The 54,858-nt window shown below is 64.6% G+C and carries 52 protein-coding genes (2 of these 52 running past the window's edge); 20 read left to right on the top strand and 32 right to left on the bottom strand.

Features of this window, described 5'->3' with window-relative positions:
* Positions 1–1,124: the 5' portion of an LTA synthase family protein gene (locus ACVDHI_RS10995; RefSeq protein WP_447212080.1), read on the bottom strand. It extends 841 nt beyond the left edge of the window; the window shows 1,124 of its 1,965 coding nt (coding positions 1–1,124); its start codon is at positions 1,122–1,124; its stop codon lies beyond the left edge, outside the window.
* A gap of 258 nt (positions 1,125–1,382) precedes the next feature.
* On the opposite strand from ACVDHI_RS10995, the gene ACVDHI_RS10990 reads away from it, so the two are divergent.
* Together ACVDHI_RS10990 and ACVDHI_RS10985 are read left to right on the top strand one after the other, a co-directional pair.
* Positions 1,383–1,661, top strand: coding sequence for a DUF2442 domain-containing protein (locus tag ACVDHI_RS10990; RefSeq protein WP_041214353.1), 279 nt, complete (start codon positions 1,383–1,385; stop codon positions 1,659–1,661).
* Positions 1,662–1,778: 117 nt separating this feature from the next.
* Positions 1,779–3,395 (top strand): alpha-amylase family glycosyl hydrolase, encoded by a 1,617-nt coding sequence (locus ACVDHI_RS10985; protein ID WP_447212079.1) that lies wholly within the window; start codon positions 1,779–1,781, stop codon positions 3,393–3,395.
* Between the two features lie 55 nt (positions 3,396–3,450).
* Here ACVDHI_RS10985 and ACVDHI_RS10980 read toward each other — a convergent pair whose 3' ends face one another.
* Positions 3,451–3,981 carry an MgtC/SapB family protein gene (locus tag ACVDHI_RS10980; RefSeq protein ID WP_039039793.1) on the bottom strand — a complete coding sequence of 177 codons (531 nt, stop codon included), beginning with the start codon at positions 3,979–3,981 and terminating at the stop codon, positions 3,451–3,453.
* A gap of 24 nt (positions 3,982–4,005) precedes the next feature.
* A complete protein-coding gene (locus ACVDHI_RS10975; RefSeq protein ID WP_043154036.1) occupies positions 4,006–5,448 on the bottom strand; it encodes a RimK family protein in 1,443 nt (480 codons plus the stop codon).
* A gap of 187 nt (positions 5,449–5,635) precedes the next feature.
* Between ACVDHI_RS10975 and ACVDHI_RS10970 the strand changes: the two genes are divergently transcribed.
* From ACVDHI_RS10970 to ACVDHI_RS10955, 4 genes are all read left to right on the top strand, one after another.
* On the top strand, positions 5,636–6,109 hold the full coding sequence (locus ACVDHI_RS10970; protein ID WP_103259406.1) for a GNAT family N-acetyltransferase: 474 nt from the start codon (positions 5,636–5,638) through the stop codon (positions 6,107–6,109).
* Entirely contained in the window at positions 6,106–6,342 is a 237-nt protein-coding gene (locus ACVDHI_RS10965; RefSeq protein ID WP_039039791.1) for a DUF3624 domain-containing protein, read from the top strand. The genes ACVDHI_RS10970 and ACVDHI_RS10965 overlap by 4 nt, the downstream gene beginning before the upstream one ends.
* 42 nt (positions 6,343–6,384) lie before the next feature.
* Positions 6,385–7,131, top strand: a complete 747-nt coding sequence (locus ACVDHI_RS10960) for an SDR family oxidoreductase (RefSeq protein WP_323948025.1) — start codon at positions 6,385–6,387, stop codon at positions 7,129–7,131.
* Between the two features lie 225 nt (positions 7,132–7,356).
* Positions 7,357–7,782, top strand: a complete 426-nt coding sequence (locus ACVDHI_RS10955) for a hypothetical protein (RefSeq protein WP_029313593.1) — start codon at positions 7,357–7,359, stop codon at positions 7,780–7,782.
* 81 nt (positions 7,783–7,863) lie between these two features.
* Here the strand turns inward: ACVDHI_RS10955 and ACVDHI_RS10950 are convergent, their stop codons facing one another.
* Entirely contained in the window at positions 7,864–8,448 is a 585-nt protein-coding gene (locus ACVDHI_RS10950) for a hypothetical protein (protein WP_041212267.1), read from the bottom strand.
* A 186-nt stretch (positions 8,449–8,634) separates the two neighbouring features.
* On the opposite strand from ACVDHI_RS10950, the gene ACVDHI_RS10945 reads away from it, so the two are divergent.
* Positions 8,635–9,810: an iron-containing alcohol dehydrogenase gene (locus ACVDHI_RS10945; protein ID WP_182956510.1), complete on the top strand. Its 1,176-nt coding sequence runs from the start codon at positions 8,635–8,637 to the stop codon at positions 9,808–9,810.
* Between the two features lie 195 nt (positions 9,811–10,005).
* On the opposite strand, the gene ACVDHI_RS10940 is transcribed toward ACVDHI_RS10945, so the two are convergent.
* The 3 genes from ACVDHI_RS10940 to ACVDHI_RS10930 all read right to left on the bottom strand — a co-directional run bounded on the left by ACVDHI_RS10940 (position 10,006) and on the right by ACVDHI_RS10930 (position 12,328).
* Positions 10,006–10,635, bottom strand: a complete 630-nt coding sequence (locus tag ACVDHI_RS10940; protein ID WP_042864523.1) for a glutathione S-transferase family protein — start codon at positions 10,633–10,635, stop codon at positions 10,006–10,008.
* Between the two features lie 108 nt (positions 10,636–10,743).
* A complete protein-coding gene (locus tag ACVDHI_RS10935) occupies positions 10,744–12,012 on the bottom strand; it encodes an O-acetylhomoserine aminocarboxypropyltransferase/cysteine synthase family protein (protein ID WP_447212078.1) in 1,269 nt (422 codons plus the stop codon).
* A gap of 139 nt (positions 12,013–12,151) precedes the next feature.
* Positions 12,152–12,328, bottom strand: a complete 177-nt coding sequence (locus tag ACVDHI_RS10930) for a hypothetical protein (protein WP_080988754.1) — start codon at positions 12,326–12,328, stop codon at positions 12,152–12,154.
* A 100-nt stretch (positions 12,329–12,428) separates the two neighbouring features.
* On the opposite strand from ACVDHI_RS10930, the gene sgrR reads away from it, so the two are divergent.
* From sgrR to ACVDHI_RS10915, 3 genes are read left to right on the top strand one after another with little or no spacing between them, the layout of a single operon-like run.
* Complete coding sequence (gene sgrR, locus ACVDHI_RS10925) at positions 12,429–14,183, top strand: HTH-type transcriptional regulator SgrR (protein ID WP_447212077.1); 1,755 nt, start codon at positions 12,429–12,431, stop codon at positions 14,181–14,183.
* Positions 14,184–14,218: 35 nt separating this feature from the next.
* Positions 14,219–14,614 (top strand): acyl-CoA thioesterase, encoded by a 396-nt coding sequence (locus ACVDHI_RS10920; protein ID WP_167825751.1) that lies wholly within the window; start codon positions 14,219–14,221, stop codon positions 14,612–14,614.
* A 30-nt stretch (positions 14,615–14,644) separates the two neighbouring features.
* Positions 14,645–15,358: a hypothetical protein gene (locus ACVDHI_RS10915; protein ID WP_324062098.1), complete on the top strand. Its 714-nt coding sequence runs from the start codon at positions 14,645–14,647 to the stop codon at positions 15,356–15,358.
* A gap of 54 nt (positions 15,359–15,412) precedes the next feature.
* Here the strand turns inward: ACVDHI_RS10915 and ACVDHI_RS10910 are convergent, their stop codons facing one another.
* A complete protein-coding gene (locus ACVDHI_RS10910; protein ID WP_324062100.1) occupies positions 15,413–16,153 on the bottom strand; it encodes a lipase secretion chaperone in 741 nt (246 codons plus the stop codon).
* Complete coding sequence (locus tag ACVDHI_RS10905) at positions 16,150–17,061, bottom strand: lipase family alpha/beta hydrolase (RefSeq protein WP_039039783.1); 912 nt, start codon at positions 17,059–17,061, stop codon at positions 16,150–16,152. Before ACVDHI_RS10905 ends, ACVDHI_RS10910 begins: the two co-directional genes overlap by 4 nt.
* 305 nt (positions 17,062–17,366) lie before the next feature.
* On the opposite strand from ACVDHI_RS10905, the gene ACVDHI_RS10900 reads away from it, so the two are divergent.
* Complete coding sequence (locus ACVDHI_RS10900; RefSeq protein WP_029313599.1) at positions 17,367–17,792, top strand: hypothetical protein; 426 nt, start codon at positions 17,367–17,369, stop codon at positions 17,790–17,792.
* Positions 17,793–17,815: 23 nt separating this feature from the next.
* Positions 17,816–18,430 carry a superoxide dismutase gene (locus tag ACVDHI_RS10895; protein ID WP_324062155.1) on the top strand — a complete coding sequence of 205 codons (615 nt, stop codon included), beginning with the start codon at positions 17,816–17,818 and terminating at the stop codon, positions 18,428–18,430.
* Positions 18,431–18,483: 53 nt separating this feature from the next.
* Here ACVDHI_RS10895 and ACVDHI_RS10890 read toward each other — a convergent pair whose 3' ends face one another.
* From ACVDHI_RS10890 to ACVDHI_RS10855, 8 genes are all read right to left on the bottom strand, one after another.
* Entirely contained in the window at positions 18,484–19,386 is a 903-nt protein-coding gene (locus tag ACVDHI_RS10890) for a SanA/YdcF family protein (protein WP_447212076.1), read from the bottom strand.
* A gap of 156 nt (positions 19,387–19,542) precedes the next feature.
* Complete coding sequence (locus tag ACVDHI_RS10885; RefSeq protein WP_410487946.1) at positions 19,543–22,293, bottom strand: collagenase; 2,751 nt, start codon at positions 22,291–22,293, stop codon at positions 19,543–19,545.
* Positions 22,294–22,466: 173 nt separating this feature from the next.
* Positions 22,467–23,867: an o-succinylbenzoate--CoA ligase gene (gene menE, locus ACVDHI_RS10880; protein ID WP_324062106.1), complete on the bottom strand. Its 1,401-nt coding sequence runs from the start codon at positions 23,865–23,867 to the stop codon at positions 22,467–22,469.
* Positions 23,868–23,870: 3 nt separating this feature from the next.
* Entirely contained in the window at positions 23,871–24,800 is a 930-nt protein-coding gene (gene menC, locus ACVDHI_RS10875) for an o-succinylbenzoate synthase (protein ID WP_324062108.1), read from the bottom strand.
* Positions 24,800–25,660 (bottom strand): 1,4-dihydroxy-2-naphthoyl-CoA synthase, encoded by an 861-nt coding sequence (gene menB, locus ACVDHI_RS10870; RefSeq protein ID WP_039039779.1) that lies wholly within the window; start codon positions 25,658–25,660, stop codon positions 24,800–24,802. The genes menC and menB overlap by 1 nt, the downstream gene beginning before the upstream one ends.
* Positions 25,653–26,417: a 2-succinyl-6-hydroxy-2,4-cyclohexadiene-1-carboxylate synthase gene (menH, locus tag ACVDHI_RS10865; RefSeq protein WP_223955860.1), complete on the bottom strand. Its 765-nt coding sequence runs from the start codon at positions 26,415–26,417 to the stop codon at positions 25,653–25,655. The genes menB and menH overlap by 8 nt, the downstream gene beginning before the upstream one ends.
* Positions 26,407–28,152: a 2-succinyl-5-enolpyruvyl-6-hydroxy-3-cyclohexene-1-carboxylic-acid synthase gene (menD, locus tag ACVDHI_RS10860; protein WP_324062110.1), complete on the bottom strand. Its 1,746-nt coding sequence runs from the start codon at positions 28,150–28,152 to the stop codon at positions 26,407–26,409. Before menD ends, menH begins: the two co-directional genes overlap by 11 nt.
* 33 nt (positions 28,153–28,185) lie before the next feature.
* Positions 28,186–29,517 carry an isochorismate synthase gene (locus ACVDHI_RS10855; RefSeq protein WP_301480432.1) on the bottom strand — a complete coding sequence of 444 codons (1,332 nt, stop codon included), beginning with the start codon at positions 29,515–29,517 and terminating at the stop codon, positions 28,186–28,188.
* 210 nt (positions 29,518–29,727) lie between these two features.
* Here ACVDHI_RS10855 and ACVDHI_RS10850 point away from each other — a divergent pair, with 210 nt between their 5' ends.
* Complete coding sequence (locus tag ACVDHI_RS10850; RefSeq protein WP_447212075.1) at positions 29,728–30,633, top strand: 1,4-dihydroxy-2-naphthoate polyprenyltransferase; 906 nt, start codon at positions 29,728–29,730, stop codon at positions 30,631–30,633.
* A gap of 206 nt (positions 30,634–30,839) precedes the next feature.
* Here the strand turns inward: ACVDHI_RS10850 and ACVDHI_RS10845 are convergent, their stop codons facing one another.
* Complete coding sequence (locus ACVDHI_RS10845; protein ID WP_103858688.1) at positions 30,840–32,234, bottom strand: PepSY-associated TM helix domain-containing protein; 1,395 nt, start codon at positions 32,232–32,234, stop codon at positions 30,840–30,842.
* Positions 32,235–32,520: 286 nt separating this feature from the next.
* On the opposite strand from ACVDHI_RS10845, the gene ACVDHI_RS10840 reads away from it, so the two are divergent.
* On the top strand, positions 32,521–32,913 hold the full coding sequence (locus tag ACVDHI_RS10840; protein WP_410487948.1) for a hypothetical protein: 393 nt from the start codon (positions 32,521–32,523) through the stop codon (positions 32,911–32,913).
* 9 nt (positions 32,914–32,922) lie between these two features.
* Here the strand turns inward: ACVDHI_RS10840 and ACVDHI_RS10835 are convergent, their stop codons facing one another.
* Both ACVDHI_RS10835 and dbpA read right to left on the bottom strand, forming a co-directional pair.
* Positions 32,923–33,213, bottom strand: coding sequence for a YkgJ family cysteine cluster protein (locus tag ACVDHI_RS10835; protein WP_039039772.1), 291 nt, complete (start codon positions 33,211–33,213; stop codon positions 32,923–32,925).
* An 85-nt stretch (positions 33,214–33,298) separates the two neighbouring features.
* Entirely contained in the window at positions 33,299–34,678 is a 1,380-nt protein-coding gene (dbpA, locus tag ACVDHI_RS10830) for an ATP-dependent RNA helicase DbpA (RefSeq protein WP_182956555.1), read from the bottom strand.
* A gap of 529 nt (positions 34,679–35,207) precedes the next feature.
* Between dbpA and ACVDHI_RS10825 the strand changes: the two genes are divergently transcribed.
* The gene (locus tag ACVDHI_RS10825; protein WP_010672751.1) at positions 35,208–36,413 is read left to right on the top strand and encodes a NupC/NupG family nucleoside CNT transporter; all 1,206 of its coding nucleotides are present in this window, start codon (positions 35,208–35,210) and stop codon (positions 36,411–36,413) included.
* Between the two features lie 108 nt (positions 36,414–36,521).
* Here ACVDHI_RS10825 and ACVDHI_RS10820 read toward each other — a convergent pair whose 3' ends face one another.
* From ACVDHI_RS10820 to ACVDHI_RS10810, 3 genes are all read right to left on the bottom strand, one after another.
* Positions 36,522–37,079: a cytochrome b/b6 domain-containing protein gene (locus ACVDHI_RS10820; RefSeq protein ID WP_324026437.1), complete on the bottom strand. Its 558-nt coding sequence runs from the start codon at positions 37,077–37,079 to the stop codon at positions 36,522–36,524.
* Positions 37,080–37,126: 47 nt separating this feature from the next.
* A complete protein-coding gene (locus ACVDHI_RS10815; protein ID WP_010672753.1) occupies positions 37,127–37,396 on the bottom strand; it encodes a PepSY domain-containing protein in 270 nt (89 codons plus the stop codon).
* A 121-nt stretch (positions 37,397–37,517) separates the two neighbouring features.
* Entirely contained in the window at positions 37,518–37,970 is a 453-nt protein-coding gene (locus tag ACVDHI_RS10810) for a YaiI/YqxD family protein (protein WP_039039769.1), read from the bottom strand.
* A 131-nt stretch (positions 37,971–38,101) separates the two neighbouring features.
* On the opposite strand from ACVDHI_RS10810, the gene zntB reads away from it, so the two are divergent.
* Positions 38,102–39,067 (top strand): zinc transporter ZntB, encoded by a 966-nt coding sequence (gene zntB, locus ACVDHI_RS10805; RefSeq protein ID WP_171865294.1) that lies wholly within the window; start codon positions 38,102–38,104, stop codon positions 39,065–39,067.
* A 9-nt stretch (positions 39,068–39,076) separates the two neighbouring features.
* The gene (locus ACVDHI_RS10800; protein WP_039039767.1) at positions 39,077–39,595 is read left to right on the top strand and encodes a mechanosensitive ion channel domain-containing protein; all 519 of its coding nucleotides are present in this window, start codon (positions 39,077–39,079) and stop codon (positions 39,593–39,595) included.
* Positions 39,596–39,631: 36 nt separating this feature from the next.
* On the opposite strand, the gene ACVDHI_RS10795 is transcribed toward ACVDHI_RS10800, so the two are convergent.
* The 8 genes from ACVDHI_RS10795 to ACVDHI_RS10760 form a co-directional block, all read right to left on the bottom strand.
* On the bottom strand, positions 39,632–39,880 hold the full coding sequence (locus ACVDHI_RS10795; RefSeq protein ID WP_010672757.1) for a hypothetical protein: 249 nt from the start codon (positions 39,878–39,880) through the stop codon (positions 39,632–39,634).
* A 69-nt stretch (positions 39,881–39,949) separates the two neighbouring features.
* Positions 39,950–41,740: a cation:proton antiporter gene (locus ACVDHI_RS10790; RefSeq protein WP_045523088.1), complete on the bottom strand. Its 1,791-nt coding sequence runs from the start codon at positions 41,738–41,740 to the stop codon at positions 39,950–39,952.
* Between the two features lie 94 nt (positions 41,741–41,834).
* Positions 41,835–42,356 carry an MltR family transcriptional regulator gene (locus ACVDHI_RS10785; protein ID WP_447212074.1) on the bottom strand — a complete coding sequence of 174 codons (522 nt, stop codon included), beginning with the start codon at positions 42,354–42,356 and terminating at the stop codon, positions 41,835–41,837.
* 97 nt (positions 42,357–42,453) lie between these two features.
* Positions 42,454–43,599 carry a mannitol-1-phosphate 5-dehydrogenase gene (locus ACVDHI_RS10780; RefSeq protein ID WP_447212073.1) on the bottom strand — a complete coding sequence of 382 codons (1,146 nt, stop codon included), beginning with the start codon at positions 43,597–43,599 and terminating at the stop codon, positions 42,454–42,456.
* Positions 43,600–43,636: 37 nt separating this feature from the next.
* A complete protein-coding gene (locus ACVDHI_RS10775) occupies positions 43,637–45,565 on the bottom strand; it encodes a PTS mannitol transporter subunit IICBA (RefSeq protein ID WP_282414582.1) in 1,929 nt (642 codons plus the stop codon).
* 644 nt (positions 45,566–46,209) lie between these two features.
* Positions 46,210–48,231 (bottom strand): exoribonuclease II, encoded by a 2,022-nt coding sequence (locus ACVDHI_RS10770; RefSeq protein ID WP_226044762.1) that lies wholly within the window; start codon positions 48,229–48,231, stop codon positions 46,210–46,212.
* Between the two features lie 86 nt (positions 48,232–48,317).
* Positions 48,318–49,217: a LysR family transcriptional regulator ArgP gene (locus ACVDHI_RS10765; RefSeq protein ID WP_010672764.1), complete on the bottom strand. Its 900-nt coding sequence runs from the start codon at positions 49,215–49,217 to the stop codon at positions 48,318–48,320.
* Between the two features lie 233 nt (positions 49,218–49,450).
* Positions 49,451–50,080: an acyl-homoserine-lactone synthase gene (locus ACVDHI_RS10760; protein ID WP_029313613.1), complete on the bottom strand. Its 630-nt coding sequence runs from the start codon at positions 50,078–50,080 to the stop codon at positions 49,451–49,453.
* A 64-nt stretch (positions 50,081–50,144) separates the two neighbouring features.
* On the opposite strand from ACVDHI_RS10760, the gene ACVDHI_RS10755 reads away from it, so the two are divergent.
* The 3 genes from ACVDHI_RS10755 (at position 50,145) to ACVDHI_RS10745 (ending at position 53,917) form a co-directional block, all read left to right on the top strand.
* The gene (locus tag ACVDHI_RS10755) at positions 50,145–50,927 is read left to right on the top strand and encodes a LuxR family transcriptional regulator (RefSeq protein WP_010672766.1); all 783 of its coding nucleotides are present in this window, start codon (positions 50,145–50,147) and stop codon (positions 50,925–50,927) included.
* A gap of 262 nt (positions 50,928–51,189) precedes the next feature.
* Complete coding sequence (gene lysE, locus ACVDHI_RS10750) at positions 51,190–51,810, top strand: L-lysine exporter (protein WP_041214378.1); 621 nt, start codon at positions 51,190–51,192, stop codon at positions 51,808–51,810.
* A 127-nt stretch (positions 51,811–51,937) separates the two neighbouring features.
* Positions 51,938–53,917, top strand: a complete 1,980-nt coding sequence (locus tag ACVDHI_RS10745; RefSeq protein ID WP_042015436.1) for a bifunctional 2',3'-cyclic-nucleotide 2'-phosphodiesterase/3'-nucleotidase — start codon at positions 51,938–51,940, stop codon at positions 53,915–53,917.
* A 114-nt stretch (positions 53,918–54,031) separates the two neighbouring features.
* On the opposite strand, the gene lpxL is transcribed toward ACVDHI_RS10745, so the two are convergent.
* A protein-coding gene (gene lpxL, locus ACVDHI_RS10740) for an LpxL/LpxP family Kdo(2)-lipid IV(A) lauroyl/palmitoleoyl acyltransferase (RefSeq protein ID WP_010672769.1) crosses the window boundary here: on the bottom strand, positions 54,032–54,858 show its 3' portion. 97 nt of this gene lie beyond the right edge of the window; the window shows 827 of its 924 coding nt (coding positions 98–924); its start codon lies off the right edge, out of view; its stop codon occupies positions 54,032–54,034.

Raw genomic sequence — 54,858 nt, 5'->3', positions numbered from 1 at the left:
GTGTCATAGCCTCGCTGCTTGAGCAGGTCGGCGATGGTGAAGAAGTTGGTCTGGCTCTTGCCGAGCTTGACCACGGCCTGGGCCGGGGTCGGCGTGAAGCCGGTGAGCACCGCCTCGATGCCGCGTACCGAACGAGTACCGGTGGCGTAGAGCTGCTCGAACGCCCAACCCTCTTTCGACAATGCATCGATGTTCGGGGTGAGCGGCAGGCCGCCGAGGGAGCCGACGAACTGGGCCCCCAGGCTCTCTTGCAGCAGGATCACCAGGTTTTTGGGCTTGCCCTGGTAGCTGGCCGTGTTGAAGGTCTGGCTCGGCAGATCGGCAGAGGTGAAATCCCCGAGAGGGCGACCGCTCTCCTCGCGGACTATCTCGAGTACCTGATGGTCAGCCATCTTGCCGTAAAACTGGCTGGCGTCCTCCTCGGCCCCCATCTGCTTGATGGCAAAGAAGAGGGAGTAGGCGGAGTTGACGGTGAGGGCGTTGACCAGGGGATCGTCGGCAAAGGCCACCATGGCCGGGTTCAGGGCGCGATGGCCGAGACTGGAGCGGGCGCCGAGAAAGCCGACGGCGAGGATCAGCAGGGCGAAGGCGGGGCGCCAGTACCAGCGGGGGAAGCTTAGGTCACGCACCAGGCGGCCGCTCAGCCACCAGCCACCGCCGAGTACGGCGCCGCTGAAGATCACGGCCAGCAGCAGCTCGCCCTTGCGGCCAGCCCACAGCATGGAGAGCACCTCCTTCGGATAGATGAGGTACTCCACATAGAGGCGGTTGGGGCGCACCCCGTATTCGGTGACGAAGGCGGGAGTGGAGATCTCGAGAAAGAGCATCAGCCAGAGCCCCAGGGTGAGCCAGATCCGGATAAGCTGCATCCAGAGCCGCCCCGGCGCGTGGGGTCCGGCCAGCAACTGGGTCAAGACGGCGGGTACGCCCCAGACCCAGCAGAGGGTGGCAACGTCGACGCGAATGCCTTGCAGCAGCATCTCCTGCCAGCCAGAGACGGCATCCACCCGTTCCAGTTGCCAGAGCCCCAGGCCAAGGCGGCTGACGGTCAGGGAGATGAGCGCGATCAATGAAAATACGGCGATGGGCCAAACCGGTCCCAGCCATTGTCTGATGGTGGTCATATTGTTCCTGCAAACCTGTTTGCGCCCAGTCCCCGGACGCATTGTTGTTATGGTGCAGGAGTATGACAGTGGCGCCTGGCAAAGGTTGCATGGGCATGGGGTATACATGGAAAAGTTGGCACGTTTTATGATTTTTTTGTGACGGGATGCAGGGTTCGAAGAGAGCATAAAACGCTGGGAAAACTGTGATCCTGCTGGCACATCGAGACAAGGGTCGTGCCTATAATGGCGCCGAATTTCTCAATCGGAGCCGAAGGGATGCCGGTCTTCATCGATGTGGAATATATGCAGGGCTGGTCTTTGTTCGTGGTGCTCTCCGACGGCACCACAGGCGTGCTGGATCTCACCCCCTGGCGCGGCCAGCCGCTGTTTGCGGCCATGGAGACCGAGCGTCGCTTCGCCCGTGTCTTCATCGATGATCGCCATCAACTGGCGTGGCCCACGGGCTTCACCCTGGCGGCCCACGAGGTCTACCACCTGATCCTGCCCATCGACGAGCGCGCCGCCTTCCCCGATCGCAACATGCATCGATTCTGACATGCTAACTCGTTGAGTCAGGTAACGTTTTCAGTCACAGACCCGCGTCGGTCAGGTCGATATCATGACCCCAGTGCGGCGCTTTGGGCGCCCATCCACCACAGCGGGAACATAACAATGAAACAAGGAACGTTGCGTCGTGGCGGCCTCATCGGGGCCGCCCTGTTACTGACGGCTTGCGGCAGCGGGGGAGGCGGTGGCAGCAGTGACCCCCAGCCCCCGGTGGTCAATCCGCCCCCCGCGTCGGCCAGCCGCGCCTGCTACGGCAATGATCAGCCAGCCTGCAACCTGCGCACCTACCAGGTGATGGTGGAGTCCTTCGTCGACGGCGACGGCAGCGCCAACTACGGCGTCGGTTACGGCCCCTCCCGGCACAACGGCGATCTGCAGGGGATCATCGACAGCCTCGACCACATCAAGAGCCTCAACGTCAACGCCATCTGGCTCACGCCGGTGTTTGACTCCTGCGCCGGTCAGGCCGGGGACGACCGGCTGGATGCCACCGGCTACTTCGCCTGCGACTTCTTCAACGTGGATCCCAACTTCGGCAGCAACGCCCAGCTCAAGCAACTGGTGGACGGGGCGCACCAGCGCGGGCTCTATGTCTTCCTCGACGGGGTGTTCGGCCACGTCAACAAGGTGGGGGTGAGCAAGCCTTCACCAGAGGGGCGGCTGCCTGCCCTCAAGAGCGGCGGCGCAGGCTACCCGGGCCAGCTGGTGGATTACGGCCAGCCCGAGAGTCTGGCCTACTTCAAGGAGGTGGCCCGTTACTGGGTCGAGCAGTACGGCATCGACGGCTGGCGCCTCGATCAGGCTTATCAGCTGGGGCTGGATGACTGGCGCGCCATTCGCAGCGAGGTGGCCCAGGCCAGCGCGGCGCGCAAGGCCGCCGGCCAGCAGTGGGGCACCCTCGGCTACATGGTGGGGGAAGTGTGGAAGGGCGCCGACGAGATCCGCGCCCAGGCCTATGGCCCGAGCGACAACCCGGCGCTCTCTTCGGCGTTCGACTTCCCCCTGCGCTACGGCCTGGTACAGGCGCTGGCGGTGGAAGAGTCCGGCAAAGGCGGGCAGGGGGCCAGCGTGCTCGACGCCAGCTGGAACAAGGTGGAGAACTACCCGGACCACGCCATGCCCAACCTGATGCTGGGCAACCACGATCTGGTGCGCTTCGGCGATCTGCTGGAGCGGGGCAACTTCAATGGGGCGGACTACTGGCAACGCCACAAGGCGGCCTTCAGCTTCATGGCCGCCCGCTCAGGTCCCATTACCTTCTACTATGGTGAGGAGTTTGGCGACGAGGTGCCTGGCTTTGCCAGCCAGGTGGGGGGCGACTGTGCGGCCCAGGGGCTCTGCGATGATCACGTGGCCCGCAGCGATGGCAAGGTCCCCGGTGTCACCGGCTTCGTGCCGAGCAGCGAGCAGGCCGAGCTCAAGCAGTGGCTGAGCGACCTGCTGGCCTTGCGCGCCGCCCACCCCGCCCTCTATCAGGGGGAGCGGGTCAAGCTGGTGGCCGAGGGGAGCGTCTATGGCGACATCAAGCAGACGGCGGGCGAGCAAGTAGTCTACCTGCTCAACGTCTCCACCACGCCTCAGAGCTACGCCGTGCCGGTCGGCAAGCTGCGCAGCGGCAGCGCCCTGGTGGATCTGCAGAGCGGCGAGAACCTGGCCATCGGTGGCAGCAGCGTGACGGTGGACTTGCCGCCCCTCTCCGGCCGCTTCCTGCTGGTGCGCTGAGGGAGGCAGGCAACAGAAAGGGCTCCATTATGGAGCCCTTTTTCATGGTGGCGGCTTACTTCTCGATGCCGCTGCCCAGATCGTCCCGGCGGGAAGAGACCGAGGGCTCGGCCCCGTGGCGCCAGTGTTCCAGCCGGTTGTGCACCCCGCGGCGCAGGCTCTTGAAGCTGGCTTCCAGATAGTCCACCCCCACCAGGATGGAGAGGGTGACGACGGTGAGCAGCAGCGCCTGATGCAGCATGTCCATACCGATGAGGGCGCCGAGGGCGGCCAGCATCCAGATGGCGGCGGCGGAGGTCACCCCCAGCACCTGACCATCCCGGGTCATCATGACCCCGGCCCCGAGAAAGCCGACCCCGGTGATGAGCTGACCCAGCACCCGCGCCTGATCGGCGCCCTGAGGACTGACGGCGGCGCCGATAGCGAGAAAACAGTAGGTGCCGAGCACGATGAGGGAAGAGGTACGGATCCCCACCGGCTTGCCGCGAAGCTGCCGCTCCAGCCCCACCAGGGTGCCACACACCAGACAGACCAGGATGTTCTCCCAGCCAAGGGGCGCGATGTCCCACCACTGCATTGTCATCATATCCACCTCTGCTCGCGATGCTTGTTATCCTGTCGCGCTCTGCCCCCGGTTCTCCAGCCGCTGGCGGAAGGCCCGGGCGAGGCGCTCGTAGAGGTCCTTTGCCTCCCTGTCTTCAATATCGCCACGTATCCAGGGGTTGTCGATGATTTCCAGCAACACGCAGCCCTGACCCTGCTGGCGCAGATCCACCCCGAACAGGCCGTTGCCGAGCTGGTGCACGGCGCGGCGGGCGGTTTGCAGCACCCGCTCCGGCACGTCGCTGAGGGGCAGCGCCTCGATGCGGCTCATGTCGAGGGGGTGTTTGCGGCGACGGATGCGGTTGCCGGGTTCGGGTCGGTAGCGGCGGCAGGCGAACAGCGGCGAGCCGTCGAGAAAGCCGATGCGCCAGTCGAACTCGGCAGGGATCCGGCTCTGGACCAGCAGCAGGGCGGAGCGGGCCAGCCCCTCGTCCAGCAGGCGGGCGAGCTGGATGTCATCGCCGGCCATGGCGAGGTCGCGCCCCTGGGCGCCGTCGGGGATCTTCACCATCAGCGGCAGACCGAGGCGCTGCACCAGTTCGTCCACATGCTGGCGGCCGCGGCGGGTCACGACGGTGGTGGGGGGCATGGGCACGCCGCTGCGCACCATCAGCTCGTAGAGATAGAGCTTGTTGCTGCAGGCGAGGATGGCACGGGAGCTGTCGATGACCGGCATCTTGAGCTGCTCGGCGCGGCGGGCAAATTCGAAGGTGTAGTGGCCGACCGCGGTCTCGGCGCGCAGCCAGAGGGTGTCGAACTCCGGCAACCGCTCGATGGCCGAGGGAGGCAGGATCTCGGCCTGGATCCCCTGGGCCGCGGCCGCCTTGATGAAACGCTCCAGCGCCAGGGCATCGCTGCTGGCGCGGCCGTCGTTGGGGTCGACCAGGATGGCGAGCTGGTAGCGTGGCGCCGTCTGCTCCTCGTCCCCCGTGCCCACCAGCGCCTGGGCGTGCTGCACCATCAGCGCCTTCTCGCTCGGGCTCAGCGCCAGCGGTGACAGGCTCTCCTGCTGGCGCACCGACCAGCCGTGGCGACCGCGCTTGAGGGTCAGCTCCTGCAGCGGCAACTGGCTCAGGCCGTAGTAATAGCGGGCGAGCCCCGCCAGCTCGCTCTGTTCGCACTGGCCGAAGATGGCGCGCACCCGGATCCTGTCTTCGCTCTGCTGGGCCAGCCAGCCCTGCAATTTGCGCCACAGCTTGGCGGGAGGCTGCTGGGGTTGCAGCCTGCTGATGGCCTGCAATCCCGGCAGGCAGTGGTGGCCGCGGGCCTGGGCCAGCAGGGAGCAGTAATAACCGGCCCCCAGGTGTTCCAGGCTGCGGCAGAGGTTGATGATGCGCGGACGCCCCCCTGTGGTGGGCAGACCGTGTTGCAGGTAGGTGCGGGCGGTCAGCAGATAGTCGGCATGGCAGGGCCAGTCGCCCGGCTCCTCGACGATGACATAGGTACTCATATTTTCAGGCTCCACAGAAAGGACTGCCAGAAACGGCAGGATCCCCAGTGGGCTTCGATGCACCGACAAGCACGACAATGGCGCGAGGGGAAACAAGAGGTTACAGTGCCTAATATTCTGCCTTGGTAACTTGTGATACAAGTCGCATTTCTGGTGCTGAGGATAAATAACCGAACAAGGACTCCCCGTGTTGACCGTGCGCGCCGCCCGAGCCGATGATTTGGGCGCCATCGTGAAGCTGGAACGCTACTGTTTTCCCCCCGAGGTCGCCTTCGGCCGCAGCCGCTGGCACTATCTGCTCAATCAGGCCAAGGGGCGCACCCTGCTGCTGCAAGACGAGAAGGCGCAGGTGATGGGCTATTTGAGCGTGCTGGAGCACAAAGGCTGGGATCGTCTCATCATCCAGACCCTCGCCATCCGCTGGACCGTCCGCCGTCAGGGGTGGGCACGCCGCCTGCTGGAGCAGGTGATCCGGGAAGGGCGCGAGGCCGGCTGGGGGGCGATTCGCCTCGAGGTCGCCGACGCCAACCCAGAAGCCAGGACCCTCTATCAGGGGCTGGGGTTTCGCCCCGGGGTACGGCTGCCCGATTATTACGGGCCCGGACAGCATGCCCACCGCCTGGTGCTGGCGCTGGGGGATGAGCGGCAGGCGCCATCATGAGTTGCGAGGATTGCCTGGCCACGGCCATCAGGGCCAAGCTCGGGCGCTGCCCGGTCTGCGCCGCCCAGACCTTTCTCATCGGGGCCGTCGGCTGGCTGGTCTGGTGGTGGTGCGGCGCCGATACCTCGGTCAACGCCCTGACCGGCCTGCTGTTTGCGCTGGGGGGCTCGGGTCTCTTCCTGCTGCATCTGGCGGTGTTCGCATGGCGAAAGCTGGGCAAACGCGACATATAACGTGCTGATTTTTCAAGAAGACAAATAACAATGGAGGTTCACATGATTGCAATGGTAACGGGCGCCTCGTCCGGCTTTGGTGAGGCCATCAGCCGCCTGCTGGTGAGCGCTGGCCACCGGGTGATCGGCACCGGGCGCCGCGCCGAACGGCTGGCCGCCCTGTCCGAGGAGCTGGGCGAGCAGTTCCTGCCGCTGGTGTTCGACGTCCAGGACAAGGCTGCCACCCGCGCCGCCATCGAGGGGCTGCCGACCGAATGGCAACAGGTGGATCTTTTGGTCAACAACGCTGGCCTGGCACTGGGGCTGGAGCCTGCCCACAAGGCGGATCTGGAAGACTGGGAGCAGATGATCGCCACCAACATCAGCGGCCTGACCCTGATCACCCGGTTGCTGCTGCCGGGCATGGTGACGCGCAACCGCGGCCACGTCATCAACATCGGCTCCATCGCAGGGACCTACCCCTATCCGGGCGGCAACGTCTACGGCGCGACCAAGGCGTTCGTGAAGCAGTTCAGCCTCAACCTGCGCGCCGATCTGGCGGGCACGGCCATCCGCGTCACCAACGTGGAGCCCGGCCTGTGTGGTGGCACCGAGTTCTCCAACGTGCGCTTCCATGGCGACGACGCCAAGGCGGCCACCGTCTATCAGGGGGTGCAGGCCATCCTGCCGGAAGACATCGCCAATACCGTACTCTGGATCAGCGAGCAGCCCGCCCACGTCAACATCAACAGCATCGAGATCATGCCGGTGGCCCAGACCTTCGGCCCGCTCCACATCAGCCGTCGCTGATGTCATGACGAGCCGACTCCTGTCCACAAGAGGCGCCTTCGGGCGCCTTTTTTTGATGGGTCTGGTCGCACTCGTCATGGAGTGCAGAAGGAGGCGTGCTGCGACCCCGTGCTGAACCGTCGAAAGAGGGGGGTACTCAAGTTGGCCTGCATTTTGCTGTCTCCGGCCCATGGTGGGGAAACCATCCCCGGAGCCGGCGAGGCCGGCAGTGAGCGTGGAGCCTTCATGGATATCAAACCCTATGGTCATCAACTCGCCCAGAGCGCGTCCCAGAACCGTGCCTTGGCGACCCTCAGCGACAGCGATGACAAGCAGAGCGGCTGGTCTCAGCAGGTCAGCCTCTCCAGTCAGGTGCTGACCGGCAAGGCGCAGCAGGCACTGACCTACGAGCATCTGGCCAGGAACGGCAAGAACACAGTCCTGACCGGTGGCGTCAAGGATGCGCGGGTGCAGCAGATGGTGGACAAGGCCCTGGGCTTTGATCGCAAAAAATTTGACGATCTCGAGCGTCAGCTCAAGGGGATAGCGGATGACAAGACGCTCTCTGCCGAGGAGCGCGAAACGCAGAGCAAGGACCTGGCCGCGCAGCGCGATGCCATGCTCAAGGAGGCCATGGATCGCCTCACCGGCAAATCCGCCTCCCAGGCATGATGTGATTCAAACGGCAATCTTTGGGCGTTAAAGGCAAGGGGTTGCCCCCTTGCCACGGGGCTGGCAGGCCGTGGTCAGGGTTCAGGGACTCTGGGGGGCAATGCCGATGGCGATGGCGGTGGTCTGCACGGCCTTGATCTGGTCCCCCTTGGCGATGAGGGCGAACTGGGCCGGATCCTGCACCTTGAGGGTCAGGGTATGGTCGACCCCCTTGACCCGGATGGTCTGATGCGCCTTGTCCACGTCGATGACGTCGGCATAGATGGTTACCTGCATGCCGGCGCCGGCAGCGGGTTTCTCCCCGGCGGCCGCCTTGCCCCCTTCCACTTCCACCACCCGTTTTCTCACCCCGGCGGTGCCCTTGAGCAGGGTCAGGTCCAGCAGTTGCAGATATCTCAAGGCCACGACATCTCCCACCTTGAGCTGGGGAAGGTTGGTCACCTCCTCCCCGGCGATCAGATCCAGGGTCTGCCCTTCGGCATTTTTCAGGCTGACCTTGCGGGTGGCCAGGTCGATGGCGGTGACGGTTGCCCTGGCCGTCAGTTCTTCGGCCAGACTGGCTTGTCCGGGGGCCACGGCCACATGGGTGGTGACCTCGGCGGCATAGAGCAGGGGAGGGGCACAGAGGGTGAGGGCACCCGCAATCCAGGCGTGCTTCAGTTTCATGATAGAGACCCAGTGAGTGGGAAAGGGACCCCGGGAGGGGCTTGAGGGGGCGACGAGCGCGTCTTCCCGCTATCACCATAGCAAAGCCGGGCAGGAGCGCCCGGCATCGGCAAGCTGGCATCGTATTTTTGACGACAGGATCCCGTTTTTTGACCTGATGGCACGGCAGGCGCACAATTCCCCGGCATGCAATCAACCGAGGGCTCTGCCGTGTACAACTTCCAATATGCCAATCCCACCCGCATCTGCTTTGGTGAAGGCCAGATAGCCATTCTGCCCGAACTGATCCCGGCCGGCAGCCGTCTGCTGGTGCTCTACGGGGGTGGCAGCATCAAGCAGAACGGGGTCTATGAGCAGTTGACCCAGGCGCTGGCGGGCCGGGAGTGGCTGGAGTTTCCCGGCATCGGCGCCAACCCCCAGTACGATCAGCTGATGGAGGCGGTGGCTCTGGTCAAGCGCGAGCGCATCGACTTCCTGCTGGCGGTGGGTGGCGGCTCCGTGGTGGATGGCACCAAGTTCGTGGCCGCCGCGGCCTGCTTCGAGGGGGACGATCCCTGGGAGATCCTGCGGGACAAGGCCCCCATCAAGGCAGCGCTGCCGCTCGGCTGTGTGCTGACCCTGCCGGCCACCGGTTCGGAGAGCAACCCCGCCGCTGTGGTGAGCCGGGGGGAGGCCAAGCTCTCCTTCTACAATCCGCTGGTGCAACCGGTGTTTGCGGTGCTGGATCCCGCCACCACCTACAGCCTGCCGCCGCGCCAGGTGGGCAATGGCGTGGTGGATGCCTTCGTCCACATCCTCGAGCAGTACCTCACCTTCCCGGTGGGGGGCGAGGTGCAGGACCGGCTGGCGGAAGGGCTGCTGCAGGTGCTGGTGGACAACGGTCCGCGGGCGCTGGCGGAGCCCACCAACTACCAGGTGCGTGCCAACCTGATGTGGGCGGCCAGCCTGGCCCTCAACGGCCTCATCGGTCGCGGCGTGCCCCAGGACTGGTCCACCCACGCCATCGGTCACCAGCTCACCGCCCTGCACGGGCTGGATCATGCCCAGAGTCTGGCGGTGGTGCTGCCCTCCCTGCTGCGGGAGCAAGCGGCCCAGAAGCAGGAGAAGCTGGCCCAGTTTGCCGAGCGGGTGTGGCACTCCAGCCGGGAGGACAAGGCGCTGCGCATCGAGGAGGCGATCATCCGCACCGAGCAGTTCTTCCAGCAGATGGGGGTGGGTACCCGGCTTGCCGACTACGGCCTGAGCGAGGGCTGCATCCCCGGTATCTGCTCCAACCTCAAGCGTTTCGGGCTGACCGCCCTCGGGGAGCAGCAGGACATCGACCCCGACAAGGTAGCCAGGATCCTTTCCCACGCGCTGTAAGTCATCCTGGCAACCATAGTGGCGCGGATCCTTTCTCACGCCCTCTAGGCCTGAGGCCCTTGGCCAAGGGGCGATCCGGACAATAAGTGCGTCCAGGATCCTGTCCCACGCGCTTTGATCATCTGGCTGACGGCTGGAAAAGAGAACGCCCCGATCATCGGGGCGTTTTGCAGGGTGTCACCGGGGCACCGCCGTTTATTCGGCGCTGCGGTCCAGCTCGCGCTCCAGCGCCGCCGCCTTCTGGCGTGCCGGATGAGTGTTGAGTCGCTGCCAGTAGGCCTCAAGGTGGGGGAACTGGGCCAGCTGGCCGCTCTGGGCCAGCAGATCCACCAGGAAGGAGTTCAGGATGTCGGCGCCGGTGAGGCGATCGGCCACCAGGTAACGGCGGTTTGCCAGCACCTCATCGAGATAACCCAGCACCTTGGCGCACTCGGCTTTGGCGTAGTCCGGCAGGAAGCGCATCGGGCTGCCATCCTTGCGCACGAACATGTCGAGCAGCAGCGGCAGAATGCCGGAGCTCTCGGCGAAGTGGAGCCACTGCAGGTATTCGGGATACTCCGGGCTGTCGGCGGCCGGTGCCAGCCGGTCCGGGGCGTGGCGGGCGATCAGGTACTCTGTGATGGCACCGGATTCTGCCAGTACCCGCCCGTCAAACTCGATGACCGGCGACTTGCCGAGGGGGTGGACGGCCTTGAGCTCGGGCGGCGCCAGAAAGGTGGCGGCATCGCGCTGGTAGGCCTTGATCTGGTAGGGCAGGCCCAGCTCTTCAAGCAGCCAGATGATGCGCTGGGAGCGGGATTTGTTCAGGTGGTGCAGGACTATCATGAAAACCTCGACGCAGTGACGGAAGGCGGTGATACGCAGCGCCCCGGCAGCAGGTTCACTTATGGATGAAAAAGAGCGGGCGTGGTGCCCGCTCCTTCGTCGATTGACTCAGGCCTCCAGCGCCTGATCCAGATCCGCCAGTATGTCCTCGATGGCTTCGATCCCCACCGACAGCCGGATCATCTCAGGTTTCACTCCAGCCTTGGCCTGCTCCTCTTCGCTCAACTGGCGATGGGTGGTGGAGGCGGGGTGGCAGGCCAGGGACTTGGCGTCGCCGATGTTGACCAGCCGCTTGAAGATCTTGAGGGTATCGTAGAAGCGCACGCCCGCCTCGTAGCCCCCCTTCAGGCCGAAGGAGAGGATGGCCGAGGGGCGACCGGCCATGTACTTCTCCGCCAGCGGGTAGTGGGGGTGACCCGGCAGACCGGCGTAGCTGACCCAGGCCACCTTGGGGTGATGCCTGAGGTGATGGGCGACCCGCAGAGCGTTGTCCACGTGGCGCTCCATGCGCAGGCTCAGGGTCTCCAGCCCCTGCAGCAGCAGGAAGGCGTTCATCGGCGCCAGCGCCGCGCCGGTATTGCGCAGCGGCACGGTGCGCACCCGGCCGATGAAGGCCGCCGGGCCGAAGGCCTCGGTGTAGACCACCCCGTGATAAGAAGGCTCGGGTTGGGTCAGCTGGGGGAAGCGCTCGGCGTGATCCGCCCAGGGGAACTTGCCCGAGTCGACGATGACGCCCCCCAGGGAGTTGCCGTGGCCGCCGACATATTTGGTCAGGCTGTGCACCACGATGTCGGCGCCGTGTTCGATGGGTTTGCACAAGACCGGAGTGGCGACCGTGTTGTCGACGATGAGCGGCACGCCGCGGGCGTGGGCGGCCTTGGCCAGGGCGGCGATATCGACGATGTTGCCCGCCGGGTTGCCGATGCTCTCGCAATAGACCGCCTTGGTCTTGTCATCGATGAGGGCGGCGATGGCCTCGGCGCTGTCATCCTGGGCGAAGCGCACCTCGACCCCGAAACTTGGCAGCATGTGGGCGAACAGGGTGTAGGTGCCGCCATAGAGCTGGGGGGTGGAGACGATGTTGTCACCGGCGGCGGTCAGCGCCTGGATGGCGTAGGTGATGGCGGCGGAACCTGCCGAGACCACCAGGCCGGCGATCCCCCCTTCAAGGGCGGCCATCCGCTGCTCCAGCACATCGTTGGTGGGGTTCATGATGCGGGTGTAGATGTTGCCCGGTACCGCCAGATTGAACAGATCCGCCCCGTGCTGGGCGCTCTCGAACTCGTAGGCCACCGTCTGGTAGATGGGCACGGCCACCGCCTTGGTGGCGGGATCGCTGGAAAAGCCGTGGTGCAGGGCCAGGGTCGCATCTTTCATCACACACTCCTTGTTGGATGTCACCATTATGGATGGATAGACGTCCAATCTAGCAGTCCTGGCGCCGATGTAAACCACCCATTCCGGCAAAGCAATGCCGGGGGATGGCGGTGACCGGATGGCGCCTGTGACGGCGACCTCAGAGACGGCGGCGATACTCCCTGTCGTCTATCTGGTGCATGTCCCACTGCATCAGGCGGTTGAGCTGCACCATGGGATCTTCGACCAGCGTCAGAGGGCGGGGCAGGATCCTCAGGAAGTAGCGACGAAGGGTTTGCTGGATCCGGTTCGGTTTGAGGGGGTTGGCATGGCTCATGATGGTGCTCCTGTGCTGTGGTTCTCACGTTCGCCAGCAGTATTGAGCTAAAATGCGGAAGTAAAAACTGATGACTTTCAGTCAAGGGATTTCCTCTTTTATGCCTACTAGCCGCCTTTATCAGCAATTTCAACGGCTCGCCCAGCAGCTTGGCTGCGACGAGCGGGAAATCAGCCTCGCCGAGGTGGCGGACTTGCTCTGCTGCACCCCCCGCAATGCCCGCCTGCTGCTGCGCCGCATGGAAGGGCAGGGCTGGCTGTGCTGGACGGCGGAGGCAGGGCGGGGGCGGCGCTCCCGCCTCACCCTGCTCGACAACCAGGAGAGCCTGACCCGGCGCCGATTGCGGGATCTGCTGAGTCAGGGCCAGCTGGCGCAGGCGGTGCGGCTGGCCGAAGATCGCCTGGATCTGCTCACTCCGCTGCTCATCGAGCAGCTCGGCCAGGCCACCCGGGAGGGGCGCCAGATCCTGAGGGTGCCCTACTACCGGCCCCTGCCCGGTCTGTTGCCCACCGCGCCCTTGCGCCGCTCCGAAATTCACCTGAGCCGCCAGATCTTCAACGGTCTGACCCGGCGAAACGAGGAAAATGGGGAAATAGAGGGGGATCTCGCCCACTACTGGGAGTGTCTGGCCCCCTGTCACTGGCGCTTCTATCTGCGCCCCGTGGTGCGCTTTCACCACGGCCGCGAACTGGTGGTGGAGGATGTGATGGAGAGCCTGCAGGCCTTGCGGGATCGCCCGCTGTTCGCCCATCTGGCACGGCTGGAGAGTCGCTGGCCGCGCACCCTGGACATCCATCTCGACAGCCCGGATCCTCTGCTGCCGCACCTGCTGGCCGAGCCGGTGGCGGCCATCCTGCCGCGGGAGCTCAAGGGGGAGGCGAATTTCGCCCTGCAGCCGGTGGGCACCGGCCCCTATCGGGTGAGCGCCAACGACCCCCTGCACCTGTGCCTCGAAGCATTTGACGACTACTTCGGGCTGCGGGCCCTGCTCGACGAGATCGACATCTGGATGCTGCCGGAGCTGGCGGAGCGGCTGGAGAGCCACGTCAGGCTGGGCAGCGACACCCCGGAGCTTGGTTCCATGCGCGGGGAGTCCGAACTGGAATCCGGCTGCTACTTCCTGCTGCAGGACGACAGATCGGTCCCCCTGCAGGACCCGGCCCTGCGCCAGTGGCTGACCCGGCTGCTCAACCCCATCGCCCTGATGGCCCGGGTGGCACCCGAACTGCAGCGGGGCTGGACCAGCGCATTGGGCCTCCTGCCCCACTGGCGCGAGAGCCTGCCTCTTCCCGAGCCCGGCCCGGTCAGCCTGCCAGCGCGGCTGGTACTGGCCTGCTTCAACCAGCACCTGGAGTTCAACGAGTGCGCCAGCGCCATGAGCAGCCTGCTGGCAGAGCAGGGGATCCAGCTCGAGGTACGTACCCTGGACTACGGCCGCTGGGTGAGCGGGGAGGATGAAGATGTGGATCTCTGGTTCGGCACCCTCAACCTGGAGCATGAGCACGCCTTCGCCCCTTACGCCTGGCTTCAGGGCACCCCCTTGCTGCGCCGGGTGTGGGGCGGCCAGCAGGCCCTGTGGCAGGGATTGACGCAGTGGCGCGCCCATGGTGAAGAGCCCGGCCCCCGCGCCCTGCTGGCCGAGGTGCAGCGCCAGAGCTGGTTCGTGCCGCTGTTTCACCACTGGCTGGAGCTGGAGAGCCGGGTCGGCGTGCACGGTGTGCGCATGACGGCCCTTGGCTGGTTCGATTTTCGCAGCGCCTGGTTAAAGCCCGAGCAGGTGGCGCAGGAGCCGGAAACCGGCGGTGGCTCTCACCCCCTGGCAGGGACGCTTGAGTCGGACGGGTTGGCGCGCTAGCCTGTGCGCGGTCCTACGACAAGGAGTCGACATCCATGCTGGAAATGCAGATCCAACCCCGTTTTCAAGAGACGGACGCCCTCGGTCACATCAACAACACGGTGCCGGCGGTCTGGTTTGAATCGGCCCGTGATCCCCTGTTTCGCCTCTTCTCGCCCGAGCTGGATGTGCATGACTGGCATCTGATCATTGCGGGCTACACGGTGCAATTCAAACGGGAGCTGTTCTATGGCCAGATGGTGTCGATCAAGACCGGCGTGCGGCGTATCGGTACCAGCTCCTTCACGCTCTGGCAGGAAGCCTGGCAGGGCGGCGAGCTGGCGGTGACCGCCGAGACGACCCTGATCCATTTTGACTACCGGGCCCGGCAGTCCATCCCTTTGAGCGAGGCTCACCGGGAGGGACTGAGGGTCTGGCTGGTAGAGAGTTAATCCGGCCTTCGGGCCCACCACAGGACACTTATGCGCACAACCGCGATCGCCCTGAGCCTCGGCTTGGGACTGGGACTCTGCTCCCTGCCTTCATTTGCCGCCTCCCTGGCCGAGCAGTTCACCCTGATGGAGAAGGGGGCCGACAGCGCCCTCGATACCCGCCTGTTCAGCCACGATGGCGTTGACATCAAGGCCTGGGTCGACGGCACGCCCGTCATCATCGCCGTGCCCATCCTGAACGAGCAGGGCAAACAGGAAGGGGAGAGCCGTTACTACTTCAAGGGCGGCAAGCTGTTCGGGGTGAGGGAGCCCGCCGCCCAGTTCGCCTTCGATGACAGTGGCAAGCTGACCCAATGGCTGGACGACAAGGGGCAGCCTGCGGAGTTTGTCAGCAAGATGAGCATGCAGCAGCGGGAAGCCTGGCTGGCCAGACGGGCGGCCGAGCTGGGCGGGTTGTTTGCACCGAGCACCGCCGAGGAGAAGGCTGACAAGGGGGGCGTCAAGCTCAAGGGGGCCGAGCTCGCCCAGTGGCTCTGCAATGGCAAGCTGATGGCGCTCGCCGGAGGTGACAAGGTGACCTTCGAGCCGGCCAAACTCAAGAGGAGTGCAGAGGGCATCAAGGGAGAGGTCTCCCTGCGCCAGGAGAAGGGGTGGCAGGATCTCTGCCTCACCTGCGAGGTGCAGGGCAACCGGGTGACTCGCCTCACCTGGCAGCCGCTGCCGGGTGCCAACAAGCCGCAGTAAGGGCGGCAGCGTCAAAGAATGGGGGCCCACTTGCGGGCCCCTTTTTCATGCCGGTTACTGCTCGCCCAGGGTGAGCCGGGTGAGGGCCTCCACCCGTCGCCACTGACTGGGCTCGAACCAGCGTGCCAGGATCTCCGGCTGCTGGCTGGCACGGGCCTCGGCAGGCAGGGGCCTGATCTCGGCCAGATAGCCGGCCAGCTGCTGCGCGAACCCCTGCTGGCTCTCTGCCAGCTGGTGCAATCGGTCTGCCGCCTCCGGTCCCAACTGTTCGCGCAGTGCGGCGTCACGCCCGGCTGCGGGGAGTTGTTCCAGATCCTGCAGATCGCCGAGCAGGCGGCTGTTGGCCTCCGCCTCCCGAAACCACTGGGGCTGCTCCGCCAGCCAGAGTTCCAGCTCGCTCGCCAGCAGCGGCTTGTCGGCATCGCTGGCCTCCGCCAGCGCCTTGCGGCGCAGGGTCCACTGCTCCATCAGCCTGTCCTCGGCAAACAGCTGCTCCTGCTCGGCCGGGGTGAAGCGCTGCCTGCGCAACTGCTCGCGCTCGTCGAACAGCTTCTGCAAGCTGGCGAGGCCCGGATCCGCCGGCACCGTCAGGCTGCCCTCGGCCGCGAGAAAGGCTTCATGGCGGGCCTGCAGCGAGGACTTATCCGACGGCGGTGCGGCCTGCCTGACCAGAGGGGAAGCGGGCCCGGCATGTTGCGGCGAAGGGGCGGTTGCGTCAGCGGAGGGCCAATACTGCCAGCCCCCCAGCAGCAGGGCCGCCGCCAGCGGAGCAGCCATCAGCCATGCCCTGTTCATAGTCCCAGCCTCTGCAGGCGGTTGGCGTGCTGGCGATAGAGGTTGACCGGGTCTGTCTCGAACAGGTGGCGAATGCCGAACGACTGGTTCACCTCGTCCAGATGGTTCATGCGGTAGTGGGTGCCGATCACCTTGCCGAGGTGGCTGCTGCACACCCCGACCAGGCCGTCACTGGGCTCCTTGAAGAAGCTGCCGGTCAGCGCCAGCGCCGGATCCACCGGATCCAGGATGTTGGTCATGGTGCCGCGTCCGCTCCAGGAAAAGTAGTAGACCCCGTTGGCGGCCTGCATGGGCCCTTCGCCGCAATGCTGGCTCGGCAGCCCTTCCGGATAGCGCTGGTTGAAGCGTTGGGCGCCGGTGCTGGTGAGGGCGTCGAGGGCGGCGAGGGGATCCTGCGGCAGCTGGCTTCCCCCGGAGAGCAGCGAGATGACCCCGGACAGGGCCGAGGCGGCGGCCACCGCCAGACCTTCGGCCGCCGAGCCCGGCGTCACCTTGGCCCGCACCAGGTCGGCGATCTCCGAGCCATGGTTGACCCCGCCCACGCTGGTGGCGGAGGCGACCAGCTCGGGGGCGACCGAAGCGACGTAGCGAATGGTGGGGCCACCGTGAGAGTGGCCGATGAGGTTCACCTTCTCCGCCCCCGTGATGGCGAGCACCTGCTGCACCTGCTTGAGCAGCTGTTCACCGCGCAGCTCCGAGCTCTGGGTGGCGGAGACCTGGGCCACGTAGACCTTGGCGCCATCCCGGGTCAGGGCCTGGGGGATGCCGTAGAAGTAATCGACTCCGAGCAGCTTGTCGAAACCGAACAGACCGTGCACCAGCACTATGGGGTAGCGGGTCTGGGTATAACCGGCGCCCTGACCCAGCATGGGCAGGGCGCACAACAGCATCAATAGCCATCTTTTCATCTTCACCGTCCTTGTGAAAAAACCGGCTGCACTCTGGTCGTCACCGGGGGTCGTCACCGGGCAGCCACCGGCCTCATGCCAGTACCGGCAGCATGGTGGCTGAACTCAAATGTATCTGTGGATGGGATCACTAAACCGGGGATTGCAGAAAAACCCTACCCATATGGGCAAAAAAGGCTGCACCAACTATTCCTTGTGACTGCCCATTAAATAAGTTAAATAGTAATTATTATCATTTGAGTGGTCGAGTCATGACGGGAACCTGGGTGAAGGGGTGGGTCGGTACCACCGGAGCGGACAGCAGCATGGCGCACTGGAAGGCGCAGACCCTGAGTGGCAACCGCCATTTCGATGCGGGGGAGTACGCCAGGGCGCTCGACTGCTATCAGCAGGCGCTGTGGCTTGCCCGCCAGCAGTTTGCCGACTGGCACGATGCCGACGAAGCGGTGGCGGCCCTGGTGGTGGCCCATCACAACCTGGCGGATCTGCTGGTGGCCATGACCCTGCCGGATCGGGCCGCCGACCTGCTGTGTCACATCCATGATTGCCTGCTGGCCACCAGCCAGTCCCCCACCAGTTCCGCTGCCCTGCGGGAGGCGGCTGTTCGCCACGCCCGCAGCACCCGTACCGAGCTGCTCGCCTTTCTGGGCAAACACGGTCATCACGACGGCATCCAGCGCAGCCTGGGTCAATGTCTGTGTCAGACCGGCTCTGCCCATCAACTGCATTGAGCCCAACAGGAGAGACAATGAACATGAGCCATACCCTGCCAGCCCTTCCTTACGCCTATGACGCACTGGAACCCCATATCGATGCAAAGACCATGGAGATCCATCACAGCCGTCACCATCAGACCTATGTCACCAACCTCAATGCAGCCCTGGCCGATCTGCCGGAGCTGGCTGCTCTGCCGCTGGAGGCGCTGCTTGCCCGTATCGACAGCCTGCCGGCCCAGGTGCAGGGGGCGGTGCGCAATCACGGCGGCGGTCACGCCAACCACAGCCTGTTCTGGCAGGTGATGAGTCCGCAGGGTGGCGGCGAGCCGGACGGCGAGCTGGCCGCAGCGATCGAGCGGGATCTGGGCGGGTTGGAGGCCTTCAAGCAGGCCTTTACCCTGGCGGCGCTGAGCCGTTTTGGCAGCGGCTGGGCCTGGCTGGTGGTCGATGGGCGCGGCAAGTTGCAGGTGGTGAGCAGCGCGAACCAGGACAGCCCCCTGATGGAGGGGCTCACCCCCATACTCGGGCTGGATGTGTGGGAGCATGCCTACTACCTCAAGTACCAGAACAAGCGTCCCGACTACATAGCCGCGTTTTACAACGTGATCGACTGGGACGAGGTGGCACGGCGTTACGTGGCGGCAAGGGCCTGATCGCCGGAAATACCGAGCCCAATAAAAGAGACCCGCCTGTTGGCGGGTCTCTTTTATTGAGGGGTTGGCGCGCTGCCAGTGGCCGGCGCCGCGCTGGCGGCAGCCGGATTATCCACGGGCGTTGGCTCGCTCGGCACGGCTGCGCTGGTGGCGGTTGCCGCGCTCACGGCCGCTGCCTGCTTGGCTTTCGGCTGATGAGGGGGCGGTGCAATGGGCAGGCAGGGCTGGCTTGCCCCTATGGTGCTCAACGCCTGGCAGGGGACCGGGCCGCCGATGACGATGGGCTCGCCGAGGAACTTGGGACCCTTGTCCAGCACGTAGAGGTCGAGCAGCCCCATCAGGCGGGCGAACACCTCGCGCACCCGGGTCTTGATGCCCTGATAGGCGCTGGGATCCACGGCGTTGAAGCCGACCGCCTCGATGCCGAAATGGCGGGCGATGAAGATGGCACGCTCGTTGTGAAAGGCCTGGGAGACCACGGTGAAGTGGGCCTGACCGAACACCTCCTTGGCACGCACGATGGAGTCCAGAGTCCGAAAGCCGGCGTAGTCGCTGTAGATGGCGTTGGCCGGGATGCCGGCCTGGATCAGGGCCCGCCGCATTTGGCGCGGTTCGTTGTACTGCACGGTGGCGTTGTCGCCGGAGACCAGGATGTAGTCCACCTTGCCGTTGTTGTAGAGCTCGGCGGCGGCCTTGATCCGGTATTTGAAGTAGTGGTTCGGGCTGCCGCCAATCAGGTATTTGGAGGTGCCGAGCACCAGGGCGACCCGGTTGTAGGGCACCGCGTTGACGTCGTCATAGGTGTAGTGACGGGCGTCCGAGACGGTCCACTCGCTGTAGCCAAGCAGGGCGGCGATGGAGGCCAGCAACAGGCAGAGGCAGGCGAGCAGGATCTTGGCAAACTTCTTCATGCGCGGTGCGGTTCGGGTCTGAAGTAAGAGAAGACAGAGGGTCATTCTATTACAAGTTGTTGTGGCGCGTCAGGTTTGATGGCGGCGCAGGGGCTCACTCGGGCAGAGGTTGTCGCAGCGCGCGCCAGGATCCCGGGCTTATCAAACGGCGCCATAAACAAGGGGCGGCCATGGCCGCCCCTTGTCATAGCCGTCTCGTTCTCAGTGGGAAGAGTCGTTGGCCTTGCACTCGTCGGAGTCCTTGTTGGCTTCCCACCAGGGCAGCAGCTCGCGGCCGAGCCACTGCTGGTAAGCCTCACTGTCATTGGCAATCAGCTGGTCCAGCTCGGCTTCGAAGGCACTCATGGCCTGCTGCTGATCCGGGTTGCGCAGGGCCTGGGCCATGGCGAGCCAGCTGGCGCCGCGACCGGTCTCGTTCAGGAAGCGGTGCACAGTGTAGGACCAGGAGTAGACCATCTCGCCACCCTTGTCGTAATCCAGGTGCAGGATGTCGGCCAGGGCCGGACGATCGCTGGCTGGGCGGCCGGCGACGTTGTCCAGACCGCGGGCGAAGCACTGGCCGTGGGCGACGAACTCCGCCAGCCCCTCCGACCACCAGGTGGTGCGGTTGAGCGGGTAGTGGCCGAAGCTGCCGTACTGGTTGAAGCGGCCGTCCAGGTAGTGCACGTACTCGTGGCGCAGGTTCCACACCTGGAACGCTGGGCGCTTCCACTCCGCCTCGTAGGCGAAGAAGCGGGCCTGGTTGCCGGGGCGAGCCGGATCCCCTTCAAGGTAGATGCCGCCGTTGTCGGTGGAGACGCCGCCGAACAGGGCACTGCCGTAGCGTTTCCAGTCGGCGGAGGAGTTGAAGACCACCAGTTCCAGCGCCTCGTTGTGATCGTCCGCCACCGGCTGCCAGCCGGTTTCCATCTGCTGGTGGAACTGCTGCTCTTCGGCACCCAGTTCACGGCAGATCCCCTCGGCCTGAGCCATGGTCAGATCCTGGGCCCGCAGGCGCAGGGTCGGCGAGCAGGTGTGCTCGAACGGCAGCACGTCCTCTACCCGGACGGGGGTGCAGAGCCCGGCGAAGTCACCGCTGATGCAGGCTTCGCTGGTGCGGTCCGTGTAGGTCAGGTAGTAGGTGGAGAGGGTCAGCGACATGTCTTCCAGCAGATCCTGACTCTGCTGGCCACCGGGGATCAGGTCGTGGTGGCGAACCAGTGCGATGACGGAGTCATCCAGCAGCTTGCGGTAGCCGTCGAGCTCGTCCGGGCGGGTATGGCGGGCGACCCGGTAGAGGCGGGTGTAGGCATCCAGCACGTTGTTGAGCAGGAACAGATCGGCGCCATCCCGTCCCTTCCACAACGCGAGCTCGCTCATGCCGAGGGCGTGCAGCTGCTTGCGCAGCTCGCCATCCTGCTGGCGGAAGTCGTTGGCGAAGGGATCGCTGTAGTCGCTGGCGAAGTCGAGGAAGTTGAGCAGATCGAACAGACCGGTCGCCCAGGCGTGCTGGCCGTTGATCTCGCTGGAATGGCGGGTGCTGTAGGCCAGCATCTGGTTGAACTCGCCGAGCAGGGTGCCAAAGCGGCTCTGCACTGCCGGGCTCTTGAACTGACCGTGCAGGGCGATGCTCCAGGCACCCATGACGGCGCCTATCTCGTCGCGGGCCTGCTCCGGGAAGAGCAGCGGATGGGCGCCCAGCGCGGTCAATGCCTCGGCCAGCGCCTCGGCGGCAGCCGGGCCGTCTTCCTTGTGCTTGCCGTAGTTGTGGTAGTTGTGGGCACGCACGTATTCCAGCAGCAGCTTCATGGCCGGATGGGCCGGTTGATTGGCCGCCAGCAGGCTCTGGATGCCGCGCGACACGGCCAGCAGCTTGGTGTCATCGTGACCATAGTTCTCCTGCCAGACCGGCGCAGGCTGGCCACTGGCATCCTGCACTATCCTGGCCGCTTCGGCGTCCAGCAGCTCGGTGCCCGGCAGATCCGGCTCGGAGCAGGCGCGGCCGTCGGCACGGCGACAGTCGAGCTGCTCTTCCTTGCTGGCCAGCACCATGGGGCGATTGAGCACCCGGCTCTCCTGCCACTCGGTCGTCTCCGGCAGGGTCTGCCATTCGCTGCCCCCCACCGGGTATTGATAGCCGGTGTCCTTCAAGACCACCTGCACTTCACTGCCGGCGGGCAGGGTCTGACGGCACACCCGGTAGCTGATGGTCTTGTCCCCTTCCTGACGGGTCTGGGGTTCATCGCACTCCTGCTGGGCCTTGGCCTGTTCCAGCAGCCAGGTGTACTGGCGCCAGATGTGCAGCTCGCTCACCTGCTTGGCGGCCTGGCTGCCTGCGATGGGCTGCAGGCGGAAGAAGATCTGCTCGAGGCGGCCATCCCGTTCATTGGGGGTCTCTTCCAGCACCTTCAACTGCTGCCAGTTTTGCGGCTGGTACTGCCATGCCTGTTCGGCGCAGCGACCTTCGGCGTTGAGCTCACAGCGATCCAGCTCCTGCTCGCTGTGACCCAGGATGACCCGCTCCGCCAGCGGCAGACGATCCTGACGCGGCGCGGTCGGGGTGCCTGCCAGCGGCTCCCAGCGGCCCTGCTTCATGCCGTAGCCATAGTCATAGCTGCTGGCCGGGACGGCCTTGCCGGCCGGTACCACCTCTTCACAGCTGAGGTAGCGGATCTGCCAGCCCTGCTCGATCTTGAGTTGCGGCTCGCCGCACTGCTGCTCTGCCAGCGCAGCCAGGTTGGCATCACTCCAGTCGAAGCGGCGATACACCCTCAACTGCTGATAAGAGGCGTCGCCGCTGCGGGCGCTCAGTTCAAAGGTCACTTCGGTGAGACGATCCCCCAGCTGACGGCTGGATTCGCCTTTGAGTTGATACTGTTGCCAGTCGGAGGGGGGGTAGTCGGCCAGCGCCGAAGTGGCGAGCAGGCTTGGGGCTGCCAGGAGCAGCAGCCGGGGAGAGATGTGCTTCATCATGATCCCTTTGGTGGATGGAGAGGCGTGGGGACCAGAGAGGGTATTGGGCTCCAAAGGAATATCAATTGGCCAGATGGCGCAGCGAAATGATGCATTCGGGAGCAAACAACACAAAAACAGCCCCAAAAGGGGCTGTGTTGATAGCAAGGACTCCGCCCCATATGGGGGAGGTGTCACTCCTCTTGTCGCAAGCTGCGGGCGAGCAGGGTGCGGGAGGGTTTCAGATTGCCGCCGAGATCCGGCCAGGGATGCCACTGGTCCGGTACCATGAAGCCGGGTAACGACCCCCTGATCCAGGCGGCCAGTTCGGCAGGGGGGACAGGTTCGTCGTGCCAGTCGATGAAGGCGGCGGGCCTATGCCCCCACTCGTCGCTCGGCACCGGCACCACCAGGGCCTGGGCCACGGCAGGGTGATCCACCAGCCGCTGCTCTATGGTCTCGGGCTGGATGTTCTCACCCCCCGAGATGAAGAGGTTGTCGAGTCGCCCCTCCACCACCAGATCGCCCCCCGGAGTGAGGCGGCCCTTGTCCCGGGTGTGGAACCAACCCTCTTCATCGAGGGGGCGCACCAGCTCGCCCTCCCTGAAATAGCCGGCAAACAGGGTCTCACCGCGCACGCAGATCTCCCCCTGGCGGATGCAGACCTCCCGCCCCGGCAGCGGGCGACCCACCACGCCGGCGGCGCAGGGTTGCCCGGTGCAGACCTGGCTGCCCATCTCGGAGAGGCCATAGCTCACCTTGGGCTCCAGCCCCAGAGCGGTCAGCCGGTTGACCAGGGGCGCCGGGATGGCGGCGCCACCGAGCAGCAGCTCTCGCACCCGGGTGCGGGATGGGTCGAACCCCTGTGCCAGCAGGCGCCAGAGCTGGGTCGGCACCAGCGAGAGGTGGGTGATGGGCTGATCCTCGAGCCGCGCCTTGAGGGGCCGGGTGCGATCGTCCAGCACCAGGGCGGCTCCCGCCAGGAAGACCCGAAACAGGATAGCGTAACCGCCGACATGAAACAGTGGCAGGGAGAGCAGCCAGCCACAGGCTTCGTCCAGGGGGATCAGGGTGGCGGAACCCCGGGCCGAGGTGAGGTGGTTGGCGAGGCGGTGGACCACCGCCTTGGGGGTACCGCTGGATCCCGAGGTGAGGATCATGTTGTTCGGCTGGTCGGGTACCAGCGGGGACTCCCCATCTGCGGCCAGCTCGCCCGTGAAGTCGAGGCTGAGGGCTTGCCAGTCGCCCGCCGGGATCTCGCCTGCCGACCAGAATGCCCGGGCCTCGAGCTGGCTCGCCAATTCGCTGTGTCTGGTTGCCGGAAAGGCGGGATTGAGGGGGCAGAAGACGATGCCGCTGCGCACGCAGGCCCAGGCCAGCAACACATCCTCCAGGGCGCCGCGCACCACGGCGGCGAGATGATCTCCCCGTTCCAGCCCGGCCCGGGCGAGCTGATTGCACAGGTTGTTGAGGCGCAGGTCGAGGCGCTGGTAGCTAAGAGGCTCCCCGCTGTGGATGGCAATGCGATGAGGGGCCAGTGTCGCCCAGCGTCGTACCGGGCAGGTTTCCTGCCGTGGGATCTGACGGGTCACCATGGGTCAGTCACGGTGAAACAGGGGGTCCATCCTGCCCGGATCGGGTTGCCCTTGCTTGTCCAGCAGATCCCTGGCCAGCCAGCGGCGGGTATCGAGGCCAGGGGCCTGATCCGGCGCCCACTCCCCCGCGAGACGGGCGAGCTGGCCGAGGCCGAGACCGGACTCGAAACAGGAGGAGACGATCACCTTGAGCTTCAGTTCGCGAGCGCGGGCCACCAGGGCCTCGCTGTTGGCCAGGGCGCCGAGCAGGGTCGGCTTGAGCACCAGGGCGCGCAGTTGCGGGATGGGCTCCCAGGGCTTGCCCTGGGCCAGCAGTTCGTCCAGCGCCACCGGCATGCCGGTGCGGCTGGCGACGAAGGCGATGTCCTCGAAGTCGGCGCACAGATCTTCGAGGTATTCGATGCGATTCGGATCCAGGTGGCCGCAGAAGGCCCAGGCCTCCTCGCGGGTCCAGCCCTGGTTGGCGTCCAGGACCAGCTTGAGGTTGGGGCGCCGATCGAGCAGCAGCCGGATCAGCGCCAGCTCGTCGCGCATGGGGTAGCGGGCCACCTTCAGCTTGGCCTTGAGGGGGGTCTCGTGCAGCCACTGCTTCCAGTTCTTGAGCAGCTCCTGGGGGGAGCCCTGGATCAGCGGATAGGGCTCGGGCAGGGGGGCACCCTGCTCGGGCCAGCTACGACGGGCGCAGTCGAGCCCGAACTGCACCGAGGGCAGCTGTGGCGTCGGGGTCTGTCCCCGCGCCAGCTGCGCCAGACAGTCGAGGGCCTCGGCCTGGGCGTCGGCCAGGGTCTCTTTGGAAAATCCTGGCAGGGGGGCTACCTCCCCCCAGCCATCGTCGATGCGTACCAGCAGGCCCTCGCGCGCTACCTGCAACTGACCGTGAAAGGCCAGGGGCTGGGTAAAGGGCAGTTGGTAGCGGTAGAGGGCGAGTGTCATCAGGGGTTCCGCTTGTATTTGGAGAAGTCGGGACGGCGTTTCTCGTTGAATGCGTTGCGCCCTTCCTGACCCTCTTCGGTCATGTAGAACAGCATGGTGGCATTGCCTGCCAGCTCCTGCAAACCGGCCTGGCCGTCGCAGTCGGCGTTGAGGGCCGCCTTCAGGCAGCGCAGGGCCATGGGGCTGTGTTGCAGCATCTCGCGGCACCAGCGCACGGTTTCACGCTCCAGCTCGGCCAGGGGCACGACGGTGTTGACCAGCCCCATGTCGAGGGCCTGTTTGGCGTCGTAGAGGCGGCAGAGGAACCAGATCTCCCGAGCCTTCTTCTGGCCGACGATGCGGGCCATGTAGGAGGCGCCCCAGCCGCCGTCGAAGGAGCCCACCTTGGGGCCGGTCTGGCCGAACTGGGCGTTGTCGGCGGCGATGGTCAGGTCGCACATCATGTGCAGCACGTGGCCGCCACCGACGGCATAGCCAGCCACCATGGCTACCACGGGTTTGGGGCAGGTACGGATATCACGCTGGAAGTCGAGCACGTTGAGGTGATGGGTGCCTTCATCGTCCTTGTAGCCACCGTAGTCGCCGCGGATCTTCTGGTCGCCGCCGGCGCAGAAGGCCTTCTCGCCGAAGCCGGTGAGGATGATGGAGCCGACCTTGTCGTCGTAGCGGGCATCGGCCAGGGCTTGCAGCATCTCTTTCACGGTGCGGGGGCGGAAGGCGTTGCGAACCTGGGGACGGTTGATGGTGATCTTGGCAATGCCCTCTGGGGACTTGTGATAGAGGATGTCCTCGTAACCGGCGGAGCAGTCGTGCCACTCGACAGGGGCATAGAGCTCGGCTTCCGTCATTGCTTCAATCATGGATCTTCTCTTCTGGTTGGTGAGCCCACTCCCGCAGGAGCCGGGCAAAGGTATCGGGCTGGCTTGTGTGCAGATTGTGTCCGCCATCCAGAGCCAAGTGTTTGATATTGCAGCCTTGCTTTACCAACTGGCAAGCGAGGGCATGGAATTTGTGATCCCGGTTGCCTGAGATCCACTGCACCGGCAGCCGGGTATCCCGAAGCCAGGGGGCGAGATCCGGCTGCCGCCCCAGGGACGTGGCCCTCAGCATGGCGGCCACGGCCTTGCCGTCGTTGCCAAGGCGGCGTGCGGCATGGCGGGTGCGGGCATCGTCGTCCAGGTCGGCGAAGACGCCCTGGCGGTACCAGTCGGCAAGCACCCGGGTCAGGGGCTCGCACTCGAAACGCCGGGCCCAGGCTTCATCGTGAGCGATGCGGGCCGGACGTTCACCGGCAGGCAGCCCGGGGTGGCAGTTCTCCAGCAGCAGGGCCTGCAACCCCGCCGGGGAGTGGCTGGCGTGATGAAGCGCGAGCCGCCCCCCCAGCGAATACCCCACCAGCCGGTAGTGGGCGATATCCCGTGCGGCCAGCTCGTCGCAGAGCCAGCGATGGGCCTCGTCAAAGCCGCTCACCCGCAGTGCCCGGTTGCGGCCGTGGCCCGGCAGATCCAGGGCATGGCACGGGACGCCGGGCAGGGCCTGGATGACAGGTCGCCAGTCGTCGGCGTCCCCCAGCAGACCGTGCAGCAGCACCAGCGGCACGGCGGGATCAGAGACCACGGATAGCGGCTCCCAGTGCCTTGAGATCCTCGGCGACTTCACTGCTCGGTACCTTGATTTCAATCAGGGTTACCCCGTTTTTCAGGGCTGCGGCATAGTCCTGCTCAAATGCGTCGAGGGTGGTGGGGGCTCGGTAGTGCAGGCCGAACATGGCTGCTGCGTGCTCGAAGTGCAGGCCGTGGGGCAGGCAGTAGTAGGTCTCCAGCAGCGCGTCCTGGGTGGGCACAGGCAGCATGCGGAAGATGCTGCCGCCGTCGTTGTTGAGCAGGATCACCACCAGGGGGCGGCTCCCCTTGCCGAGCAGCGCCAGGCTGTTGAGATCGTGCAGGGCGCTGAGATCCCCGAGCAGCAGGGTGGTGGGCTCGCGGCTGTCAGGCGGGACCGACTGTGCGAAGCCGTATGCGGTGGCGATAAGGCCATCGATGCCGGAGGCGCCGCGGTTGGTCATCACCCGGCTGGGGCCCTTGCCCACCTCGCCCAGCATGTCCATCAGCCGGGCCGGCATGCTGTTGCCGACGAACAACTGACCCTGGATGAGCTGATTCAGGCGGTGGCACACCCCGAGCTCCGAGAAGCGATCACAGGCGGTGCGGATCTGCTGGCTGATGGCCTGCTGGCGCGTGGCCAACTGGTGCCAGGGCTGCTGCGAATGGGGGATTGGATGGGCGGCCGCAAAGGCGGCGGGGTCGCACACCAGGCGACGGCGCAGCCGGTAGTCGGGGTCGAGGCGTGCCGGCTGCGGGTCCACCAGCCAGTAATCCTGCCAGGGGTGTTGTTTGATGAACTGGCCGAGGCGCTTGGAGATGAGGCGGGCGCCGAATTGCAGCACTACCTCGGCGCGGGCCAGCTCGGCCACGAAGTCGCTGTGTTGCAGGGCGAGATCCGTGTGGACGAGGTTGCGATCATCGAAGCGGATCTGGCTTTGCAGATCTGCCAGCAGGGGCCAGCCGAGGCGGTCTGCCAGCTCGGCCACCGCCTTGCCTTGCACTGGATCCTGGATGCGTCCGGCGACGATGACACCGCGCTTGCCCTTCAGCTCCTCCCAGTCCGGCTGGGCGGGGCAGCCCGGCTCGCCCACCAGCCAGGGGCTCCAGGGCTTGGCCGAGTGCAGCCAGTCGCCGAGGGGCGCCAGGTAATCGGAAAAGTCCAGATAGTGGTCGCCGGGGTAGAGGGGCTCGGGGTACATGCAGTTGAAGTGCACCGGCCCCGGGGTGTGCGCCTGTCGGGCTAGGGCCTGATCCACCGAGCTCAACACGAAGGCCGCCGGAATGGTGGGAGTGGGGCTCGGCAGATTTTGCTGATAGACGGGGTAGCGACCGAAGATCCCCGGCTGATCGATGGCCTGGTTGGCCCCGTTGTCGATGAGCTCGGGTGGCCTGTCGGCAGAGAGAATGATGAGCGGGACCCCGGTGAGCTGGGCTTCCGCCACCGCGGGCCAGAGGTTGGCCACCGCGGTGCCCGAGGTCATGATCACCGCCACCGGGCGGCCGCTCCCCTTGGCCAGCCCCAACGCCATGAAGCCCAGACCCCGCTCGTCGAAGTGCAGATGGCGGCGAAAGCCCGGGTGGGCTGCGGCGGCCATGGTGAGCGGCGCCGAGCGGGAGCCGGAGGCCAGGGCGATGTCGCGTACGCCGAGGCGAAAGAGCTCTTCCAGCAAGAGGGAGGACCAGACATGGTTGAAGGTGGCGTGATGGCTGGCAAAGGCGTGATGCGCGGACACGTGGCTGGCGGACATGAAGCTCTCGCAGTGAGGAGTCGGTGAGAAACGCTATCCCAGCAGGGAGAGCACGTTGGCGATCTTGTTGTCGAGTTCGGCCCATTCGGCGGCGGGCTCCGATCCCGCCACTATGCCGGCACCGGCGAACAGGCTGATGCGTTGGCCCCTGATCCGGGCGCTGCGAATGGCGACGGAGAACTCCGAGGTCTCCCGGCTCAGCATGCCGCAGGCACCGGCATACCAGCCGCGATCATGGGGCTCGCATTCACGGATGAAAGCGAGCGCCGCCTCGCGGGGGGCGCCCCCCACGGCGGGGGTGGGGTGCAGGGCAGCCAGCAGTTGCCAGTCGCAGACGCCGGGTTTGAGCTCGGCCTCGATGTCGCACTTGAGGTGTTGCAGCAGCCGCAATTTCAGAATGCGCGGCTCTGTCAGGGTGGCATCGGTCGTGAGGGGGGCCAGGCGGCTGAGAATGTCGGCGTGAACCAGCCGGTTCTCCAGCCGGTTCTTGCTGTCGGCCAGCAGCTCGGCGGCCAGGGCCGCGTCGGTCGCCTCATCCCCGGAACGGCGAATGGTGCCTGCCAGCGCCTCGGTAAAGAGGTGGCCCTTCTCCCGGCGGTAGAGGCGCTCGGGGGAGCAGGAGATGAAGCTCTGCTCGGGGGAGAACTGGAAGCCGAAGTGGAAGCACTCCTGGGCGTGGCGAGCCCACTGTGTCAGCAGGGACCAGGGGCAGAGTGGCGCATCGTGCGCCTCGCTCTGGAGCAGGCTCTCCCGCGACAGCACCACCTTGGGGGTGCGGGCCTGGAAGTCGGGGGCCGTGACCTGCTCCACCAGGGTCTGCCACTGGGCAGGGCCCGGCAGGTCCTGGCGCTGCCATGGCCGCTTTTGCAGGGCGGGCAGGGGGGCCTCGGGTTGCAGGGCATCGAGCGCCGCCTCGGCGGCGCAGAGTTCGGTTTCGAATGCGTGACCCTCTTCCCGGGCAGGCAGCCAGAGATTGAGGCAGAGGCTGGTGCACTCCCCCCGGCGTACCAGCTCGATGCGGGGCAGCACGAAGCGGCAGGGGCCAAACCCCTGCCAGCCGGGCAGATCCGGGTCGAACGCCAGACCGCCGTAGTAGCGAGGGCTGTCTTCACTGGCCGTGCCGGCAAGGTCGCAGACCCGCTGGATATCCTCCGGCCGGGTCAGCTCGTGGATGGCGCCAAGCGCCACGTACTCCGGGCTCTGTTGCCCTCTGGCGTGCCAATAGATGCGGGGGTAGAGCGTCTGGGCCGCCAACCAGCCGGGAAAGACGTCGACGTGAGCGGCCACGCGCAGTCGCACGAAACCGCTGACAGTGCTGTGACGCAGGGCGTCCAGTTGTTGCTTGAGGTGGGTCTGAGCCAACATGGATGTCTAGTCTGAGCCGGATAATCGCGATCGCTCCGGGGGAGGATGGCGCAGGTTGATGCCAAAGGGCGACGATTTCCTATATATTATCTGCCCATTCGTCCATGTAAATTGCCCGGGGGAGCCGACGCCCCCGCGCAGCCAAGTATACCTAAATCCGGTTCGATAACCCTTAACACGATCAATATCTGATTGTTTGGCCATCACAATATGACAAATACCTTCTCTGTTTGGTTGCTGGCGGCGCGTTTGCGAACACTGCCCCTGGCGTGCTCCTCCATCTTGCTGGGCTCGGGGCTGGCAGCCAGCCGGGGAGCGTTTGACGGCACCATCATGGGGCTCTCCCTGCTGACCGCCATCCTGCTGCAAATTCTCTCCAATCTGGCCAACGACTATGGCGATGCGGTCTCCGGAGCCGACAACGGGGAGCGGATCGGTCCCCAGCGCGCCGTGGTTTCCGGCCTCATCACCCGGCACCAGATGTGTGTGGCCATGGGGCTGACCGCCCTGGCGGCCGTGGTGAGCGGCCTCTCCCTGCTGATCTGCGCCTTCGGCGAGGCGTGGCTGCAGCTCCTGACGTTCATCCTGCTGGGGGGATCGGCCATCGTCGCGGCCATCACCTACACGGTGGGCAAGAGCCCCTACGGCTATCGCGGCTTCGGGGACATCTCGGTGTTCCTGTTCTTCGGCCTGCTGGGGGTGCTCGGCTCCTACTACCTCTTCACCCATAGCCTGGAGTGGGACCTGTTGCTGCCCGCCACCGCCTGCGGCCTGCTGGCGACTGCCGTGCTCAACATCAACAACGTGCGGGACATCGAGACCGATGCCGCCAGTGGCAAGATCACCCTGGCGGTGCGCCTTGGCCGCAACCGGGCCATCGCCTATCACTGGGTCTTGCTGGGGGCGGCGCTGCTGGCGACCATCGCCTTCCTGCTGACTCAGCCTGCGAGCCTCTGGCCCTGGATCTTCCTGCCCGCCATGAAGCCCCTCACCGATGCCGCCCGCACCCTGCGAGAGAGTTTCGATGGCGAGGTGCTGACCGGCGCCCTCAAGAAGACCGCCATCAGCGCATTTCTGTTCAGCCTGCTGCTCTCCGCCGGGCTGGCGCTCACCTGAGGCCGACGCGTTTGGCAATGAAAAGGGCTCCCGAACGGGAGCCCTTTTTGTTGATGTGTCGACGCGTTGTTGTTTCATCAGACCGATGTGATGAGCGCCAGGGGAGGCGCATGCCGCCAGGCGAAGGATGATGACAGGTGATGCAGACGACGAGGGCCCCCGACAGGTTGCCCTCGTGTGCATGAGGCGGGCTTGCCCCTGACGGGTCAGCTTGCCTGGGCCACGGCCGTGCGGCGAGAGAAGAAGAGACTGTCCAGCAGCCAGATGGCAACCATGGAGGCCCCCACCAGCGGGAAGCAGATCCCGAGCACGACCAGCACCGCGATGGCACCGCCCATGGGAGGCAACTTGGCGGGCAGGGGCGGGGCGGCGAGGCGACCACTGGGACGGCGGCTCCACCAGATCCAGAGCCCGCTCACCGAGCTTGCCAGAATCATCAGGCAGATGAGCAGCATGACGAGCTGGTGCGGCCAGCCGTAGAGCTTGCCCATGTGCAGCATGACGCCGGTTTCCACCGTCTTGGCGACCGGGCCGTAATCCTGCCAACGCACGTCGACCAGCACCTTGCCGCTGTATTGGTCGATGTGCAGGGTGGCGTCGTTGCGGGGATCATCGGCAAAGATGGCGATGGTATAGACGCCGGTTTCACCGACCGGGGGGGTGATGCTGTAACCCGGGCTGACCCCACGCTCGCTGGCGATGTCGACCACCTGTTGCAGCGGAATGCGATGGCTGGCCATGACCATGCCCTCGTGTCCGCCGCCATGGGTCATGGCGCTGTGATCATGGCTCTCTGCCGTGGGTTGGGAGCTCGGCATGGGCAGGGTCTCGGCCCCCCAGGAGACGGTCTGTTCATGAGCCTGGTTGAGGCTGCGGGTGAGGGGGGCCGACTTGGGCACCTCGTTCCACATGGCCGCAGGGAAGCGGTTCCAGACATCGGCGAACTGGCCGCCCCAGAAACCGGTCCAGGTCATGCCCGTCAGCAGCAGCAGCAGCAGGAAACCTGCGCCCCAGAAGCCGACCACGGCGTGCAGATCACGCCACCAGAGACGGCCGCGCTGGTGCATTCTCGGCCAGAGGATGCCCCCCACACCCGGTCCCTTGCGGGGCCACCAGAGATAGAGTCCGCTGACGAGGAGCACGATTCCCCAGCCTGCGGCCAGCTCGATCAGGCGATCTCCCGTGGTGCCAAGCATCAGCTCCGCATGGAGAGCGCGCGCTACCGCCTGCAGGTTCCACTTGTTGTCCATGGTGCCGAGCAGGGCGCCGTTCGCGGGGTCCATGAAGAGGGTCAGCTCCTGCCCTTCACGCATCACGACTATCTGGGCGCTCGCGTCCGCTGCCACCGGGGGCAGGTATTTGCGCAGGCTGGCGTCCGGCATGGCGATGGTTGCCTTGGCCAGCAGCTGGTCGGCACTCAGGGTCTGGGTGGCGGGCGTCACCTTCATCAGCTCGGGGTAGAGCAGGTTGTCCAGCTGCGGTTTGAACAGATAGACGATGCCGGTGAGGGAGAGCAGGATCAGGAAGGGGGCGACGAAGAGACCGGCATAGAAATGCCAGCGCCAGATCCGTTGGTAATAACTTGCGTCTTGTTGCTTCATCGTTGATCCCTGGGTGAACGCCAAAAGGTTTCAGTAGGTGGAATGTTTTGAGTGGCGCGGATGATAGCAGCAACGTTTTGTTAACTGCAACAGAACATGTCGAAGAAATGTACATTCCGCCACCGAGGTAAAAACGGGGGGTTGAATGGCGCTTTCCGTTCACAATGCGGGGAGCTTCATGGACTTTTCGGGGATAAATTCTTACTTTGTGGCAACACAGGGCATATCAGCCGCAGCGAAGGACTCAAGGCAGGAGGTGAACGTGCAAGCACACGGCCATTTTGAGATGCAGCGACAAGGGCAACTGCTGATCTGTCGGCCGAGCGGCCCTTTCAACCTGGCAGGCGCCATGGCCTATGAGGGCAAGTTCAGCCAGCAGATAAGCCGTTTGCAGGGAGCCCCCTGGGGCATCGTCGAGGTCGCGACCGAGTTCGAGGCCGCCGGCCCCGAGGTGCTGGCCCGTTTTCGTCGCCAGTTCAACTGGTGCGCCACCCATGGTTGCGCCTTTCTGGCGGTGGTCATGATCGGGGATTTCAAACGTTATCTGGCGGATCACGTCTTCAGCGAGCTTCCCTTTCAGGAGGTGCGCTATTTCGAGGAGGAAGCGCAGGCCATCCACTGGCTGACACAGTGCCTCGAGGGGCTGCAAGGCAAGGAGATCCACGTCAGCACGGGTTGAACACCCCGGTTACTCCAGCCTGATGAACCACTTGTCCCGCTCGTCGAGGCAGTCGGGCTCCCCCATCTCGAATTCACGGCAGATAAGCGGCCGCACCTCGTAGATGCGACACATCATGGTGTTGCGGTCGAGGGCGGCGCACCAGCCATCTTCCAGTCTGTGCATCACGGGCACTTCTCCTTCTCGCTCCTCGATATAGCGGTCCGGCACGCCGGTGTCGGTGAAGAGCATCACCTCGAGGCGGCAGCAGCAGGCTTCGCAGTTCTGGCAGCTCACATCGCTCTGGATTGCTTGGGTCATGTCACCTGTCTTGCCGCATGGCGGCGAATGATATGAAACAGGCGCCTGTCAGGCGCCTGTGGTCTGGCCGGGCGTGTGAAATACCTTAGCCCAGTTTGCGGGCACGGTAGCTGCGCCCCTTGATCTTGCCTTCCTGCAACCGCTTGAGGGCGGCGCTCGCCACCTGGCGCTTCACCGCCACGTAGGAGTACTGCTCGGCAATCTGGATCTTGCCCACATCGGCCCCGGCAATGCCGCCTTCGCCGGTCAGGGCGCCGAGGATGTCACCGGCACGCACCTTGCTCTTGCGGCCCGCATCGATGGAGAGGGTCACCATCTGCGGCGCGATCGGCTTGATGTCGCGGCCGATCCCGGCCAGGTCGCCCTGGGGAATGGGGGCCTGCTGGTACTCCTCAATGAAGTTGACGCGCTGGGCCTCGTTCGGCTGGTAGAGGCTCAGGGCCAGGCCCTGCTGGCCGGCGCGGCCGGTACGGCCGATGCGGTGCACGTGCACCTCGGGGTCGTAGGTCAGCTCGTAGTTGATGACGGCGCCCAGCTCCTTGATGTCGAGGCCGCGGGCCGCCACGTCGGTGGCGACCAGTATGGTGGCGCTGCCGTTGGCGAAGCGCACCAGCACCTGATCCCGCTCACGCTGTTCCAGGTCACCGTTCAGCGCCAGCGCCGAGAAGCCCTTGGCGGCCAGGTGATCGGCCACGTCGTTGCAGGCGCGCTTGGTGTTGCAGAACACCACGCAGGAGCCCGGTTGGTAGTGGCTGAGCAGCCAGGTGAGGGCATCGAGGCGCTGGCCGGCCGGCACTTCATACAGCTTCTGTTCGATGGCGCTCTCTTCATGCAGGGACTCCACGCTCACCTCCACCGGATTGCGCTGCACGCCGCGGCTCATCTGGGCGATCCCTTCCGGATAGGTGGCGGAGAACAGCAGGGTTTGCCGGTCCCGCGGGGCGTGGCTGATGACCCGGTTGATGTCTTCACCAAAGCCCATGTCCAGCATGCGATCCGCTTCGTCCAGCACCAGCGTCTTGAGGTCGTCGAGCTCAAGGGTCCCCTGCTCCAGGTGCTTGAGGATCCGGCCCGGGGTGCCGACGGCGATGTGGGCGCCAAAGCCCAGGGTGGCGGATTGCGGTGCGGTCGGGGTGCCGCCGCACAGGGTCACCAGCTTGACGTTGGGCAGGGTACGGGCAAGACGGCGGATCTCGGTGGCCACCTGATCCGCCAGCTCGCGGGTCGGACAGAGCACCAGCGCCTGCACGGCCAGCCGGTTGACGTCCAGCTTGGCCAGCAGACCCAGGCCGAAGGCCGCGGTCTTGCCGCTGCCGGTTTTCGCCTTGGCGATCAAATCTTTGCCGTCGAGCACCAGGGGCAGGCTCTGGGCCTGGATCGGGGTCATCTGCAGATAGCCCAGGCTGGCGAGGTTGTCTTGCAGGGCGGAGGAGAGGTTCAGGCTGCTAAATTCGCTGTTGTTCACAAAAGGACTCTATGTCGGAAAACCAGAAATGGGGGTGCGCGGTGCGCAAGGGGGCGCATCATACCAGAATGTGCCGCCGGATGCGGTGAATATTTGAACGGTTGGCGTCATGGGTTGCCGATGGAGGCTTCTGTCTGCGTTGGCGGGCTTGCGGTATGTAAAAAGAGCACAATGGAGCAGGGGGTGGTCATGGCCAGATCATGATGAATGGCGAGAAAACGTTTTTAATTAAACATGCCCTGGTGATGATGAGTCATCGGAGGATGCCATATGGGATATGGTCGTTATTCAATCTATATACGAATGAGGAGTGAAATTAACAAATTGTCATAACTTATTGTTTTTGATTTATTTTTAAGCTTTCTCAATGACGATTAATAATCATGTGTCATGGCAATTAATTTAAAAACGTTTGTATTATTTCGCATGCATATTTTTACCGCGGATTGTGATGATTCTCTGATTTTTAAATATGCAGTTCTTTATGATGGCGCCGGTCAAAAATAACAATTCAATGGGTGCTACTGGTATGGAATACGTTCATTTCGTGCTCGGACTCGTGATGGTCCTGGCATTGGCGTTGCTGGCAAACCGCCGCAACTGGAAACAGATCAAGCTGCGTTACATCGGCCAGCTGCTGGTGGTCGAGCTGGCGCTCGCCTGGTTCATGCTCAACTCCGAAGTGGGTCTGGCGGTGGTGGGTGGCTTTGCCGCCGGCTTCACCAAGCTGATGGAGTTTGCCAAGCAGGGGACCGACTTTGTGTTCGGCGGTCTGGTCAACGAAGGGGCCTTCTCCTTCTTCCTGATGGTGCTGATGCCCATCGTCTTCATCTCCGTGTTGATCGGCATTTTGCAGTACATCCGTCTGCTGCCCATCGTCATTCGTGGCATCGGCACCGTGCTGGCCAAGATCAACGGCATGGGCAAGCTGGAGTCCTTCAACGCCATCAGCTCCATGATCGTCGGTCAGTCCGAGAACTTCATCGCCCTCAAGAACATACTGCCGCACTTGAACGAGAAGCAGATGTACACCCTGGCGGCGACGGCCATGTCCACCGTCTCCATGTCCATCGTCGGTGCCTATATGCAGCTGATCGAGCCGCGCTACGTGGTGGCCGCGCTGGTGCTCAACATGTTCAGCACCTTCGTGGTGCTCTCCCTCATCAACCCCTACGAGCCCGACAATACCGTGACCGATGCCAAGGCGCTGGCCGAGGGTGACGAGCACCACACGCCGAAGAAGGAGAACTTCTTCGAGATGCTGGGGGAATACATCATGGCCGGTTTCACCGTGGCGGTGATCGTCGGTGCCATGCTGGTGGGCTTCATCGCCCTGATCGCCCTCATCAACTACCTGTTCGAGGCGGCGTTCGGCGTCAACTTCCAGCACGTCATGGGCTACATCTTCTATCCCGTTGCCTGGATCCTGGGCATCCCGGGCAGTGAAGCGCTGCAGGCCGGCTCCATCATGGCGACCAAGCTGGTGACCAACGAGTTCGTGGCCATGATGGATCTGGGCAAGATTGCCGCCGAGCTCTCCCCGCGCACCGTCGGTATCCTCTCCATCTTCATGGTGTCGTTCGCCAACTTCAGCTCCATCGGCATCATCGCCGGTGCGGTGAAGGCGCTCAACGAAGAGAAGGGCAACATGGTCTCCCGCTTCGGTCTGAAGCTGGTCTATGGCTCCACCCTGGTGAGCCTGCTTTCCGCCGTTATCGCCGGTGTGATGATCTAGGTCCTCCCCCCCGCGCTGCTCATGACGACCCCCTGCCTTGGCAGGGGGTCGTTTTTTTGGGCAGATGAGCGGGTGAACAGAGGAGGGGACTGGTCGGCAGCCCGGCCATCAAGCGCGGGGGTCTTCCACCTTGATGTTGGCGGGGACCCGCTTTTTGCCAAGCACCATGGCGCGGACCAAATCGCTGCGGGTGAGGCGATCGGTCAGGAGTACCACGGCCGCATGGACGCCAACGGCGGCCATCAGGGTGTTGGCGATGATGCCGTGCAGCTCCTCCAGCCACTCCTCGCCCCAGAAGTCATCCCAGGTGGTGAGCCAGCCGGTGACGACGGTCCCGACCAGGGACAGCAGCAGCAACCAGATCATCAGGGAGCCGACCGGATTGTGGCCGAGGTAGTAGGGGTGGCGCCCCTGGGCGAGCTGGCGCAGGTAGTAGCGGACCCGGGCAGGGGTTGGCCACCACTGGCCGAAGCGGGCGTAATAGGGGCCGACCAGTCCCCACAGCAGGCGGATGATGAGCAGGATGCCCACCGCGTAGCCAGCATATCTGTGGGGTTTGCTGCCCTCTTCCAGCACGAAGAAGTTGAGCAGGCAGAGGGTGACGGTCGCCCAGTGAAACACCCGGATGAGGGGATCCCAGACTTTCACTTCAGAGGCAGGTGTCATGGCAAGGCTCCATGGTGGGGCAGGGGGAAGACCGGCCCGGGGCGGCGTTACTCGTCGATCTCTTCTTTCACCTTTTTCAGGTCAGTCGGGTCGAAGTAGATCTCGACCTTGCGCTTCTCCTTGTCCCAGCCGTAGATCTCGTAGCAGCCGGTCTTGGTGGCCTTGAACTTCTTGATGTCGTAGCCCATCGCCTTGATCTGCTGCTGGGCGTCGGCTTCGCTCATCCACTTGCTCTTGTCGGCCTGGGTGCATTGGGGGTCGGCCAGGGCTGCGCCGCTCAACAGGGGGATCAGTAACAACAGGGGGGTCAGTTTCATTGCTTGCTCCTTGCGGGTGGTTGGGTCAACAGTCGCAAGGCTAATCAAGGAGCATTAAGGAAGAATTAAGGGAAAAGGGAAATGAATGGCTCTCCCCGGCAGGGGGCCGGGGAGAGGGTGATCAGCTCAGCTTGCCCCTGACCAACCACTTGTCCAGCGCATTGGCGAAGCGCTGCTTGTCGGCGGCGTTGAAGGGCGCAGGGCCACCGGTCTGGACGCCGGCAGAGCGCAGCTCCTCCATGAAGTTGCGCATCCCGAGCCGTGCCTGGATGGTCTCCCGGGTGTAGATCTCGCCCCGGGGATTGAGCGCCTCGCCCCCGGCGTCGATGACCCAGGAGGCGAGGGGAATGTCGCCGGTGATCACCAGGTCGCCGGGCTTGACCTGCTGGGCGATGACATGATCTGCCACATCGAAGCCCTTCTCCACCTGCTGGGTCTTGATGAAGGGGGAGGGGGGGACTCTGAGCCCCTGGTTGGCCACTAGCGTGGTCACCACCTGGGCGCGGTGGGCGGCGCGGTAGAGGATCTCCTTGACCGGGATGGGGCAGGCGTCGGCATCAACCCAGATGGGCATGGCATGGCTTCCTGTGTCTGGAACGGGTGGCGCATCTTAGCATGGCTGGTGCGGTGCGGCTGCCCCGGGGCTGAGTCGTCCCCGCCTTTGGTGTAAGCTGGGGCCTGCACATGAAACGAGAAGGAGACGAGATGGATCGGGTGCCCGGTGACGTGATTTATGGCCTGACCCTGGACGGCAAGGGGGGCATGACCCCGCTGGCCGAAGGTAGCGAGATCCCCGGTGCCCAGCCCGGCTGGCTGCATCTGGACTACGGCAACCCGGAGTCGGCGCGCTGGCTGCTGCAGACGCCGCTGCTGGGGGAGGCGGCCCGGGAGGCCCTGCTCGGCCAGAGCAATCGTCCCAAGCTGGTGCGGATGGGGGAGACGGTGCTGCTGATCCTGCGCGGCATCAACCACAACAAGGATCACAGGCCTGAAGAGATGGTTGCCCTGCGGATCTTCATCACGCCGGATCTCATCATCAGTAGCCGACGTCGTCCGCTGCTCTCCGAGAAAGATGTGTTCGAGCAGCTGTCGCTGGGGGGCGGTGCCGACACACCCGCCGACTGGCTGGTGGAGATATGCGACGCCCTGACCGACCGGGCCGGGGAGTTCGTCGAGGAGCTGCACGACCAGATCCTGGATCTGGAGGAGATGGTGCTGATGCGCGACCTGCCCGCCAACGGTCGGCTTGCGCGCATCCGCAAGCAGCTCATCATGATCCGTCGCTACCTCTCCCCTCAGCGGGATCTGGTGGCGCGCCTGGCCAACGAGAAGATCAGCTGGCTGGACGAAGATGACAGGCGACGCCTGCTCGACATCGCCGACCGCTTGCGGCGCTGGCTCGACGATCTGGATGCCGGGGTGGCGCGCACCGCCGTGCTGGCGGACGAGATCAACAACCTGATGGCGGAGGCGACCAACCGCCGCGCCTACCAGATGTCGGTGATGGCGCTGCTGTTCCTGCCCGCCAGCTTCCTGACCGGCCTGTTCGGCATCAACCTGGGGGGGATCCCCGGGGCCGAGAGTCCGACCGCCTTCTGGGTGTTTTGTGGCTTCCTGCTGGTGCTGGCGACCGGACTGGCGGTCTGGCTCAAGCACAGGCGCTGGTGGTAAGGAGTGAACATGACGACATGGGAATCTTTTGGCGTGACTCTGCTGCTGTTGCTGGGGCACACCCTGGTGCGCGGCCTCATTCACAAGAGCCTGATGGCCCTTGGCCAGAGCCGGCAGGTGAGCGAGAACCGGGTACTCTACGTGGAACACGTATTCCACTTCCTGCTGGGCTGCGCCACCCTGCTGATCCTGGCCGGGGTCTGGGGGCTCGACTTCTCCCGGCTGGTGGTGCTCGCCTCCTCCTTCTTCGCGGTACTGGGGGTCGCCATGGTGGCTCAGTGGTCGATCCTCTCCAACATCACCGCCAGCATTACCATCTTCTTCGCCTTCCCCTACAAGATTGGCGATCGCATCCGCATCCTCGACAAGGATGACTCCGTCACCGGCATCATCACCGAGATCGGCCTCTTCTACGTGCGGGTGCGGGATGACAACGGCGATCTGGTCACCTATCCGGCGAACCTTATTCTGCAAAAGCCGGTGAGGCGGCTGGAGGGAAAGGAGGCTGAGTCCACGCAGCCGGAATGAGAAAAGGCTCCCTCGGGAGCCTTTTTCGATGGGTGCTCAGCGTTCGAAGAAGCGGTAGAGGTGCTCGACCTGGACGGGGCAGTCGGCCACCAGGTGGATGTGGTCCCGTGCCTCCTCGGTGGACGAGAAGCTCATGGGGCACCCCAGGGTGTCCGTCATTACGTAGAGGTGGCCGTCCTGCCCCCTGAACTCCACGATCCAGCCGGGGGAGACGATGTCGTGCATGATCTCCGCCTCCTTGAACCTGTGCTGCTGGTGAAGCGCGCGCAATTCACTGACTGTCATGACATCCTCCTATGACTCATGGCGCCACCCTCAAGTCTAGTTCTCCTTCCCGGTGGCGCCGTCATCGGATCAGGGCGCCGTCGCCCCCTCACGGGGTGGTTGCAGGGCGATCAGCAGCTCCCCGGGCAGCGGCGTGACAGGGCCGGTGACCACCCTGGGTCTGGCCCTGGCATCCAGCACGAACAGAGGAATGGCGCCGGGATTGGCCTCCTGATACTGGTCCCAGTCGAAGGTGTCGCTCAGGCGGGTCGCCTTGATCTGCCCGCCCCGACTCAGCAGGCCGCTCAGCCTGGCGAAGTTGATGTCGGCACCGAACAGGTTCTGGCGGGCACGGAAGGTGGCACTCTCCCGGTTGGCCTTGCCGTGCTGTTCGCTGGAACGCAGGGAGTGGACCTTCTCCTCTCCGTAGAGGTGGGCGAAGTGCAGCACCCCGAGGGCGTTGTTGTGGCGGCTGGGAGAGAGCGCCAGCACGGTGCTGATGCTGGTGAGGGGCAGGTGCCGCTCGGCGTGCTCCGACTGGGGGTTGCCGAAGTAGCAGGGCAGGCCGCTCATGCGGGCCAGCTTGCAGTGCTCCCAGGCAGGATCGGAGAGCTGCACCGGGATCCCCTGATCCGCCAGCGCCTTGCCGATGGCCCGGGCCACCGAGTTGGCGCCGATGAGCAGCCAGACATTGGGGGCGCTCTGGCGCATGTCGAGCAATCTGGCCAATGGCGTGGCCGTCAGGCTCTGCAGCACCACGGTGAAGATGATGACCGCAAACACCAAGGGCACCAGCTTGTCGGCATCCTCGATGCCGGCCTCGTGCATGCTGATGGCGAAGGAGGCGCTGACCGCCGCTGCGACTATGCCCCGGGGGGCTATCCAGGCGAGCAGGGCGCGGGCGCGCCAGGGCAGGTCCGACCCCCGGGTCGAGACCAGGATGCAGAGCGGGCGGGCCACGAACTGCACCACGCACAGCAGGGCCAGCACCATGGGGCCGAGCTGCCAGAGCTGGGCCAGATCGAGGCGGGCCGCCAGCAGGATGAAGAGGGAGGAGATGAGAATGACGGCGAGATCCTCCTTGAAGGCCAGCACCTCCTCCAGATCCAGCCCCTCCTGGTTGGCGAGCCAGATGCCGAACACCGTCACTGCCAGCAGGCCGGATTCGTGACTGAGCCAGTCAGACAGGGTGAAGGTCACCAGCACCAGCGCCAGTACCCCGAACTTGTGCAGGCTGACCGGCAGCCAGTCCTTGCGGATGAGCAGGGTGGTGAGCCAGCCGGCACCGACCCCGATGAGCGACCCCACTCCCACCGTCTTGGCCAGGGCCAGCAGGGTATGACCGACCAGATCCCCCTGGCTGCCGAGGCGCACCGCCTCGAACACCAGTACTGCGAACAGGGCGCCGATGGGGTCGATGACGATCCCCTCCCAACGCAGGATCTTGTCCACCTCCCGGACCGGGCGGATCACGTTGAGCATGGGGGCGATCACCGTGGGGCCGGTCACCACCAGCACGGCGCCGAGCACCATGGCGACCCGCCAGTCCAGCCCAAGCAGGAAGTAGCTGGCGGCGCCGATGACTGCAAAGCTGGTCACCATGCCGGTGGAGCAGAGGTTGCGTACCACCTTGCCGATCCCCTTGAGTTCGGTCAGGTGCAGGGTCAGCGCTCCTTCAAACAGGATGATGGCGACCGAGAGGGAGACCAGGGGAAACAGCAGATCCCCCAGCAACTGATCGGGATCGAGCAGACCGGTCACCGGGCCGAGCAATAGGCCGCTCAGCAGCAGGAACAAAATGGCGGGAACGCGCACGGACCAGGCAAGCCATTGGGCGAGCAGGGAGATGAGGGCTATTCCGGCGAGGGAGAGAGCAATCATGCCAACCTCGTACAGGTGATGGGGTTGGACCTAGTGTAGCGGGGAAGGGGGGCAAGATGACACCCGCCAGGCGTGCAGGGGAGAGCCGCTCAGATCAGATGGGGCTCTCTTTGTGGAGTTCGGTGACGCAATCGGTCACCGCCAGCACCAGGGCGGAGCGCACCATCTGATCGAGCCGGTTGAGCTGCATCTGGTAGAGGGGCCAGTCCTCCTCGTTGGCCGGGGGATCCTGCGGCATCATGCTGCCCTGCTGGATGGCATTCAGGCGCTCGAGCAGATCGCGGACCGGCTTGTCGCTGAAGCGGTAATCCTTGGGGTCGCGTACCAGAAAGTCGCGGATCTTCAGGTACGCCTCGAGATCCTGATAGCGCTCGAGGGAGATGAGGCCGAGGGCGAAGATGAGCTTGAGGCGCACCTCCAGCTGGCCGAGGGGGCCGCTCTGGTTGAGCAGGGGTTCGATGGCGTATTTGACGGCATACTCCTCCTGGCGAAAGGCTCGCCGCATCAGGGAGTCGACCACCTCTTCCAGGATGGTCACGACCTCGAGAAAGAAGCCGCGGGGGCCATCCTGCTCGTTCAGTCGCTCCAGTACTTCATCTTCCTGGTGTGTGGTCATAAGTGCTTCGGGTCCGGCTGACAGGGGGAGGGCAGGCCCTCCCCCGGTTTGTATCGTATGGGGTCCGTCACGGGCGGTGTGACGCCACCCCATCAGGTCACTTCAAGTTGTTGTAACGGGCGACGATGGTGCGTACCACATCGCTGTGCTCATCCAGGCCGGTGACGCGGGCCAGGGTCCGTGCCGGACCAAGTTCCGTCAGCATGGCCTGCAGCTCCACCGCCTGGGGATCGTCCTCATTGCGGTAATGCAGTGCGGCGGCGATGCCCTCCTGCAGGTGATCGCTCGGCAGGCCGTACTCCAGGGTGCCGAGCAGCGGCTTCACCAGCCTGTCCCCCGCCGCCAGCTTGCGCAGCGGCTGGCGACCGACCCGGTCAATCTCGTCCACCAGATAGGGGTTGGCGAAGCGGGAGAGGATCTTCTCGATGTAGGCGGCGTGCAGGCGCGGGTCGAAGCCGTAGCGTTTCACCAGCACGGCCCCGCTCTCCTCCATGGCGCGGCGCACCTTGCTGCGGATCAGCGGATCCTCGATCGCCTCGCGCACGGTGTGATAGCCCCTGAGCTTGCCGAGGTAGGCGGTGACGATGTGGCCGGTGTTGAGGGTGAACAGCTTGCGCTCGACGAAGGCCATCAGGTTGTCGGTGGGCTCCATGCCCGCCACCTGGGGCAGCTCCCCCTTGAACTGGGTCCGATCGACGATCCACTCGCTGAAGCTCTCCACCGTCACCTCCAGGGGATCGTCGTTCGCCGCGGCGGGCGGAACGATGCGATCCACCGCCGAGTCGACGAAGCCGACGCACTGCTCGAGGGTGGCATGATACGCGACCGGCAGGTACTTGAGTACCTCCTCCTTGAGGTGGCTGGTGCCGCGCACCATGTTCTCGCAGGCGATGACGTTGAGGGGAGTCAGGTTGCCGGCATCGAAGCGGGCCTGCAACCCCTTGGCCAGGGTGCTGGCAATCTTGTCCAGGATGTTGGGGCCGACCGCCGTGGTGACCAGATCGGCGGTGATGATACGGGCGATCACCTCGTGTCCGGCCGAGCTGACGGCGGCAACGTTGCGCACCACGTCCAGCTTCTGATCCGTGCCCACCACGTGCACCTTGTACTCCTGGCGGTGGTTGAGCTGGTCGATCAGGGTCTCGTTGACGTCGGCGAAGGTGACCTGATGGCTGGCGTCAGCCAGCAGTTTGCCGATGAAGCCCCGACCGATGTTACCGGCACCAAAATGCAATGTTTTCATGATATTAACCTCTACAACCAAAGACGATGATGGATGATTACGCGGCCTGCTCGGCCCCCAGCAGATCCAGGAACTCCTGGGGATCCTGGGTGCTGGCCAGACGGTCGACGAGACCGGGCTCATCCAGTGCATTGGTCAGGCGGGTTATGACCTGTATGTGTTCATCGTTGCGGGCGGCAATGCCGATGACCAGGCGCGCCACTTCATCGGCGCCCTCGCCGAAGGCGACTCCGGCCGGGTACTGGCAGATGACGATGCCGGTACGCTTCACGTGCTCCTTGGCGGCGATGGTGCCGTGGGGCACGGCGATGGATTCGCCGAGGTAGGTGGAGACCAGCTGTTCGCGCTCCAGCATGGCGTCGACGTAGTCCGGTGCCACATAGCCTCGCTCGGCCAGCAGCTTGCCGGCGGTCACGATGGCGGCTTCCTTGCTATCGGCCTTGAGGCCCAGGTGCACGTCCTGCAGGCTAAGGGTGAAGACTTCCGGCTCCTGGGGCTCGTAGCTGTCGTCGTTGGCCGCCACCAGCAGTTGCGGGTTGGCGACGTCATCGTTGGCCGCGTTGGCCAGGCTGAGGTTCTGCACCAGCTCCTGATAGAGGGCGTTGTCGAGGAAGTTGGTCAGCGAAATGTGCTGTGCATGCGGCGCATGGCGACGGGCACGGTCGGTGAGATCCTTGTGGGTGATGACCAGATCCACCTGATCGTCCAGGTTGTTGATGGCACGGTTGGTGACGCTGATGTCGAGACCGGCGGCCTGCACCCGCTTGCGCAGCATGCCGGCGCCCATGGCGCTGGAGCCCATGCCCGCATCGCAGGCGACGACGATGTTGCGCACTGCGGTCAGCTCGGTTTCCGGCTTCTTGGCGGCGGTGGTCTCGGGCTTGGCACCCTTCATGGCCTTCATCTTGCGGGTGGCTTCACCCAGGGCATCGGCCTCGTCGGCTTCCGGCTGCTGGGCACGGACGAACACGGCGGCGACCAGGAAGGAGACGGTGGCGGAGGCGACGATGGAGAGCAGCACCCCGATGAGGGAGGCTTTCGGCGTCATCAGCAGCACGGCGAAGATGGAGCCCGGGGAGGCGGGGGAGACCAGACCGGCGTTGAACAGGGTCAGGGTGAAGACCCCGGTCATGCCGCCTGCGATCACCGCCAGGATGAGGCGCGGGTTCATCAGCACGTACGGGAAGTAGATTTCGTGGATGCCGCCGAAGAAGTGGATGATGGACGCACCGGCTGCGGACTGCTTGGCGGCGCCACGGCCGAACACCATGTAGGCCAGCAACACGCCCATGCCCGGACCCGGGTTCGCTTCGATCAGGAAGAAGATGGAGCGGCCCTGTTCGGTGGCTTGCTGGATCCCGAGCGGCGAGAAGATGCCGTGGTTGATGGCGTTGTTCAGGAACAGGATCTTGGCCGGCTCGACGAAGATGGAGGTGAGGGGCAGCATGTGGTTGTCCACCAGGAAGCCGACACCGCTCGCCAGCACGCCGGAGAGCACCTTGACGAAGGGACCGATGACGAAGAAGGCGAGAATGGCGAGCAACATGCCGATGATGCCGGCGGAGAAGTTGTTCACCAGCATCTCGAAGCCGCTCTTGACGCGACCTTCCATCGCCTTGTCGAAGCGCTTGATGGCCCAGCCACCCAGCGGGCCGACCATCATGGCGCCCATGAACATGGGGATGTCGGTCCCCACGATGACGCCCATGGTGGTGATGGCACCGACCACGGCCCCCCGGTCACCCCCGATCAGCTTGCCGCCGGTATAGCCGATGAGCAGCGGCAGCAGGTAGGTGATCATGGGACCTACCAGCTTGGCCAAGGTTTCATTGGGCAGCCAGCCGGTGGGGATGAAGAGGGCGGTGATGAAGCCCCAGGCGATGAAGGCGCCTATGTTGGGCATGACCATATTGGACAGGAAGCGTCCAAAATTCTGTATCTTGACTTTGGTATCCGGTGATAACATGTCGGGACCCCGTTTTAAGCCTGTGTGATTAAAAGTGGTAGTCGGGATGACGAGTTTTGCCGAACTCCCATCCCAGTCGTCTAAGCAACTTCAATCTACCAGCTTGTGATCAAATTAGGCTGAAAACGGGGTGTCTTGTGACCTGGATCTCAAATACCCCGACCTCCCCCCTCCCGGCATAGTGATGACGATCACAGTCAGTCGCTGTATTTCGGCTACATTTCGATCTTCTCGCCTCTGGGTGTCAATTTTTTGTGATTGATGTCTCGTTTTGTGGTTTGCGCAAACACGGTGTCAACGTGACTGCCGTCACAAAACCAAACTTTGCACTCAAATGAGTCATGATTTGTCGCCTCGTATTCGCAAGTAATGACGATGGATATGCCGTAGTTCATCGTTAATCACCAATGAATCATTTATTTTGTAACCCACTTTCAGTTTTTCCCCCGAGAGGATCGGTTCCGACAAGGCCTCTTGTGACGCCCGGGTGGCGGATCCTGATCCGCTCCCGTCTCGATCCTCCCTGCCGGTCGCGACGCAGGCTGGGGCCTGCGAGCGGGTCTCCCATTCCGTCTGCCCGCGGAGCGCAGCCATAAAAAAAGCCCGCAGGATGCGGGCTTTTGCAGAGCAGACAAGCAGGGGGATCACTGCGCCTTGGGGGCCTCGTCGGCAGGCGCGGCATCGGCCTCGCTGGTCGGGGCCACCGGCGCCGGACCCGGCACCAGATCCACCGCCGGCTTGGCGATGAGGGAGCGGGTCTCTTCCACCGCCTCGGTCAGCTTCACCTCGATGATCTGGCCGAGCTCGTAGACCACCTCGGTCTTGTCCAGATAGACGCGGCCGTTGTCCCAGTTGCACTCCAGCCGATCCTTGTTGTCCAGGATATGGCGGGCGGGCATGAAGACCACGGCGCCGTTCTCCTGCAGGCGCAGCTTGAGGCCGGCGCGCATCACGTCGATGATCTCGGCGTTGAACACCTTGTCGGTGCCCGCATCGGCCTTGAGGTAGCGCACATAGAGCCAGTCGCCGATGTCGCGCTCCACCATGCGGTGCAGGCGGCGGCAGGCGGTCAGGTGCTCGGTCAGCTCCAGGCTGGGGCGCTCACCCGGGGTCTTGCCGGCGATGACCGCCTTGAGCAGGCGATGGTTGACCATGTCGCCGTATTTGCGGATGGGGGAGGTCCAGGTGGCGTAGGCATCCAGACCCAGGCCGTAGTGGGCGCCCGGTTCGGCGGACATCAGGGCATAGCTCTGGAAGCGGCGGATCTTGCCGTCCAGCCAGCGGGTGTCCAGGTTGTCTATCCAGCGGCGCAGGGCGCAGAAGCCGGAGAGGCTGGCGATCTCTTCCTTCTCGAACGGGGCCTCGGCGGTCTTGAGCAGCTCGATGGCGCCGTCCAGGGACTCCTCGTCAAAGCCGGTGTGGACGTTGAAGATGCCGTAGCCGACCTCTTTGCCCAGCACGCGGCCGGCGCAGATGTTGGCGGCGATCATCGACTCTTCCACCATGCGGTTGGCGATGCGGCGCGGCTCCACGTGGATGGCCAGCACTTCGCCGTCTTCACCCAGCTCGAAGTCGTAGTCGGGTCTGTCCGGGAACACCAGGGCGTGCTCGGTGCGCCACTTGATGCGAGCCTCGGTCATCGCCTTCATCAGCGGCAGCTGGGCCAGCACGCCGGCGTCGATATCCAGCTGTTTGCCGTGTTCGGCCCAGTCGGAGACGTCGTCATAGCTGAGACGGGCATGGGAATTGATGCGGGCGGCGAAGAACTCGGTCTCCTCCAGCAGCAGGCCGTCCTCGGCGATGAGCAGACGGGCGCACAGGGTGTTGCGCTCCTCGCCCTCTTTCAGGGAGCAGAGCTCGTCGGAGAGGGTGCGCGGGATCATGGGCACGTTGCGCCCCGGCATGTAGACGGTGAAGGCGCGCTGGGCGGCCTCCTTGTCCAGCTCGCTCCCCTCGGCCACATAGGCGGTCGGGTCGGCGATGGCCACCAGCAGCTCCCAGCCGTTCTCCAGCTTGGTGATGGCCAGGGCATCGTCCATGTCCTTGGTCTTGGCACCGTCGATGGTGAAGAAGGGAACCTGGGTCAGATCCCGGCGGGGCAGCTCTTCCTCTTCGATCACCTTCCACTCCGGCAGGTCCGCCGGTTCAATCTGGGCCAGGTTGTGGCGCGCCAGCACCACCCACCAGGGCACGTTGTGATCTTCCTGGGTGGCGATGAGCTGGGTGATCTCGGCGGAGAAGTTGCCGTCCACCAGGGCATGGCGCTTGAGGGTCGCCACCACCCAGTCCCCTTCCTTGAAGGATTTCTCGTCCAGACCCTTCTTGGCGCGGGCCTTGATGGCGTCCTTGATGAGGGGGTGGTCGGGCACCACGTTGAGGCGGTCGCGGAACATCTTGACGCGGCCGACGAAGCGGGTGACGGCCTGCTCCAGCAGGGCATCCGGCTCGGCCACCTCTTTCTCTTTTTCAGTGCGGATCAGGGCGCTCACCCGGTCACCGTGCATCACCTTCTTCATGTAGGGAGGCGGCACGAAATAGCTGGTCTTCTCATCGACCTCCAGGAAGCCGAAGCCCCGATCGGAGGCGCGGATCACACCCTCTTTCTTGGGGATGTTTTCGCGGATTTGTTGCTTGAGCTGGGCCAGCAGCGGATTGTCTTGGAACATAAATGGGGAACCTGAGTGGAGACCTGATGGTTAATCGCCCAGCACTATACGTTTTTACCCCCCCAAAGCCAAGGTGAATGGCCCCCTCAACGGGGTTGCAGTGCCCGTCGCCCCTGCTGGATCAGGCGCTGGGATATCTGCTTGTGCAGCCCCCGCTCCAGCACCCAGCGGTGCCAGTAGAGCTGCTCGACCAGGTGGTGATCCGGGTTGAGATCGAGCAGGCGCCCCTCTTCCAGTTGCTGGCGGATCTGCAATTCCGGGATGAGGCAGCAGGCCAGCCCCTGCTCCGCCATGGCGACGAAGGCCTCGGAGGATCGCACCGTGTGGCAGGGGTAGCCACCGGGGGGGAGGGCGAAATGACGGGCCATGTAGCTGATGTGCATGTCGTCGCGCTGATCGAAGGCCACCGCCGGCGCCTTGGCCAGGGCTGCCGCCGTGAGGCCGTTCGGGAAGTGGCGGGCGACGAAGGCGGGGCTGGCGGTGAGCAGATAGCGCATCTCGCCGAGTTCGTCGACGCAGCAGCCCGCCAGCGGCTGGGGTTGCAGGCTGACGGCGCCGAACGCCTGCCCCTCGCGCACCCGGTCCAGGGTGCGGCTCTCGTCATCCACCAGCAGGTTCAGCTCGATGGGGTATTGCTCCAGCAGCGGCGCCAGGGCGGGCAGGAACCAGGTAGCCAGGCTGTCGGCATTGACGGCGATGCTGACCCGGATGGGGGCCCTGGGCTCGTCGGGGGAGAGCTCGCCGGCCAGCTCCAGCTCCAGCTGGCGCACCTGGCGATAGTGGGCCAGCAGCTTCTGGCCGAGCCCCGTGGCCTGCAGCGGCTGGCTGCGGATGATGAGCGGCTCCGCAAACTGCTGCTCCAGCTGCTTGATGCGCTGGGAGATGGCGGACTGGGTAATGTGCAGGCGCTGGGCGGCACGCTCGAAGTTTTGCTCCCGGATCACCGCGTCCAGGGCCAGCAGCAGCTTGTAGTCCAGCGTCTTCATCAGCATTCCTTATGAAAAAAGGGAGTTCAGCAAGAATGCTACTCAAGGGAGCGCCAGAGGACAACCCGACCGCCCCCATGGAGGGGGCCCGTGTCCGGGGCCGCCCCTGTGAGATGTGACAGTAGCCCTGACATGAGATTCATAAGATACTCATCCAGTCCGTTTTTGCATGGGGTGGAAACGGACCATAGCGAGCGTCTTGAATCCCGGGCCGGTCCCGGGACTTTTTTTGCTCAGATGACGGCGAGCAGAGCATCCCCCGCCGGCCGGTAATGGCCCTGCAGGGGGCGATGTACGGCGCGGTCGAAACGCTCGTCCAGGTGGAAGCGGATGCCGACCCCGCGCACGGCCCCCAGATCCACCGCCTGGCGATGGCCGAGGCGTTCGATGGGCAGGCCGAGGCGACGGAAGATGCGCTCCACCGGCAGGCTGACCACGGCCACCAGCTCGCGGATCCCCTGCTCCCTGGCGAAGGCCAGCACCTCGCGGAAGATGACGCAGGTGAGTTCGCTGATGCCGTTCTCCAGGCGAGGGGCCCGGTCGGCGTCGATGGCGAGGCGGGTCAGCTCCCACACGTCGTTGCCGCGCGGCGGGGCTTCGCCAGCGAGGGCGGTGGGGAAGATGCTGGGTAGCATGTAATCCTGGGCGCAGCTGAGCAGGCGGATGCAGCCGCACAGCCCCTGTTTGTCTTCAATCAGCACCCAGTGGGTGTCGGGCTTGTCGAAGTTGTCACGCTCCAGGCCACGGCGGGATTCCACGTCCCAACCGAGTCGATCGGAGAAGACGCGGTTGCGAAATCGGTAGAGCTCGTTTTCGACCTCCCATCTGGGGTGTTCTTTCAATTTTCCTTTGAAAACAAGCATTCATGTCTCTCCATTTCATGGTTAGGCGCTATAATCCAAGGCCTTGGCCAGGGGAGGCTTGCCTATGACACGCGACCAACTGCTTGAGTACCTGGAACATTTCACGCTGGTGACCGATGGCAACCGGTTGTCCGAGCTCATCGGCCGCTTCACCCTGGGAATGGGCTACGACTACTACCGCTTCGCCCTCATCCTGCCCATGTCGATGCAAAGGCCCAAGGTGGTGCTGTTCAACCAGTGCCCCGACTCCTGGGTACAGGCCTACACCCTGAACAACATGCTGGCCTGCGATCCCATCATCCAGCTCGCCCGCAGGCAGACCCTGCCCATCTACTGGAACCGGCTGGACGAGAAGGCGCGCTTCCTGCAAGAGGGGAGCATGGATGTGATGGGGCTGGCGGCGGAATTCGGGTTGCGCAACGGCATCTCGTTCCCGCTGCACGGGGCGGCGGGGGAGAACGGCATACTCTCTTTCATCACCCGGGAGCGGGCGTCGAGCGATCTGATGCTGGAGTCCTCGCCCATCCTCTCCTGGATGTCCAACTACATCTTCGAGGCGGCGATCCGGATCGTGCGCCAGAGCATGAGAGAGGACGATCCCCAGGAACCCCTGACGGAGCGGGAGACCGAGTGCCTGTTCTGGGCCAGCGAAGGGAAGACATCGGGGGAGATCGCCTGCATCCTCGGCATCACGGAGCGCACCGTGAACTACCACCTCAATCAGGTCACCCGCAAGACGGGGTCGATGAACCGCTACCAGGCCATCGCCAAGGGGGTGAGCAGCGGCATCCTGCTGCCGAACCTGGAGCAGGTGGTGGTCACCAACTTCCCCTCCCTGCTGCAGTGAATACAGGCCCGGCGGCACCGGCTCGTCGCCCGGCATCCCCTCTGTCGCCATCACCGCTGTCCTGCGCCGTCCCATCCTGCCGCCGATTCTCGGGGTGGGGCTGTGACCCCACAATTGTCAGATCCTGCAATTGACAACCTTCTTTGTGTGGTTTCGGCCCGGTTTTCATCAGTTTTATGAATGCATCAGAAAATGAATGAATTTCTCTGATTACCCGCACCCCCTTATAGTGCGTTTCTCTCTTTCACAGGAACGCATCCCCATGTTCGCCACCACCCTGCAAGGATTTACCCTCGGCCTTGCCATGATCATCCCCATCGGGGCCCAGAATGCCTTCGTGCTGAGCCGGGGCATTCACCGCAACCACCACCTGCTGACGGCGACCCTCTGCTGCCTGTGCGATCTCGTGCTGATCGGCATCGGGGTGTTCGGCGGGGCCAACCTGCTGGCGGCCAGCCCGATCGGCCTGGCCCTGCTGACCTGGGGCGGCGTGCTCTTCCTCGGCTGGTTCGGGGTGCGCTCCCTGCGCAGTGCCTGGCGCGGCCAGGAGGCGGCTCTGGCGGACTCGCCCCGGTTGATGGGGGTGAAGAGCGTGCTGGCCATGACCCTCGGAGTCACTCTGCTCAACCCCCACGTCTACCTGGATACCCTGATGTTGCTTGGCTCCTTCGGCAGCCAGTTTGCCGAGGAGCTCAGACCCGCCTTCGCGGCGGGGGCCATGCTGGCTTCCCTGGTCTGGTTCTACGGACTGGCGTTCGGGGCGGCGGCACTCTCCCCCTGGCTTGCCCGGGGCCGGGTGCAGCAAGCCATTGATCTTGTTGTAGGTCTCATCATGCTGGTGCTGGCGGCCAAGCTGGCATTGGGTGCCATATTGGCCTCATGAGGCTATTTTTGTGCCGGGCTTCATAAAAATGAGTCCCGGTGCCATCTGCTGACATATTCGTCTGTTAAATTCCCGGCGCTGGTAAAGCGTTACTCATAATAAAAGGGAAAAAACAGTGAATAACACCATGAAGCTGGGGGCTATTGCCGCCATCGTGCTGCTGTCTGCCTGCAGCAACGAGAATGACAGCAAGGCGCAGCCGGGGACCGTCTCCCTGCGCCTGATCCAGACCTCCGACATCCACTCCAACGTGCTGGGGTACGACTACTACCAGAACAAGGAGGATCGCAAGTTCGGCCTCTCCCGCACCGCCCTGCTGATCCGCGCCGCCCGCGCCGAGAACCCCAACAACCTGCTGCTCGACAACGGTGACCTCATTCAGGGCACGCCGCTGGCGGACTACATCTTCGAGCAGTCCGGTGCCGGCTACCTCGAGAAGCAGGCGCACCCGGTGTTCAAGGCGATGAACGAGCTGGGCTACGACGCGGGCAACCTGGGCAACCACGAGTTCAACTACGGCCTGGACTACCTTGGCAAGGTGCTGGCGGGAGCCGACTTCCCCTATGTGAACGCCAACGTGTTCGAGGCGGGGGCCTTCAAGCGCGATGCCAAGGGACAGATTGACTGGAGCGGCAACAAGTTCACCCCCTATCTGCTGCTGGAGCGCGAGGTGACCGATGACAAGGGCCAGCGCCAGCGCGTCAAGGTGGGCATCCTGGGTCTGACCCCGCCCCAGGTGCTGCAGTGGGACAAGCGCCATCTGGAGGGCAAGGTGGTGGTGGCCGACATGGTCGAGACCGCCAATCACTATGTGCCCGAGCTGCGCGCCAAGGGCGCCGACATCGTGGTGGTGGTGGCTCACACCGGCATCAATGCCAGCAGCTATGAGGCCATGATGGAGAACTCCGCCTGGCATCTGGCCAAGGTGAAGGGGGTGGATGCCCTGATGCTGGGCCACGCCCACAAGAACTTCCCCGGGGACTTCCCGGATCTGCCGGAGGTGGACAATAAGGCGGGTACCCTGAGCGGCATCCCCACCGTGATGCCCGGCTACTGGGGCAACCACCTCGGCATCATCGACCTCAAGCTGGAGCAGGTGGACGGCAAGTGGCAGGTGAAGCAGAGCCAGGCCAGCCTGCGCAAGATAGACGCCAGCGAGGGCAGTGCGGTGGATCAGCGGGTGGTGGACCTGGTGCAGGCGGATCACGACGCCACCAACCAGTGGCTGGACGAGCCGCTCGGCAAGATCACCTCCCCCATCCACAGCTTCTTCGCCCTGGTGCAGGACGACCCCTCGGTGCAGCTGGTGAGCGATGCCCAGCGCCGCCACGCGGAGCAGTTGCAACAAGACGGCCTGCTCAAGGAGTCCTACCCCATCCTGTCGGTGGCGGCCCCCTTCCGTGGCGGTCGCAACGGCATCAACGACTTTACCTACGTGGCCCAGGGTGACATCTCCCTGCGCAACGTCTCCGACCTTTACATCTATCCGAACACCCTGCAGGTGGTCGAGGTGAACGGGGCCACCGTCAAGGAGTGGCTGGAGATGAGCGCTGGCCAGTTCAACCAGATCGACACCGGCAAGACAGAGGTGCAGTGGCTGGTGAACGAGAGCTTCCCCACCTACAACTTCGATGTGATTGACGGGGTCAACTACGAGGTGGACATCACCCAGCCGGCCCGCTACAGCAAGGACGGGGTCAAGGTGAGCGACGGCCAGCGCATCAGCGGCCTCACCTTCAACGGCCAGCCCGTGGACCCGGCCCAGAAGTTCTACGTGGTGACCAACAACTACCGCGCCAGCGGCGGCGGCCACTTCCCGGGCATCGACGGCAGCAACATCGTCCATGAAGATCCCTTCGAGACGCGGGAGATCATCGCCCAGTACCTGAAGGCCCAGTCTGCGGACAACCCGGCTGGCTTCAGCCCGGCGGCCAACAACAACTGGCACATGAAGGCCCTGCCCGCCAACGTGGACGTGCGCCTCTACTCCTCGCCGACCGACGAGGCCAAGGCCCTGGCGGGGGCGGATCTGTCGTACCAGTCCACCCTGCCGATGGATGACGCCAAGCACCCCGGCTACGCCATCTACCGCCTGATCCGCCAGTAAGGCAGACGCTAGCAGCCAACAAAAAAGCCCTCGCAGTGCGAGGGCTTTTTCATGGGGCGCGGTGCCATCCTGTCCTGTCGTCTGGACTTGCCCGGTCGACGGGGCGGGAGGGCATCAGTAGTAGCCGGGATCGTCCGGATTGGGGCGGGTCTTGAAGCGGCGGTGCAGCCACATGTACTGCTCCGGCGCCTTGCGCACGGCGGCTTCAATCTCGCGGTTGGCGCGGCTGGCATCCGCCATGTCGTCACCGCTCGGGTAGTCCGCGAGCGGGGCCCCGATATGCAGGGTGTAGCCCTCCCGGGTGCGGATGTTGTAGCAGGGCAGGGTGACGGTGTTCTTCACCCGGGCCAGGGTGGCGGTCCCCGTGATGGTGGCGGCCTGCTCCACCGCGAAGTAGGGCACGAAGACGCTGGCATGGCTGCCGTAGTCGTGATCCGGTGCATACCAGAGGGCGTCGCCGTTGCGCAGCGCCTTGATCATCCCCTTCACGTCCATCCGGTCCACCAGGTATTTGTTGGAGGCGCAGCGACCGTGGTACTGGGCGTACTCCAGCACCGGATTGGTGTTGGGGCGGTAGACACCGACCCCGGGACGTACCAGGCCGAAGCAGCGGGCATTGAGCTCAAGGGTGAGGAAGTGGCAGGAGAGCAGCAGCATCCCCTGGCCCTTCTCCATGGCGTTGATGACGTGCTCTTCCCCTTCCACCTTCATCAGGCGGCGCATCCGCCAGTCTGGCCAGAACCAGGCCATGCCCACCTCGAAGATGGCGCAGCCCACGCTCTCGAAGTTCTGCACCAGGAGGGCTTCGCGCTCATCCCGGCTGAGCTCTGGCATCGCCAGCTCCAGGTTGCGGCGGGCAATCTTGACGCGGGATTTCAGCAGCTTGCGGGCCAGGGTGCCGAGCTGGCGGCCCAGCCACATCTGGCTGCGCCAGGGCAGCA

The sequence above is a fragment of the Aeromonas sp. 25-248 genome (assembly GCF_053005425.1).
This window is presented reverse-complemented; position numbering and strand designations above follow the sequence as displayed.

What these genes read in the sequence shown, in the direction of transcription:
- ACVDHI_RS10990 (WP_041214353.1), top strand. Translation starts at nt 1,383, where the DNA reads ATGCCGGTCTTCATCGATGTGGAATATATGCAGGGCTGGTCTTTGTTC.
- ACVDHI_RS10985 (WP_447212079.1), top strand. Translation starts at nt 1,779, where the DNA reads ATGAAACAAGGAACGTTGCGTCGTGGCGGCCTCATCGGGGCCGCCCTG.
- ACVDHI_RS10980 (WP_039039793.1), bottom strand. Translation starts at nt 3,981, where the DNA reads ATGATGACAATGCAGTGGTGGGACATCGCGCCCCTTGGCTGGGAGAAC.
- ACVDHI_RS10975 (WP_043154036.1), bottom strand. Translation starts at nt 5,448, where the DNA reads ATGAGTACCTATGTCATCGTCGAGGAGCCGGGCGACTGGCCCTGCCAT.
- ACVDHI_RS10965 (WP_039039791.1), top strand. Translation starts at nt 6,106, where the DNA reads ATGAGTTGCGAGGATTGCCTGGCCACGGCCATCAGGGCCAAGCTCGGG.
- ACVDHI_RS10960 (WP_323948025.1), top strand. Translation starts at nt 6,385, where the DNA reads ATGATTGCAATGGTAACGGGCGCCTCGTCCGGCTTTGGTGAGGCCATC.
- ACVDHI_RS10955 (WP_029313593.1), top strand. Translation starts at nt 7,357, where the DNA reads ATGGATATCAAACCCTATGGTCATCAACTCGCCCAGAGCGCGTCCCAG.
- ACVDHI_RS10950 (WP_041212267.1), bottom strand. Translation starts at nt 8,448, where the DNA reads ATGAAACTGAAGCACGCCTGGATTGCGGGTGCCCTCACCCTCTGTGCC.
- ACVDHI_RS10945 (WP_182956510.1), top strand. Translation starts at nt 8,635, where the DNA reads ATGCAATCAACCGAGGGCTCTGCCGTGTACAACTTCCAATATGCCAAT.
- ACVDHI_RS10940 (WP_042864523.1), bottom strand. Translation starts at nt 10,635, where the DNA reads ATGATAGTCCTGCACCACCTGAACAAATCCCGCTCCCAGCGCATCATC.
- ACVDHI_RS10935 (WP_447212078.1), bottom strand. Translation starts at nt 12,012, where the DNA reads ATGAAAGATGCGACCCTGGCCCTGCACCACGGCTTTTCCAGCGATCCC.
- ACVDHI_RS10930 (WP_080988754.1), bottom strand. Translation starts at nt 12,328, where the DNA reads ATGAGCCATGCCAACCCCCTCAAACCGAACCGGATCCAGCAAACCCTT.
- sgrR (WP_447212077.1), top strand. Translation starts at nt 12,429, where the DNA reads ATGCCTACTAGCCGCCTTTATCAGCAATTTCAACGGCTCGCCCAGCAG.
- ACVDHI_RS10920 (WP_167825751.1), top strand. Translation starts at nt 14,219, where the DNA reads ATGCTGGAAATGCAGATCCAACCCCGTTTTCAAGAGACGGACGCCCTC.
- ACVDHI_RS10915 (WP_324062098.1), top strand. Translation starts at nt 14,645, where the DNA reads ATGCGCACAACCGCGATCGCCCTGAGCCTCGGCTTGGGACTGGGACTC.
- ACVDHI_RS10910 (WP_324062100.1), bottom strand. Translation starts at nt 16,153, where the DNA reads ATGAACAGGGCATGGCTGATGGCTGCTCCGCTGGCGGCGGCCCTGCTG.
- ACVDHI_RS10905 (WP_039039783.1), bottom strand. Translation starts at nt 17,061, where the DNA reads ATGAAAAGATGGCTATTGATGCTGTTGTGCGCCCTGCCCATGCTGGGT.
- ACVDHI_RS10900 (WP_029313599.1), top strand. Translation starts at nt 17,367, where the DNA reads ATGGCGCACTGGAAGGCGCAGACCCTGAGTGGCAACCGCCATTTCGAT.
- ACVDHI_RS10895 (WP_324062155.1), top strand. Translation starts at nt 17,816, where the DNA reads ATGAGCCATACCCTGCCAGCCCTTCCTTACGCCTATGACGCACTGGAA.
- ACVDHI_RS10890 (WP_447212076.1), bottom strand. Translation starts at nt 19,386, where the DNA reads ATGACCCTCTGTCTTCTCTTACTTCAGACCCGAACCGCACCGCGCATG.
- ACVDHI_RS10885 (WP_410487946.1), bottom strand. Translation starts at nt 22,293, where the DNA reads ATGATGAAGCACATCTCTCCCCGGCTGCTGCTCCTGGCAGCCCCAAGC.
- menE (WP_324062106.1), bottom strand. Translation starts at nt 23,867, where the DNA reads ATGGTGACCCGTCAGATCCCACGGCAGGAAACCTGCCCGGTACGACGC.
- menC (WP_324062108.1), bottom strand. Translation starts at nt 24,800, where the DNA reads ATGACACTCGCCCTCTACCGCTACCAACTGCCCTTTACCCAGCCCCTG.
- menB (WP_039039779.1), bottom strand. Translation starts at nt 25,660, where the DNA reads ATGATTGAAGCAATGACGGAAGCCGAGCTCTATGCCCCTGTCGAGTGG.
- menD (WP_324062110.1), bottom strand. Translation starts at nt 28,152, where the DNA reads ATGTCCGCCAGCCACGTGTCCGCGCATCACGCCTTTGCCAGCCATCAC.
- ACVDHI_RS10855 (WP_301480432.1), bottom strand. Translation starts at nt 29,517, where the DNA reads ATGTTGGCTCAGACCCACCTCAAGCAACAACTGGACGCCCTGCGTCAC.
- ACVDHI_RS10850 (WP_447212075.1), top strand. Translation starts at nt 29,728, where the DNA reads ATGACAAATACCTTCTCTGTTTGGTTGCTGGCGGCGCGTTTGCGAACA.
- ACVDHI_RS10845 (WP_103858688.1), bottom strand. Translation starts at nt 32,234, where the DNA reads ATGAAGCAACAAGACGCAAGTTATTACCAACGGATCTGGCGCTGGCAT.
- ACVDHI_RS10840 (WP_410487948.1), top strand. Translation starts at nt 32,521, where the DNA reads ATGCAGCGACAAGGGCAACTGCTGATCTGTCGGCCGAGCGGCCCTTTC.
- ACVDHI_RS10835 (WP_039039772.1), bottom strand. Translation starts at nt 33,213, where the DNA reads ATGACCCAAGCAATCCAGAGCGATGTGAGCTGCCAGAACTGCGAAGCC.
- ACVDHI_RS10825 (WP_010672751.1), top strand. Translation starts at nt 35,208, where the DNA reads ATGGAATACGTTCATTTCGTGCTCGGACTCGTGATGGTCCTGGCATTG.
- ACVDHI_RS10820 (WP_324026437.1), bottom strand. Translation starts at nt 37,079, where the DNA reads ATGACACCTGCCTCTGAAGTGAAAGTCTGGGATCCCCTCATCCGGGTG.
- ACVDHI_RS10815 (WP_010672753.1), bottom strand. Translation starts at nt 37,396, where the DNA reads ATGAAACTGACCCCCCTGTTGTTACTGATCCCCCTGTTGAGCGGCGCA.
- ACVDHI_RS10810 (WP_039039769.1), bottom strand. Translation starts at nt 37,970, where the DNA reads ATGCCCATCTGGGTTGATGCCGACGCCTGCCCCATCCCGGTCAAGGAG.
- zntB (WP_171865294.1), top strand. Translation starts at nt 38,102, where the DNA reads ATGGATCGGGTGCCCGGTGACGTGATTTATGGCCTGACCCTGGACGGC.
- ACVDHI_RS10800 (WP_039039767.1), top strand. Translation starts at nt 39,077, where the DNA reads ATGACGACATGGGAATCTTTTGGCGTGACTCTGCTGCTGTTGCTGGGG.
- ACVDHI_RS10795 (WP_010672757.1), bottom strand. Translation starts at nt 39,880, where the DNA reads ATGACAGTCAGTGAATTGCGCGCGCTTCACCAGCAGCACAGGTTCAAG.
- ACVDHI_RS10790 (WP_045523088.1), bottom strand. Translation starts at nt 41,740, where the DNA reads ATGATTGCTCTCTCCCTCGCCGGAATAGCCCTCATCTCCCTGCTCGCC.
- ACVDHI_RS10785 (WP_447212074.1), bottom strand. Translation starts at nt 42,356, where the DNA reads ATGACCACACACCAGGAAGATGAAGTACTGGAGCGACTGAACGAGCAG.
- ACVDHI_RS10780 (WP_447212073.1), bottom strand. Translation starts at nt 43,599, where the DNA reads ATGAAAACATTGCATTTTGGTGCCGGTAACATCGGTCGGGGCTTCATC.
- ACVDHI_RS10775 (WP_282414582.1), bottom strand. Translation starts at nt 45,565, where the DNA reads ATGTTATCACCGGATACCAAAGTCAAGATACAGAATTTTGGACGCTTC.
- ACVDHI_RS10770 (WP_226044762.1), bottom strand. Translation starts at nt 48,231, where the DNA reads ATGTTCCAAGACAATCCGCTGCTGGCCCAGCTCAAGCAACAAATCCGC.
- ACVDHI_RS10765 (WP_010672764.1), bottom strand. Translation starts at nt 49,217, where the DNA reads ATGAAGACGCTGGACTACAAGCTGCTGCTGGCCCTGGACGCGGTGATC.
- ACVDHI_RS10760 (WP_029313613.1), bottom strand. Translation starts at nt 50,080, where the DNA reads ATGCTTGTTTTCAAAGGAAAATTGAAAGAACACCCCAGATGGGAGGTC.
- ACVDHI_RS10755 (WP_010672766.1), top strand. Translation starts at nt 50,145, where the DNA reads ATGACACGCGACCAACTGCTTGAGTACCTGGAACATTTCACGCTGGTG.
- lysE (WP_041214378.1), top strand. Translation starts at nt 51,190, where the DNA reads ATGTTCGCCACCACCCTGCAAGGATTTACCCTCGGCCTTGCCATGATC.
- ACVDHI_RS10745 (WP_042015436.1), top strand. Translation starts at nt 51,938, where the DNA reads ATGAAGCTGGGGGCTATTGCCGCCATCGTGCTGCTGTCTGCCTGCAGC.